The organism is Streptomyces sp. NPDC093591 (assembly GCF_044764885.1).
Lineage (GTDB): Bacteria > Actinomycetota > Actinomycetes > Streptomycetales > Streptomycetaceae > Streptomyces.
This window is the reverse complement of the sequence record NZ_JBIWIY010000023.1, coordinates 1-57,159: the sequence shown is the minus strand read 5'-3', so window position 1 is coordinate 57,159 and position 57,159 is coordinate 1. Positions and strand designations below refer to the sequence as shown.

Sequence of the window (57,159 nt, the reverse complement as noted above, 5' to 3'; positions counted from 1 at the left end):
GGCCTGAACTTCGTGACGCTGACGGTCACGGCGGTCTCCGGCGTCGCCCAGCACGAGGCCGGTGCCGCGTCCGGGCTGCTCAACGCCACACAGCAAGTGGGTGGTTCGCTCGGCCTGTCCATCCTGACGACGGTGTTCGGCTCGGCCAGCAAGGACGAGGCGGAGAAGCAACTGCCGAAGTTCATGGCGGAGGGATCCGCCGAGCAGAAGGCGGAGTTCGCCAAAACCCAGCAGCTGCCCGGGCCGTGGGGGCACGAGGTGCTCACGCAAGGCATCTCGACCGGCTTTGTGGCGGCCGCCGCGATGGCCGTACTCGCCCTCGCCACCGCATGGTTGGTGATCCGGGTCCGCAAGAGCGATCTGGATGCCCTCGCCGGAAACTCGGGTCCGATGGCCGGCTGAACCGGCCGGACCCGCGCAAGGCCGCGGGTGGCCGGATCGCCTCCGGGGGACCGACAGGGAGGACGACAAGCCGGCCACCCGCACCACCGCCACAGAGGGCGACATCGGACAGGCTCCGGTGACACCGGAAAGCGGAAACCCGAGCGTGGCGCCAGCGACCGCGACGAAAAGCAGGACCGACACCAACATGAGCCCCACAGCTCCACCCCCTGCGCCCGTAGTGCGTCACCTGCGCGTGCGGCCCCTGTGGTCGCACACCAACTGCCACGACAACGGCCTTGCGATTACGCAGAGTTCCCGGCAGGCACAGAAAGTTATGCTAGATTGCGACGAGGAGCGGACTCCGTCAGGGCAAAGGAATCTGCGCTACGCCGACGTCGGCATCCACGTCGGGAGTGCTTCGACACGCTCCACCCACTGGGCCGGCACCGACCCGGCCTTCCCGGAGCCGATCACTCCGCCCACGATGGCGCATGTGGTGTCCACGTCACCACCGACCTGCGCGGTAGTCCAGAAGGCCTGCTCGTAGTCGCCAAGGGCGCGCGCGGCCGACCAGAGCGCGAAGGGCACCGTGTCGTGGGCGGTGGTACGCCGCCCACAGCCCAGGACGGCCGCGACAGTGGCCGCGTCACCGTAGTCGAGCATGTCCCTCGCGCGCCGCAGGCCCGCGCCGACCGCACTCTTCGGGACGAGAGCGACGACATCGTCGAGGAGTGATTCAGGGCTCGGCGGGCCACCGGGGGCGGCGGCCAGTGCGGCAGCCGCGGCGACGGCCATGGCGCCGACGACGGCTTCGCGATGCTGATGGGTGGGATAGGCAGAGATCTCGGCCTGATGGGTCGCCTGCTCGGGGTCGTCCGCGTACCAGGCACCCAAGGGCGCGATCCGCATCGCGGCACCGTTGCCCCAGGAGCCCTGTCCGTTGAAGAGGGCGGCCGAGAGCTCGCGCCAGTCCCCGCCTTCCCGGATCAGACGCAGCAACCGGTTGACCGCAGGGCCGTAGCCACGGTCGAAGTCGTGGTGCTCGGCGAAAGAGCGGGCCAGAGCGTCCTGGTCGATGCGGTGATGGGTGGCCAGGACTGCGACCACGGAGCAGGCCATCTCCGTGTCGTCCGTCCACTGCCAGGGTCCGGACGGAAGCTCGCGACGCTTCAGCAGCGGATAGTTCGCCGGCACGAAGAACTGCGAGCCCAGTGCATCTCCCACCGCGAGCCCGCGCAGGCTGGCGAGGGCGCGGTCCAGGCGCCCTTCGGGAGAGGAGTCAGCGGTCATCGCCCTGCCACTCTATCCGGTGATCCCATACGGTTCCGGCTCTCGCCAGCGTTCGAACGGCCGGTCAAGCGTGTACTTGCCGTCGTCCCCGAGAACGAGCATCCGCATCTCCGCGTTCCCCGGGTTCGACAGCGACTCGAATTCCGCGACCGTCCAGTGGAACCAGCGCATGCAGAACAGCCGCATCGCCAGGCCATGGGTCACGAGCAGCACGTTCGGCGGATGGTCGGGGGCCTCGAAGCTGCGGTACAGGCTCTCCAGGAAGTTGCCGACCCGGTCGTACACGTCTGCGCCGGACTCGCCCTGGGCGAAGCGGTAGAAGAAGTGACCGTAGGCGTCCCGGTAGGACTTCTGGAGGCGTACGTCGTCGCGGTCCTGCCAGTTCCCCCAGTCCTGCTCACGCAGCCGGGGCTCCTCACGCACGCGTATGAGCTCGGGATCCAGGTGGAAGGCACGCAGCGTTTCGTGTGTACGCCGGTAGGGCGAGACGTAGACGCTGACGCGCTCGCGCCCGAACACCTCCCGCAGCCGTTTACCCGTCTCCTCAGCCTGCCGCCAGCCCCGCTCGGTCAGGTCCAGGGCGTGGTCGGGTTCACGCTCGTACACGGTGTCATCAACATTGCCCGTTGACTCGCCGTGCCGGACAAGGACGATGCGCCGTGGTCGTGCCATGCCAAAACCCTAGATCGGGTGACGACTCATCGAGCACTCCTACGGGCCCCATACGGCGTACGTCACACATTTCCTGCACCACGAGCCACACTGAGCGCACGACTAACGGGTCCGGAATTCAAACCGTCCAGGTCGGTTCGAGTTCCACGATGTCGCCGGTAAGCGCCGCGACGTCCGCCTCCGTCTGGGCTCGCAACGCCAGACGCTCCACGCGCTCGGTGCGGTACTTGCCGTGCTCCGCGGCCGACCGCCACATCGACAGCACCAGGAACTCATGGCCCGGCGCCTCGCCGAACAGGCCGCGGATCATGCCTGGAGAGCCGGCCATCGCCGGGTTCCAGACCTTCTCCTGCATGAGCGTGAAGTGCTCGGCGCGGTCCTCGTGGACACGGCAGTGAGCCACTCGGACGAGGTCCGCGTCGGTGAAACGCGGCTCGAACCCGGTCTTCACGTCGAAGCGGTAGTCGAAGAGCTTGACCTGTATGTCCTTGTAGGTGCCCGACTGGGCTGCCGCCAGCCTGTCGTGGGAGCGGGCCATGAAGGAGTCGTAGAAGGAACGGCTCTCCCAGAACGAGAAGACGTGCACCACCCCCTGGCGCCCCCGACTCCACCCGCCACCCTGCCCCCGAAACCCCGGCTCCCCCAGAAGCCCCGCCCATTTTCGCTGCCCCCGCTCGAAGCCGCGGCGGTCCACCACGGTGCAGCGAATCCACTTGACCAGCACCGCGCCATGGTAAGGCCACGGAGCGTGGCGTTGGTCACGCTCGGCGGGAGAGCTCCCCGGCGCACGCTCCCGCGCCCGTGGCAGGATGGACAACCGGCCTTGCCTGCTGGGCAGTTCGGGCAGAGGGCATACGCGGAACGGGGAAGGGGAAGCCTGGTGAACGCCATCAACAAGGGGATCCGGAAAGTCGAGATCTCAGTCAAATGGGACCCGAGTCCGGCTGGGCAGCCGCCCACCGACCTGGACCTCGTCGCCGCGACCTACCTGGCGAGTGATCCGTACGGCGATCCCGCCTATGTGGTGCACTTCGACAGCCGCTCTCCCGACGGCACCATCTATCTCAACCGGGACAGCAAGGACGGCAAGGGCTTCGGCTGGGACGAGGTCCTGACCGTGGAGCTCGACCGGCTCGACAGCCGGTACGCGCGCGTGCTGGTCGGAGTCGTGATCCAGCAGCGCCCCTCGACGCGCACCTTCGTCAGCGTCATCAAGCCGGCCCTGCGTATCCGCGAGGGCTACACCGTGATGGCCGAGGACGACTTCGGCGGCATCCTCGGGTCGACGGCGGCCACGGTCGCGGAGTTCGTACGCGAAGGGTCGAGCACCTGGGACTTCCATCCCGGCATCCACGGTTTCGAGGACGACCCGGTGACGTTCACGGCGACCATGGGCAGGTCCCGCCAACCCTGACGATCGCTCGCAGGCTGCGGGGACAGTACGACGAAGAGGGGCGCCGACACATGGTCGGCGCCCCTCTCGCGTGATTTTCGTCAGGGCCCCTCAAGGACTACCCGACGTTCGCGAACGAGTCCCGCGGCGTCAGCTGCAGCCGCTGGTCGAGCCGCAGCCCTCGCAGATGTAGCAGGAGCCGGCCCGCTGCATCTTCGTACCGCAGGAGAAGCACAGCGGAGCGTCCGCCTGGATGCCCAGCTGCATCTCCACCAGCTCAGCGCTGGTGTGGGCCTGCTGCGGAGCGGGCTTGGCAGCCTCGACGTCGGCCTTCGGGGTGGCGACGGCCTTCAGCTCCTGGGCGCGCGGCGCCGACTGGGCCAGGCCCTCGACGTCGACCTCGTCCTCGGACGGCTCGTACGAACCGGTCTCCAGGTGACGCTGGCGCTCCTCGGCGGAGTGGATGCCGAGCGCCGAGCGGGTCTCGAAGGGCAGGAAGTCGAGCGCCAGGCGGCGGAAGATGTAGTCGACGATCGACTGCGCCATCCGCACGTCCGGGTCGTCCGTCATACCGGCCGGCTCGAAGCGCATGTTCGTGAACTTCGAGACGTACGTCTCCAGCGGCACGCCGTACTGGAGGCCGACGGAGACCGCGATGGAGAAGGCGTCCATCATGCCCGCGAGGGTCGAGCCCTGCTTGGACATCTTCAGGAAGACCTCGCCGAGACCGTCGTCCGGGTAGGAGTTGGCGGTCATGTAGCCCTCGGCGCCGCCGACGGTGAAGGACGTGGTGATGCCGGGGCGGCCCTTCGGGAGACGCTTGCGGACCGGGCGGTACTCGACGACCTTCTCGACCGTCTCACGGATGGTGGCCTCGGCCTTCTCCGTGATCTCGGTCTTCTCCTTCTCCTTGGTCTTGGCGGAGAGCGGCTGGCCGACCTTGCAGTTGTCACGGTAGATGGCGAGCGCCTTGACGCCCAGCTTCCAGGCCTCGAAGTAGATCTCCTCGACCTCCTCGACGGTCGCCGACTCCGGCATGTTGACCGTCTTGGAGAGAGCGCCGGAGATCCAGGGCTGGATCGCCGCCATCATGCGGACGTGGCCCATCGCGGAGATGGAGCGCTCGCCCATGGCGCAGTCGAACACCTCGTAGTGCTCGTGCTTGAGACCGGGTGCGTCGACGACATTGCCGTGCTCGGCGATGTGGGCGACGATCGCCTCGATCTGCTCCTCCTGGTAGCCCAGGCGGCGCAGGGCCTGCGGGACGGTGCCGTTGACGATCTGCATCGAACCGCCGCCGACCAGCTTCTTGAACTTGACCAGCGCGAGGTCGGGCTCAAGGCCGGTGGTGTCACAGGACATCGCGAGACCGATGGTGCCGGTCGGGGCGATGACGGACGCCTGAGAGTTACGGAAACCGTTCTTCTCACCGAGACGCAGCACGTCCTGCCAGGCCTCCGTGGCGGCGGCCCAGACCGGCGTGTCCAGGTCGTCCATGCGGACGGCCACGGCGTTGGCATCGGCGTGCTGCTTCATGACCCGCAGGTGCGGCTGGGCGTTGCGGGCGTAGCCGTCGTACGCGCCGACGACCGCGGCGAGTTCGGCGGAACGCTTGTACGACGTGCCGGTCATCAGGGAGGTGATGGCACCGGCGAGGGCGCGGCCACCGTCGGAGTCGTACGCGTGGCCGGTCGCCATCAGCAGGGCGCCGAGGTTGGCGTAGCCGATGCCGAGCTGGCGGAACGCGCGCGTGTTCTCACCGATCTTCTGCGTCGGGAAGTCCGCGAAGCAGATGGAGATGTCCATCGCGGTGATGACAAGCTCGACGACCTTCGCGAAGCGCTCGACGTCGAAGGACTGGTTGCCCTTGCCGTCGTCCTTGAGGAACTTCATCAGGTTCAGCGAGGCGAGGTTGCAGGACGTGTTGTCCAGGTGCATGTACTCGCTGCAGGGGTTCGAGCCGTTGATACGGCCGGACTCCGGGCAGGTGTGCCAGTGGTTGATGGTGTCGTCGTACTGGATGCCCGGGTCGGCGCAGGCCCAGGCGGCCTCGGCCATCTTGCGGAACAGGGCCTTGGCGTCGACCTCTTCGATGACCTCGCCGGTCATCCGCGCGCGGAGGCCGAACTTGCCGCCCGCCTCGACCGCCTTCATGAACTCGTCGTTCACGCGCACGGAGTTGTTGGCGTTCTGGTACTGGACGGACGTGATGTCATCGCCGCCCAGGTCCATGTCGAAGCCCGCGTCACGCAGGGCGCGGATCTTCTCCTCTTCCTTCACCTTGGTCTCGATGAAGTCCTCGATGTCGGGGTGGTCGACGTCGAGGATGACCATCTTGGCGGCGCGGCGGGTGGCGCCGCCCGACTTGATCGTTCCTGCGGAGGCGTCGGCGCCGCGCATGAAGGAGACGGGACCGGAGGCGTTGCCGCCGGAGGACAGCAACTCCTTGGAGGAGCGGATGCGGGAGAGGTTCAGGCCGGCGCCGGAGCCGCCCTTGAAGATCATGCCCTCTTCCTTGTACCAGTCGAGGATCGACTCCATGGAGTCGTCGACGGCCAGGATGAAGCAGGCGGAGACCTGCTGCGGCTGGGGCGTACCGACGTTGAACCACACAGGGCTGTTGAAGCTGAAGATCTGGTGCAGGAGGGCGTAGGCCAACTCGTGCTCGAAGATCTCGGCGTCGGCGGGCGAGGCGAAGTACTTGTAGTCCTCGCCAGCCTTCCGATACGTCTTCACGATGCGGTCGATGAGCTGCTTCAGGCTCACCTCGCGCTGCGGGGTGCCGACAGCACCGCGGAAGTACTTGCTGGTGACGATGTTGACCGCGTTCACCGACCAGAAGTCGGGGAACTCGACGCCGCGCTGCTCGAAGTTGACCGAGCCGTCGCGCCAGTTGGTCATGACGACGTCACGGCGCTCCCAGGCCACCTCGTCGTACGGGTGCACGCCGGGGGTGGTGTGGATGCGCTCGATACGCAGTCCCTTGGCCGCCTTGGTGCCCTTGGCGCGGGAACTCCGTGCCGGACCGCTCGCCGTCTCTGTCATGCCGCCTCCCTGTACGGGCTAAAACGCCCTGAAGTGCCCCGATGTTCCCCGTGGCACGGTGTTCTGTCTGGTGTCGCGGGCGCCCTCTTCTTGCCGCCCGCAACAGGTCTTTGGTCGCCGCCGCTCGACCGGACCCGGAGTCCGAACCGGATCCGGCCCGCCCTCAGTCGGCGGCGTTGGCGGGCACGGGGACCTGTGCAGCCCCTCCGGACCCGCGGTCGTCTTCCTGGCTCCCCGCGACCGCGCCTGCGCCGTCTTCGCGGTCGCCGTCGTCCGCGGCGGGGTGTCCCATCGCCTCCCTGAGCTCCGCGATCGCGGCCTCGAAGTCATCGAGCGAGTCGAACGCCCGGTAGACGGAGGCGAATCGCAGATAGGCGACGAGGTCGAGCTCCTGCAACGGGCCGAGTATGGCCAGCCCCACGTCGTGGGTGGTCAGCTCGGCGCTTCCGGTGGCCCGCACCGCCTCCTCGACCCGCTGGCCGAGCTGCGCGAGCGCGTCCTCGGTGACAGGTCGTCCCTGACATGCCTTGCGCACGCCGTTGATGACCTTGGTACGGCTGAATGGCTCGGTGACTCCGGACCGCTTGATCACCATCAGTGAGCAGGTCTCCACGGTCGTGAAACGACGGGAGCAATCAGGACACTGGCGGCGCCTGCGGATCGACGTGCCGTCGTCGGTCGTACGGCTGTCGACGACGCGGCTGTCGGGGTGCCTGCAGAAGGGGCAGTGCATACTTCCAACCCTCCTCACAGCAGACTCAATAGCCTCGCTGGGCCTCATGGGCCCCTCGAAGCAGCCCCAAGCATAGGCGATCTCCGAGCGTCCGAAGACCCGGGGGACCACAACTTCTGGGCCGCTGCCGCAATCCAACCACTACATGTGGGGATTGGCTCATACACCCACGCTGTACGCGCGTGTCGCGACTGGATGGCCACGCGCCGTACAGCCACGCCGACGCACCGCACACCTGAGCGCACAGCTGTATCGCCGCGACACATACGGAGATACGGTGAGCGCCACACGGAGGGGACGTGGGACTCCCGCACAGATGGGGGTCGGTCACCGTCTGAACTGATGCCGGATGGCAGACTGGGGCAACAACCCACGAGGTCGTCACCCCGGCGGTGAAGAGTACAACAATGGGCCCTTTTGCCCGCCGGGCACCGCGTCAGCCATACACCCAGACTCATGATCACGTCTGAAGATTCGCGATTTTTCACTCGAACGTGTGTTTGGCGCAACCTTTCGAAAGCAACTACCGTTGTGCAGCAGGGAGACCATCGAGAGGGGCCGACGTGACCACCACCGCAGACAGCGCCACCATCACTGCCCAGGACCGCTCCCAGGGCCGACTCGAGCCGGTGCATGCGATGAACGAAGCCATGAATCCCGAGGGACACAAGCGGTCCCTCCCGGGCCGACCTCCGGGCATCCGGGCGGACAGCTCGGGGCTCACCGACCGACAGCGCCGTGTGATCGAGGTCATCAGGGATTCGGTGCAGCGGCGTGGCTACCCGCCGTCGATGCGGGAGATCGGCCAGGCGGTCGGCCTGTCCAGCACATCCTCGGTCGCGCACCAGCTGATGGCGCTGGAGCGCAAGGGCTTCCTCCGCCGAGACCCGCACCGACCACGCGCATACGAGGTGCGCGGCTCCGACCAGGCCGCCGTGCAGCCCACGGACACCACTGGAAAGCCCGCAGCGTCGTACGTCCCGCTGGTCGGCCGCATCGCCGCCGGTGGCCCGATCCTCGCGGAGGAGTCGGTTGAGGACGTCTTCCCTCTTCCCCGGCAGCTGGTCGGCGACGGCGAACTATTCGTCCTGAAGGTCGTCGGCGACTCGATGATCGAGGCCGCGATCTGCGACGGCGACTGGGTGACGGTCCGGCGCCAGCCGGTCGCCGAGAACGGAGACATCGTGGCCGCGATGCTCGACGGCGAGGCCACGGTCAAGCGTTTCAAGCGCGAGGACGGCCACGTCTGGCTGCTCCCGCACAACTCCGCGTACGAGCCGATCCCCGGTGACGATGCGACCATCCTGGGCAAGGTGGTGGCAGTGCTGCGGCGCGTGTGACGGCTGCGGCGGGCGAAGCGGAAGAGCGTCGCCCCCTGACCGGGCCCCGGGACCCCTGCGCCGGTTCCGGGGCCCTGTGCTGTGCGGGCCCCGTGGCCCGCTGCGCAGGCCCGCGGGACCGAATTTCCGGATCGGGCGTTGGTCCGGTCGCGGCGCTGCGACAGGACCAACACTCGTTCACTGCAGCTGTTCCGCCTCAGCCTCCGCCTCTTGCTTCTGCGCCGCCGCATCGATGGCGGCGAGGGACTTCCGAACCTGATTACGGTCCGTCGTGTACCAGAAGTCGGGCAGTGACGCCTTCAGATAGCTTCCGTACCGGGCAGTGGCCAGCCGCTGGTCCAGTACGGCGACCACGCCGCGGTCCCCAGACGCCCGTACGAGGCGGCCGGCGCCCTGGGCCATGAGCAGCGCGGCGTGTGTGGCGGCGACCGCCATGAAGCCGTTGCCGCCGGCGTCCTCCACCGCCTTCTGGCGGGCGCTCATCAGCGGGTCGTCCGGGCGCGGGAAGGGGATCTTGTCCATGACGACCAGCTGACAGCTGGGGCCTGGTACGTCGACGCCCTGCCATAGGGACAGCGTGCCGAAGAGACAGGTCTTCGGGTCGGCCGCGAAGTTCTTGATCAGCTCGCCGAGCGTTTCCTCGCCCTGAAGGAGAATCGGGAACTCGGGGATGCGGGAGCGAAGTTCCTCGGCTGCCAGTTGAGCGGCCCGCATCGAGGAGAACAGGCCGAGCGTACGGCCGCCCGCCGCCTGGATCAGTTCGGTCAGCTCGTCGAGCATGTCCACGCGATCGCCATCACGCGCGGGGCGTGACAGGTGCTTGGCGACATACAGGATGCCCTGCTTGCGGTATTCGAAGGGCGAGCCCACATCCACCCCCTTCCACTGCGGGAGGTCATCGCCCTCCGTGCCCTCCGGAGCGAGGCCAAGGGATGCTCCGACGCCGTTGAAGTCGCCGCCGAGCTTCAAGGTCGCGGAGGTCAGGACTACTGAGCGGTCAGTGAAGAGCTTCTCCCTCAGGAGGCCCGACACGGACATCGGGGCCACGCGCAGGGATGCTCCGAAGCGGTCATGACGCTCGTACCAGACGACGTCCCACTCGGAGCCATTGGTGATCCGCTCCGCCACGTCGTGCACGGTCTCGACCGAGGCCAGCGCCTGTTTGCGGACCGCGTCCTCGTCCTGCACGGACTTGTCGCGGGTGGCACCGATCCCCGAGATGACGGTGCGGCAGGCGTCACGCAGCGCCATGAGCGCGTAGGCGAGGTCCTCGGGAATCTCCTCCAGGCGTCCCGGCAGGGCCAGCTCCATCAGCCGTTCAAAACCCTCGGCGGCGGTCTGGAGCTGGTCGGCGGCCTTCTCGTTGACGAGTTTCGCGGCACGGCGCACAGCGCGGTTCACCTGGCCGGGAGTGAGTTCGCCGGTGGCGACACCGGTGACCCTGGAGACCAGTTCGTGCGCCTCGTCGACGATCAGGACCTCGTGCTGCGGGAGGACGGGAGCGCCTTCGATGGCGTCGATCGCGAGCAGCGCGTGGTTGGTGACGACGACCTCTGAGAGCTTGGCGCGCTCACGGGCCATCTCGGCGAAGCATTCGGCGCCGTACGCGCACTTCGATGCGCCCAGGCACTCCCGGGACGACACCGACACCTGCGCCCAGGCGCGGTCGGACACGCCGGGAGTGAGGTTGTCACGATCGCCCGTCTCCGTCTCGTCCGCCCAGTCACGCAGCCGCAGCAGGTCCTGCCCCAACTTGCTGGTGGGTGCGGCCGCCTCGAACTGATCGAAGAGACCCTCCTCCTCGTCCTGCGGGACACCCTCGTGCAGGCGGTGCAGGCACAGGTAGTTCGACCTGCCCTTGAGCATCGCGAACTCGGGCCGACGGCGCAGCAGGGGGTGCAGTGCCTCGACGGTGCGCGGCAGATCCCGCTCCACGAGCTGGCGCTGCAGGGCCAGGGTGGCCGTCGCGACGACGACGCGCTCCCCGTGCGCGAGCGCGGGCACGAGGTAGCCCAGCGACTTTCCGGTGCCGGTGCCGGCCTGGACCAGCAGATGGGAGCCGCCGTCGATCGCCTCCGCGACGGATTCGGCCATGGTCACCTGGCCAGGGCGCTCCGTACCGCCGACAGCAGTGACAGCAGCATGCAGGAGTTCGGGGAGTGAGGGCTTCGTCATAGCGCGACCACCCTACGGCCCGGCACTGACAAACGGGCGATCGCGGTGGGGACGAGGGGCGGGATCAAGACCGGGGCTCCTCAGGCGGAAATCGGATCGGTTCGGATATGCGCGCGAGTTCGGTTCGGGTGTGTGCGGATGCGGTTCGGGTGTGTGCTCGATCGGATCGATTGCGGTTGGGGGCGGTTCGCGTGCAGTCGAGGTCTGCGCGGACTTGGCTGGGGCGATTCGTGAGTGATCGAGTTCGGCTGGTCCTGATATCGGGCCAGGAACCCCCGTGGGGCTGATCGGCTTGTTCGACTGCGGTGGTGTTCGGGCTGCGAGCGAGATCGGGACCGGCTGCGAGGAGGATCCAGGTCGGGGGCGGGTGGGGCCCGGGTCGGCTGCCGGTGACAGCGGGATCGGGGCGGCTGTCATGGAGCGGCGGAGGTCGACCTTGGGCGCCACCCGCCGCAGGAATGAATGGGGTCATGGGAGAGATCGACTCGGCCTGAATTGAGTTCGTCGGGAGTGGGAACCGGATCGGCTCGAGCGGTGTACCAAATGTGATGGCGTCGCGACACGGCGTCACAGCAGATGGCGCAGGCTCCGGTCTCTGACCATGAGGACGGCCCGCTTGGCGGGCAGGTCGATCTCGGCGGAGAAGCGGAAACCGGCGCTCAGGAAAGCAGCGACGGAAGGGGTGTTGCGAATGTCGGGTTCAGCCACGATGCGAGCGCAGGTGGGCCGCTTGTCGAGCGCTAGGTCGGCGACGGCTCGGAGCAGAGTCCCTCCCAGCCCTCGGCCGCGATCACCGACAGCACCCATGAGGAGATGGACTCCGGTGTCATGGGGCCGTGCCGCGTAGTAACGGGCCAGCGGGTCGAGGTCGGCCCGGTAGATCTCCCAATAGCTCATTGGCGTGCCGTCCAGCATGCCCAGACAGGGGACGCTGCGTCCGTCCCCGGAAAGCTGGGACCACAGATGCTCTTCAATCGCGTTCTGGGGTCCTGCGAGCCCCCAGAACGCTGCGACGGCGGGGTCGTTCATCCACCGGCTGATGATCGGAAGGTCCCGTTCGATCCGCACCGTGACGAGCTGAAGGGTTCCTGCAGGTGTACTGATCGGTCCCCAGTCGGCAACACGGTCGAGTAGATCCTCGCTGAGCGGGAGTAGAGAGGGAGGTACGCCCGTGCTTGCGGCGCCCGGGCTCCGCTCCCCTTCGGCTGCGCTGCCTTCCGCGAAGAGCCGGACGAGCTCACCAGGGAGGTCCAGGTCCAGCGTGTCCTCGCTGTCAGCGTCCGAACCGGCCGCCGAGTCGATACGGCGCTCACGAGCACCCGGGCTCGCGGCGGTGCCGATATCGGTGACGGGGGCGGTACCGGCGTGGGCGCTCGCGTCGGTGGGAGGCACGACGACGCTCCTCTCAAGAGGCGGGGTGGGGCATTCCTCAGGGATGAAGGGAGTTGACGAAGCCGGAGACGATGCTCAGGAGCGCCGGAGGCGACCGGTGGTGGTCGACCTCAGTGAGAAGCGCGGCGCGGCGTGACGGGGGGGACGGACCGTGATGGTCAGGAATGCAGGGGGTTGGCGATGGTGACGTACACGGACTGGGTATCGACCGGGCCGACGAGTTCGTCGAGACCGTGCACCCGGGTCAGCAGATTGGCCTTGCAGCGCAGGACAGGTGAGTCGAGGAGGTGGGCAGGTAGTGACGTAGGCAGTCGGGCTGCGCCGGAGGCCACCTCGCCGAGGAAGCGGCGAAAGGCGGCGAGTAGCAGTTGTTCGTCCGCGAGTCGCTGCGAGCCGAACGCTCCGATGAGGCCGAGCACGTTGTTGATCGCGAGGTAATAGGCGAAGCGTTCATCGGCGACCTCGTCCGAGACGAAGGTGTCGCTGTACTCGCCGATGCCGGGCAGCCGGGCGTCGAGTGCCGCGTGCCGGGACTCACGGAAGTAATAGCCCTGGTTGTCGCGGTAGCGGCCGCCCGAGGGCCAGCCGTCACCGTCCAGCAGGATCAGCGTGTTCTGCTGGTGTGCTTCCAGAGCGATTCCCGCTTCGGCATCGAGCCACAGCAGGGGGCGGACAACCTGTTCGAGGTAGCGCAGGAACCACTCGGCGGCAACAGCGCCGAGAGGGCGGCCTGTTCGGTCGGCGAGACGTGTGACGAGCTCGACCAGGCGGGACCGAGGAGGCGTCGTGTCCCACAGGTGACCGGCGACGGCGGTGCCGGGTTGGACGAGAGGACGGGGCGAAACGAGTCCGGCTACGCAGGACACGTCATCGGAGGGCCTGAACGGGTTGTGCCGGATCATCACGTCGAAGCCGGCCACAGGGACGCCGTCCGTCCCGTCGACGGCGAGCCAGGCCGGATCGCGAACGATGTCGAATCCCGAGTGCGCGGTCTGCCACTGCGTCGAGAGGCCGCTGCGCAGGAGTCGGTGGACCTCGACGCCCCGGTGCAGCTCCTTCCGCAGGTTCTCCCGACGGGAGTTGGTGATGCGCAGGCCCAGCGAGAGTTTGAGCATGGCGGCGGCATCAGATCTGTGGAGGGTCCGTACAGAGGAGGTGGGGTGCCAAGGGGTGCCGTGGGGACCGAGATCCCGGAGAAGTCCGGCATCGAGCAGGGACTCGGTCTCGGGACGGTGCTGGATCTCTCGCAGCTGCCAAGGGTGCATCGGCAGGGCCGTGTATCCGTCGGGCAACGGCAACTCGGGCCCGGCGAGGCGGATCATGAGCTGCGCCGCGGGGACGATACGGCCGCGCTCGGTCCATGCCGAGTCAGTGGCGAGCAGGGAGGGGGCAACAGCCATCCAGTGCAACGGGAAGGAGCCGCGCAACTCCGGCGAATACAGCCGCGCTTCGGACTCGGAGAGACCCTCGCGGCTCTTCGGTGTCGGGTGGAGCGGGTGTCCGAGCGTGAGGGCCTGCTCGGCCGCGAGGAAGACATCAGGGCCGTCGTCCGGGTGAGCACGGCGTTCGCTGATGAAGGTGACGGTTCGTCGTACGGAGTCGGCGACGCGGGCAACGAGGTCAGCGGCCGCGGAGATTCCGGGGACGGTCCGGGTGACGGGCCTCGGACCCGCGAAGGACGGGGAAACAGCGGCGGGTGCGCAGACGGAGGGTCCAGGGACGCAAGAGGAAGGGGTGTCAGAGAGGAAGGGGACGGCAGCGGAGTCCGGGACTGTGGAGGATGCGGGGGCAGAACGGGCGGACGACGGGTTGCAGCAGGAAGCTCCGGGGACAGAGGAGGCAGAGGCCACGGAGTCTGAGGCAGCGGACACGGAATCTGGGGACGCCCCGGGGCTAGGAGCAGTCTCGGTTCGGGGAGGCCTCGTCGCGTCAGTGGAGGTGGTTGAGGTGGCCGAGGGTACCGAGGTGGCCGAGGGTACCGACACATCGGACGCGGGCGAAGGACGGGCGCTCGCGGCAATCGGGCGAGCCTCTACGGACCCGGGGCTAGTCGAGGGGCCGCTGCTCCCAGCCGGCGGGTCGGCAACCGAAGCCGTGGCGACAGGGTTACTTCCCCCCAGCGCCTCCCTGGTGAGCAGGGCAGCCAAGGTGACCGCGTCAATCGGTGGGGACTGAGCCGGGGCGTGGGCCAGGTGTGGGAAGCCGAAACGGTGCCATCCCGTCCGGGACCAGTAGTGGACCGGGATCAGCAGGGTCGTGCCTGTGGTGGGCAAGGGGATGCGGAGGGTCCCGTTGTCGGGTGCCGGGATGTTGGTCTCGCGAACCCAGCAGCGGAGCAGGTTCTCCACGGCGGCGGCCTGGGCTGCGATATACGGGTCGGGGTGCTCCAGGAGGTCGGAGACGGCACCGGGCAGCCGCTCTAGGTCCGGGGCGCCTCCCTGCATCGGCGCACGCATCGGACCCTGTGCACCGGCGGCCCGCTGCGCCGACTCCGGTTCCTGCGACGTGTCTCCTCCCTGAGGTACGCCCCTTCCCTGAAGGGCATCCCCTAGTGCACCTCCTCCCCGCTGCGTGCCTTCCCTCTCCGGGGAAGTTCCTGCCTGGGCGGCTACAAGCCCCCGCCCGCGGGGAGCCAACGCGGTCGGAGACGCAAGCGGTTCCTGCGGGAATGGGTGTGGGTCGGAGTGGCGTCGCGCGCGTGTGTCGGGGCGGCCGTCCGGTGCGGGGGTCGTGGTCAAGGCTGGTCCTCTTGAACTGGTTCTGGCGCATGCGGCGACGGCCGCCGTACTGCGGTGAGGCTGGGCGTGGGGCTGAGGGACCCGCACATGGAACGTGCGGATCGAGGAGGGCAGTTGGAAGCAGCGTCAGGTGGGTCGGTCCGGTGAAAGGGGCCTCGAATCGGAGGCCATCTCGGTTGGAGGCAATCTCGATTGGAGGCGAGGTTCCGATGGCAAGCGATGTGTCGTTCGAAGGTGAGCCGTTGCTCGAGGGCGGGCCGGTCGACGAACGCCGATGCGTCGGCGCCGGTCGGACTGCATTACGGCGCGCCCCATCGGCCGCCGCGCTAACCCGCCCGGTCGGCACGGTCACCGCGCCGCCGGGGCCCCCGGGACCGCTGGCGCATCCGGTCCGCACCGACCGCGTTGTCATGGGTGTGGCTGCGCGAGACCGCGGCCACAGCGTCGGCCAGTCGGTCCAGCACTGCGGCCGCCTGCTCATCGCTGATGGTCAGGGGCGGAAGCAGGCGTACGACGCTGGCATGGCGGCCGCCGAGTTCGACGATCAGACCACGTCGCAGGCATTCCCGCTGGATGGCGGCCGCGAGTTCGGGAGCGGCGGGGCGAGGGTGGCGATCCGAGTTCTGCACCGGCGCCACAGCAGCTCCGCTGCCAGTGGGGTTGGCGTCGGCCGCGGAGCCACCTGCGCTCCAGGCAGGGTCGTGACCCACCAGAACGCCCGCCCCGCCTCCGGGCCGGCCAATGTCGGCCGAAGCATCCGACTCGGCCTCGCCAAAAGCACTCCGGTGCCCATCCCGAGCGGTCACCAGGCTCGGCTCTCCTCCAACCCCTTCCATCGCCGCCAATGGCACCGCCGGAACCCGCCCTTCGCCGTACTCGGAATCGGCCTCGGGCTCCACCACCTCGACCCCGATCATCAAGCCCCTCCCCCGCACATCGCCGATGCACGCGAACTCCCCTGCGAGTTGCCGGAGTTGGTGCAGCATCCGCGAACCCAGGCCGGCCGCGTGCTCGGCGAGACGGTTCTCGCGGACGTAGGCCAGCGTCGCCGTACCGGCTGCCATGGCGAGCTGGTTGCCGCGGAAGGTGCCGGCGTGGGCGCCGGGTTGCCAGGCGTCGAGGTCGTCGCGGTAGACGATGACCGCCAGAGGCAGGCTGCCCCCGATGGCCTTGGAGAGGACCATCACGTCGGGAGTGACGCCGCTGTGCTCCACCGCCCAGAAGGAGCCGGTGCGCCCGACCCCTGTCTGGACCTCGTCGGCGATCAGCGGGATGGCCCGGTCGGCCGTGATCTGCCGCATGCGCCGCATCCACCCCTCCGGCGCGGGGATCACTCCGCCCTCGCCCTGGACGGGTTCCAGGATCATCCCGGCGGGGCGCGGCACGCCCGACTTGGGGTCGTCGAGGACCGACTCGGTCCAGCGGGCGGCGAGTTCGGCGCCGCGTTCGCCGCCGATACCGAAGGGGCAGCGGTAGTCCTGCGGGTAGGGCAGGCGGGCGACCCGTACGTCGTACGCGCCTCCGGATGCTTCGAGCGCTCCGGCTGTCATGCCGTGATAGGCGCCGCTGAAAGCGAGGATTCCAGTGCGTCCGGTGGCGGCCCGGACGAGTTTGAAGGCTGCCTCCACCGCGTCGGTGCCGGCCGGTCCGCAGAACTGCACGCGCGCGCGGTCGGCGAGACCGGGCGGCAGAGTGTGGAAGAGCTCGGTGATGAAGGCGTCCTTGACGGGGGTCGCCAGGTCGAGGACGTGCAGTGGTGCGCCCGAGTCGAGAACCTTGCGGATGGCCTCCAGAACCACGGGGTGGTTGTGTCCGAGCGCCAGCGTCCCGGCGCCGGAGAGGCAGTCCAGGTAGCGGCGGCCGTCCGCGCCCTCGATGGTCAGTCCACGTGCGCGTACGGGCACGATCGGCAGGGCACGCGCGTAGGTGCGCGCCGCCGACTCGCGCGCCGCCTGCCGCCGCAGGATGCCGTCGTGCACGGCACGCGCCCCCGACGACTCGGATGTCCCCCCGTGCAAAGGTTCGGTCACGGCCATGGCTCCCTGTCCTCCCGCTGTCCAGGGGCGAGCAGGTCTCTCGCATCCTCGCCCCACCCGACATACGAAGCCCCGCGAGCGTCGACTCGAAGCTCCGGGGAACTGGGCACTGGGGACGGCCCACGCGCAGCTGGCCCCCCACGGCTACCAACCTCGGACCGTTCACCGGGTTACGGGTGGTTTCAAGATCCTTGCGGTGACGGGAGCATTGCCGGTGGACCTCCGTCGTGGTGGAAGCAGGCTGTGCCCAGGGCAGGCAGAACCGACAGGCCGACGCCCGTGACTCCCACGGCCGCCCCGCTCAGTCCGGCGCCCGGCGGGCGCGCCTGCCATTCGCCTACCGCCGCCCACACCGGCTGGTCTTCCGGCTGCCGACGCAGACCGTGGTACCGCCGGTCCCCTCGCTCGCGGGAAGGGGGGCGGGCCGGTCGGGGCGAGCGTGCGGAACCGCCCCGGTGCCGGGATCCTTCAAATGCCCGCGGCAGCCTGGTCTCCAGGTTGTCCGACGGGGCCCCGAGACACCGGGTGAGCAGCGGCGCGAGTATGGCGGCGACTGTGGTGACGAACAGGCCGACGTCGGTCGCCAGGAGCACCTTCTCGTCCCGGTCCACGTCCGACACGAGCACAACGACGGCCAGCGCCATGCTCACCGCCAGCGACAGCGACAGCGACAGCGACAGCGACACAAGCATCAGGGTGCGCAGCGCTCTGACCGTCGTATGACCTGTTGGTGTGGCATGCACGCCCCGTCCAGCCTCGGGCCCGCACCCATCCATGTGGCCTTCCCGCGCGCGGCAGTCAACGGTCGTCGTGCCGGGCGATCGCGCGCAGGAAGGCGATGGTCTCCATCTCTCGGTTGGTGGATTCCTCGGCAGAGGTCCCGTACCGGCGGTTGGCGGACAGCTTCACGATGGTGGTGCGGCTCGTCGGGTCGACGTAGACGAACTGGTTGTACACGCCGATCGCGGTGAACTCTCCGCGGTCTCCGTCGGGGATCCACCACTGGTAGCCGTAGCCCAGGCCGGGGTGCTGCCCGCCGATCACGGGCCGGCCGGGCTTCAGGTGCGGCGCGGTCACGGTGACGGAGTCGCGCACCCACTCGGCCGGTACGATCTGCCGGCCCTGCCACCTGCCGCCGTCGCGGTACAGCTCGGCGATCCTGGCGTAGTCGCGGGCGGTCAGATTGAGCCCACCGAAGGCGAACTCCGTCCCGGCGGGGTCGAGCAGCCAATATCCCGCCGACGTCATGCCCAGCGGCTCACACAGTTTCTCCCGCATGTACTCGGCGACCGGGCGGCCGGTGGCCCGCGCCACCAGGGCACCCAGCACCTGGGTCTCGCCGGAGTTGTAACGGCAGACCGTGCCGGGCTCGCCCTCGCGGACCATGCGGGCGACGAAGTCGTCGAGAGTGCCGCCGATGCCCATCGTGGCGGCACTGAGCTGGAAGACGTCGGAGGTCACGTCGCTGTAGTCCTCGTTCCAGCGGGCGCCGGAGGACATCTGGAGGACGTCCTTGATGGATACGCCGTCGTACGCCGAGCCGGGCTGCACCGGCACGTAGGAGCTGATGGGTTCGTCGACGCCGGCGATGTGCCCCTCGGCCACCGCGATGCCGACGAGCGCGGAGACGAAGCTCTTGGCCACCGACATGGACAGCCAGCGCACGTCCGGTCCGCCGGTCAGGAAGTACCTCTCGTGCCGGACGACTCCGTCGACCAGCACGAGCAGGGCCGCGGTGTCCGTGTCGGCCAGGAACTCCTTGCTCGGCCGTGGCGCGCCGTCGAAGACGTACGTCTCCGGCAGGTCGATCGCGTCCCCCTCCGGCCAGACATACGGCTGTGCGGCCGGGGCCATCTCGCGGGCGCTGAGGAGATCCTTCATCCGGCAGAAGTGGTCGTGCTGCGGCGCACCGGTGAAGAGGCCGAGGTCAGCCATGGTCAGTTGCTGCTGGTCAGTCATGGTCGTCCTTCGGTGAGAACGGGCGATCTTGCCTCTGAGTACTGGAAAAGTAGCAGTACCAGTCGGTTAGGACAACCAAGTGGTACGCTTAATTTTCCGTTCCCGCAGAGCAAGAGAAGGTCCCGATGAGTTCTCCCCGCGTCGACGGCCGCAGCTTGCGCTTCCAGCACCGGCGCCCCGAACTGCTGGCCGCGGCGACCGAATACGTCCTCGAACACGGCGTCACCGACCTGTCCTTGCGGCCCGTGGCCCAGGCGCTCGGGGTCACCCATGCGACGCTGCTGCGGCACTTCTCCTCGAAGGACGAGCTGATCATGGCCGTCCTGGAGAACATCCGGACGGACCTGGCCGCGCAGTGGGCCTCGGACACGGAGCTCAGCGAAGCGCGCTCGACGGCCGAACTCGTCAAAGCCGGGTGGAAACGGCTGTGCGAGCCGAAGCAGCAGCGCCAGTTCCTGCTGCTCTTCGAACTCGTCGGCCACCACGGCTGGAAGCCCGCACGGGACCGGGATCTCGTGGAGTCGATCGTCGAGGACTGGATCTCCGTCCTGGCCGGCCGCCTCAGCCGGGACGGTTGGTCGCCGGAGGACAGCACCGCCCTGGCCACGCTCCTGCTCGCCCAGGTCAGGGGCCTCCAGCTCGACCTCCTCGTCTCCGGGGACCGGGAACGGGCCGACCGCGCGATCGACTTCGCCGTCCGCCTGCTTGACCGGCCCACGTCGTGACCTGCCGCTTGCTTCCCTTCGGTCAGCTGATGCAGTTGCGGGCCGGCGGAGACGCGGCGGCGTTCAGGCGCTGGCGGCCCGGCCGGGTTTGAGCAGTCCTGGTGACGCGCGCGCAGATCGGCGTAGCGCGGGCCGCGGCCAGACAGACGGAGACGGCGGAGCCGAGCCCCACGGCCGCACTCATCGCCCTGTGCGAAGGCGCCTCAGCCACCTCTGGCACCACGCACACCTCAGCCACCTCTGGCGCCATGCAGGCCTCAGCGACCTCTGGCGCTGCGCACGCCTCAGCCACCCCTGGCGCCACGCATGCCTCGGCCACCTCTGACGTCATGCCCCCCTCAGCGACCTCTGACGTCACGCGTACCTCGACGCGCCGGCGGCCCGCCGCGCCGAGGCATACGGCACGTTGTCGAAATTCCGCTTCAGTACCGGGTCTCGACCCACCAGGCGATCAATCCGACGACGCCGACCTCTGCGGCGCACGAAACCCCGCGCAGGGCATTGATAGCCGCGATGCGCCGACAGCGAGGCAGCTACCGTGCGACGCGTTCGACCCGGCTACGAAATCCTCGCGGCGCCTGGGATCCGGACTCGTTGAAGTTCACGCCGAGTCACTCCTTGCACGACCTTGCTCGGCAACACGATCGGTTGGGATCCCAACGGACCCGACGTGACGCTGAGTTGACGCGAACTACGGAGAGTACGCGCCGCCAGAACCCACTTGACGGCGCCCCAGTCCATCGGCGTGACTGCCCCTGGCGCACGCACGCGCACACGCGAGGACGGGGTCGGACGCACCGAGACCCTACGGCCCAGGAACCGGAGGCTGGTTTGAGACTGCTGCTCGTCGAGGACGACAGCCACCACATCGCCACTCTGTCCGCGGTCCTTGCACGGCACGGTTTCAGGGTCACGAACGCCCGCAGTGGCGGGGCGGCCCTGGATGCGCTGGCCTCGAGGGACGCCGGCTTCGACCTCGTCCTCCTCGACCTGGAGTTGCCCGACATGGACGGCTACGAGGTCTGCGGCGAGATCCGCAAGCGCACCGACACCCCGATCATCATGGTCACCGCGCGCGGAGACGTACGTTCCATGATCCACGGCCTCAACCTCGGCGCCGCCGACTACGTGGTGAAGCCGTACGACACAGGCGAGCTACTCGCACGCATCCACGCCGTCAGCCGGCGCACGGTCGCCAAGGACGCCGCCGAGCGGGTCAGGACCGTGCTGTATCTCGGCCCGGTGATCATCGATCTGCCGACGCGTCAGGTCAGCGTGGACCACTCGTTCGTCCATCTGACCCCCAAGGAATTCGATCTCCTCGCCCTCCTCGCGCGTCGCCCCGGTGTGGTCATCACCCGAGAGCAGATCATGGGCGAAGTGTGGCGCACCGGCGGGGAGAGCGGGAACACCCTGGGAACGCACATCGCCTCCCTGCGTGCCAAGCTGCGCATGCCTGCGCTGATCGAGACGGTGCACGGCGTCGGCTACCGAGTCGTCGCTCCTGCCGGGTAGTTCATTGGTCCTCGCCCCGGATGCCGGCGGATACGCGGTCGCGACCTGTACCGCGTGGTCGACGGGTCTCGCCGAGCACTGGGACGCCCACCCTGAAATCTGGGCCATCGGACGTTGACCAGACGGCCCGGCTTGGCGTCCGGGTCGGCCGGACGGCTTCCCAGCGGTCGAGCCTTCCCAGGCGCTGCCCGGCGTTCGAACACCACCGGGCTCCCGCCGCCGGCTCACCACCAGCTCAGCCGACCGGCTCAACCACCGGCTCGATCACCAGCCCGACTCGACCACCGGCTCGGTCAGTCCACCGGATGACCGGGTGAGATGGTACGGGCGTCGTCGAGGCGCAGCAGCGGCCCGTCGTACCCCTCGCGCTCGCCCCACTCGACCGGGTCGAGGACGAACCCAATGTGGTCACCCCCGCCGACGCGCGTGACGATCCGGCCGACGAACCAGGCCGGCGCGTCCTGCAGGACGACGGCCCCGCCGTGCCCCTCCCGCCAGCGGACGTGCCGGAACTTGTCCTCCCGGTCGCCCGTGCGCCCCCCGAACAGCTCCGCCAGGGCACGCTGATCGCGAGCCACCAGGTGCACGGCCAGGACCTGCGCGGACCGGGCCACCCGGAAGGTGTGGTTGACCTCCGAGAGCCACACCACGAACCGCACCGGCCGGATGGAGCACTGCGAGGCGAATCCGACGAGACAGCCGGCCCGTTCGCCGCCCACCGCAGCCGTGACCACGCACATGTCGGGGTTCAGCCGTCCGGTGAACTCGTCCATGCCCGCCATACCCGCCATGCCCACCATGTCCAGGCCGCTCCCGTCACCCGTGACTCCGCCTCTCGGCATCAGCTCACCACGGAGCGCGGACCCACGCCATCCAGCAGCCCGCCCGGGCCCCGGCGGGAAGGCGGACTCGGAGGCAGCCACCTCACCGGATGAATTACCAGATCAGACAGCCCGTAGCGAAACCGTTGCCGACCCGTCGGCACTCCCCCACAGCGACCGCATAGTGTGTGATGCCGTCCCAACGCGCCGTGACATCACGCCCGATCAGCCAGCGTTCGCCGACGTTCGCAAGCGTCAGCAAGCGATCAGCAAGCGATCAGCGGGAGTTCACGGCCGCCGCACCAAGTACCGTCATTTCAGGGGGAGTCAGCTCATGCGATCGATACGGCCGTCGTTCACCGCTCGCCGAGGAGGGAGCGCGCGCCGCCGTACCTCCCCGCTGCCCGTGGTCGCGCTCGCCGCGGCGCTGGCCTTCACCGTCACGGCCTGTGAGTCGGGCGACGCCGAGGCGGGCGGAGAGCCCACCGCGTCCGCGGCGGCCGGAGGTGAAGGCAAGATCACGATCCCGGACGACATCAAGGACAAGCTCAAAGAGCATGGGATCGACATCGACAAGTGGAAGGACGGCGCCTGGAAGAACTGGGACAGGGACGACTGGCTCCGCGAGGCGAAGGACTACATCAACCCGATCATCGAGGGCCTGTGGGACCCGGACCGTATGCGGGAGGCCGAGGACCCGGACCGGAGTGTCGACGACAGCGACCTCTCCGGTGACCAGGGGGTGACCGACCCGACGCCGGAGCCGGTGAACGCACGGGCCGTGCCGCCTGCGTACCACGCCAACGCCCCCGAGGCGGGCAAGGTGTTCTTCGACTCCCCCGAAGGCACGATGGTCTGCTCGGCGACCGTCGTAGAGGACCCGGCCAACCCCGGCAAGTCCAACATGGTCTGGACGGCGGGCCACTGTGTGCACGCGGGCAAGAGCGGCGGCTGGTACCGCAACATCGCGTTCGTGCCGTCGTACAACAACGCGGGCAAGGCGACGGCGGACCTGGAGAGCGCGACCAAGGAGGAGGTGGCTCCTTACGGCGTGTGGTGGGCCGACTGGGCACAGACCTCGGACCAGTGGATCGCGCAGGGTGGCCCGACGGGCGGGGACGGCGCGCCGTACGACTTCGCCGTGCTCCATGTGAAGCCGGAGGAGGGCGGCAACGGCAAGTCCCTGGAGGAAACGGTCGGTTCGGCCCTGCCGGTGGACTTCAACGCCCCCGCTGTCCCTCAGGTGAACAGCCTCAAGGCGATCGGCTACCCGGCCGCCGCGCCGTTCGACGGCCAGAAGCTGTTCCAGTGCCAGGACAAGCCGGGCCGGCTGTCGATCAACGAGTCGGCCCCGACGATGTACCGCATCGGCTGCACCATGACCGGCGGTTCGTCCGGCGGTGGCTGGGTCGCGACGGGCTCGGACGGCAAGCCCGCGCTGGTGTCCAACACCTCGATCGGCCCGGTGGATTCGGGCTGGCTGGCGGGTCCGAGGCTGGGCGCCGACGCCAAGAGCGTGTTCGACGGAGTGAGCGAGAAGTTCGCCGGTCAGTGACGGCGCCCTAGGTACCGACTGCGGTGGGGCGGTGGGGAGAAACCTTCACCGCCCCACCGCCGTTCGACCTCAACTCCCCGTGCATAGTGGGGTGTCGAGTCCGAGGGGCTCGCGCCCACGAGCGCACGCCCCCTCCGCGACACGCGCCCGCCATCAAGGCGCCACAGCAGTAGCACGCTTCAACGGGGGTCATCGCACCATGCGTTCCACACCTACGCCCGCAACTCCACGCCGCGGTCGGCGCTCCGTCCTCGCCGCCACCGGGCTCGTCGCCGCGCTGGCGCTGAGCGCGACCGCCTGTTCCGGCTCGACCGCGGACTCGGCCAGCGACCAGGCCGAAGCCGCCGCCTCGCAGGCCGCCGACGCCGCCAGTGACGCCGCCGGTGACGGCAAGATCCAGATCCCGGCCGAGCTCGCGGACAAGCTCCAGGAACACGGGATCGACCTGGACAAATGGAAGGAGGGGGCCTGGAAGAACTGGGACAAGGACAAGTGGCTCAGCGAGGCCAAGGACTTCGTCAACCCGGTGATCGAGGGCCTGTGGAAGCCTGACCGGATGCAGTCCGCGAAGGAGGCCAACAAGACGGTCACCACGCAGGACGCCTCGGCCGGCCAAGGCGTGAGCGACCCCGAGCCGGCGCCCGTGCAGGCCGCGGCCGAGAAGACGCCGTACCACCAGAACGCGGCCCCCGTCGGCAAGGTCTTCTTCGACACCCCGGACGGCCCGGCCGTCTGCTCCGGCACGGTCGTCAAGGACGTCAACCACCCCGGCAAGTCCAACCTCGTCTGGACGGCCGGCCACTGTGTGCACGCCGGCAAGAGCGGCGGCTGGTACCGCAACCTCGTCTTCGTCCCGGCCTACAACGACCTCGGCAAGTCCGAGGCGCAGCTGCGCAACGCGACGGCCACGGAGATCGCTCCCTACGGCAACTGGTGGGCCGACTGGGCCTCGACGTCGAACGAGTGGATCCAGGGCGGCTCGGAAACGGGCGGCGCTGGTGCCGCGTACGACTACGCCGTGCTGCATGTGAAGCCGGAGGCCGGAGCGAAGTCCCTGGAGGAGACCACCGGCGCCCTGGACGTCGACTTCTCCGCTCCGTCCGCGAGCGCGGTCGCCACGATGGGCGCCTGGGGCTACCCGGCGGCACCGCCGTACAACGGCCTGCGGATGTTCAAGTGCCTCGACCGTCCGGGCCGCTTGTCGCTGAGCCCCGCCCTGCCGACGATGTACCGGATCGGCTGCACCATGACCGGCGGTTCGTCGGGCGGCGGCTGGTTCCGCGTGGCGAACGGCAAGACCACGCTCGTGTCGAACACGTCGATCGGCCCGCAGGACAACACCTGGCTCGCGGGCCCGCAGCTGGGCGCGAGCGCCGAGTCGGTCTACCAGCACATGAGCAAGACGTACGGCGGCCGATGACGCCCGCCCACTGACACACACGGAAGGCCCGCCCCTTGCGAGAGGGGGCGGGCCTTCGGCGTTTCTACGGCAACCCGGGCCGCCGTATCCGTCTCGAACGACGGCTCAGGCAGCCGGCCTACGACAGCTCAGGCGGTCGCCGCCGGAACGTACGGCGCGAGATCCGCCGCCAGCTCCTCGTGCACCAGCGCCTTGAGCAGGGTGCCCTCCGGGGTGTGCTCCTCGGAGATCACCTCGCCCTCGGTGTGGGCGCGGGCCACGAGCTTGCCGTGGGTGTACGGCACGAGCGCCTCGATCTCGACGGACGGACGGGGCAGCTCGTCGTCGATCAGCGCGAGCAGCTCGTCGATGCCCTTGCCGGTGCGAGCCGACACAGCGATGGAACGCTTCTCGATCCGCATGAGCCGCTGCAGCGTCAGCGGGTCGGCCGCGTCCGCCTTGTTGATCACGACGATCTCCGGTACGTCGGTCGCGCCGACATCCCTGATCACCTCGCGCACGGCGGCCAGCTGCTCCTCCGGGTTCGGGTGCGAGCCGTCCACCACGTGCAGGATCAGGTCGGACTCGCCGACCTCCTCCATGGTGGAGCGGAACGCCTCGACCAGGTGGTGCGGCAGGTGCCGTACGAAGCCGACCGTGTCGGCCAGCGTGTACAGCCGTCCGCCCGGGGTCTCGGCCCGGCGTACGGTCGGGTCGAGGGTCGCGAACAGGGCGTTCTCGACCAGCACGCCCGCGCCGGTGAGGCGGTTGAGCAGGGAGGACTTGCCGGCGTTGGTGTAGCCCGCGATGGCGACCGACGGCACCTTGTGGCGCTTTCGCTCCTGGCGCTTGATCTCACGGCCGGTCTTCATCTCCGCGATCTCCCGGCGCATCTTCGCCATCTTCTCGCGGATCCGTCGCCGGTCCGTCTCGATCTTGGTCTCACCGGGACCACGGGTGGCGAGGCCGCCGCCCTTGCCGCCGCCCATCTGCCGGGACAGCGACTGGCCCCAGCCTCGCAGCCTCGGCAGCATGTACTGCATCTGCGCGAGCGCGACCTGCGCCTTGCCCTCTCGGGACTTGGCGTGCTGGGCGAAGATGTCGAGGATCAGGGCCGTACGGTCGATGACCTTGACCTTGACGACGTCTTCGAGGTGGATGAGCTGGCCCGGGCTGAGCTCACCGTCGCAGATGACGGTGTCGGCGCCCGTCTCGAGCACGATGTCCCGCAGCTCCTCGGCCTTGCCGGAGCCGATGTAGGTGGCCGCGTCGGGCTTGTCGCGGCGCTGGATCACGCCGTCGAGCACGAGCGCGCCCGCGGTCTCCGCGAGGGCGGCGAGCTCCGCGAGGGAGTTCTCCGAGTCCTGCACGGTCCCCGAGGTCCAGACACCGACGAGCACGACCCGCTCCAGGCGGAGCTGGCGGTACTCGACCTCGGTGACGTCCTCGAGCTCGGTGGAGAGGCCCGCCACACGGCGCAGAGCCGCGCGCTCGGAGCGGTCGAACTGGTCGCCGTCCCGCTCTCCGTCGATCTCGTGGCTCCAGGCGACGTCCTCTTCCATCAGGGCATCGGCCCGAAGACCTTCGGGATAGGTGTGCGCGAAGCGCTGCGTGTCCTGGGAAAAGGAAGAAGAGGAGGTCATTGGGTCCTTACGTCGATGGGGAATCCGTTTGTGGCGCCTGCACTGCTCATAACGCACGAGTGCCCCGGGAGATTCCCGCAGCCCGTGCCGCGCCGACCCGAAAATGGTCGCACGGCACGGGCCGTCTCGTCACCGCCTTATTTCGCGATCGCCTTGTTGACGGTCACCTTGCTGACGGTCACCTTGTGGAGGCTCGGCTTCTTGAGGCTCGGCTTCTTCGCCGTGGCCTTCTTCGCCGTGGCCTTCTTCGCCGTGGCCTTCTTCGCCGTGGCCTTCTTCGCCGTGGCCTTCTTCGCCGTGGTCTTCACGGTGCTCTTTTTCGCGGGCGCCTTGTCGGGGTCCGCGGCCTTCCACTCCGGCTGACCGGGCATCGGCGGGGTCTTCTTCCCGTACAGCCAGGCATGCAGGAACCCGTCGAGGTGGCGTCCGGAGATCTCCTCCGCGAGCGCGACGAAGTCCGCCGTCGTGGCGGAACCGTCCTGGTGACGGCTCACCCAGGCGCGTTCCAGACGCTCGAAGGCCGAGGCGCCGATCTCCTGACGCAGGGCGTACAGGACCAGTGCCGCGCCGTCGTAGACGTTCGGCCGGAAGATGCCGTTCTTCTTGCCGGGGGTGCCGGCCTTGGGGGCGGCCGGGGGTCCGCCGGCCGCACGCCAGCGGTCGGAGGCGGCGTACGCGGCCTTCATCCGTGCCTCCAGCGGCCGGCCGGTCTTCTCCGCCGCGTACAGGGCCTCGTACCAGGTGGCGTGCCCCTCGCTGAGCCACAGGTCGGACCAGGTGCGCGGGCTGACGCTGTCGCCGAACCACTGGTGCGCCAGCTCATGCACCATGATCGACTCGATGTACCACTTCGGGTAGGCCGACTCGGTGAAGAGCTCCTTCTCGAAGAGGGAGAGCGTCTGGGTCTCGAGTTCGAAGCCGGTGGCGGCCTCGGCCATCAGCAGGCCGTAGGTCTCGAAGGGGTACCGCCCGATCTTCCGCTCCATCCAGGCGATCTGGCCGGGGGTCTTCTTCAGCCACGGTTCGAGCCGCTCGCGGTCCTTGGTGGGTACGACGTCCCGTACGGGCAGCCCGTGCGGGCCGGTGCGGTGCAGCACCGTGGAACGGCCGATGGACACCTGGGCGAGCTCGGTGGCCATGGGGTGGCGCGTGCGATACGTCCAGGTCGTCGTCTTCCCCGCGCGGTCCACGTCGGTCCGCAGACCGTTGGCGACGGCGGTGTAGCCGTTGGGCGCGGTGACCCGGATGGTGAACATCGCCTTGTCGGAGGGGTGGTCGTTGCACGGGAACACGACGTGGGCAGCGTCGGCCTGGTTGGCCATGGCGAGGCCGTCGGCCGTCCGCACCCAGCCGCCGTCCCGGCTCTTGCCGTACTTGGGATCGCTGGTGTGCCGCACGGTGACCTGCATCCAGCTGCCCTCGGGCAACGACTCCTCGGGCGTGACCACGAGGTCCTCACCGGCACTGCTGAACGACGCGGGCTCCCCGTCGACCTCGACGGACTCGACCTTGCCGTGGGCGAAGTCCAGATTGAAGCGTTCCAGATCCGTGGTCGCCCAGGCGTTGATCGTGGTGACGGCCTTGAGGGGCTTGGCGTTGGTGCCGGAATAGGTGAAGGAGAGGTCGTACGACGCGACGTCGTAGCCGGGGTTGCCCAGGTGCGGGAAGAGGCGGTCGCCGACACCCAGGGGTTCGGGAGGGGCGCTCGCGGCGAGCAGGCAGGAGGAGAGGGCGACGGCGAACAGCGCGGGGGCCTTGAGACGCCGACGGGTTCGGGGACGGGGGCGAGGAGCGCCAGGGACTGGTCGCTGGGCCTCGGTGCGGGGGGTGAGCAGCATGCACCACGGCTATCAGCGCGCGCGTACGGGACGTCGACGACGCGCGACCGGCACACTCGAACGGGGGTGTCTGGTGGCTGCTGGGAGGGTGCAGTCGTTCAGGGGAGGGCGTGGATGTGAGGGTTGCCGACTCCCCCGGGGGTGCACACGTGCGCGTGCGCGCATCCGGCATCCATCGCCGGGCTCGACCCGCCCGCGCGGCTCGTTTCCCGTACTGCGCGCCCCGCGCATACGCCTCTCACGCACCCAAGCCCGCACTCCCGCACTCCCGTGTCGTCACCGCGGGCCGTGCCGAGGACGAAGCCGAAGATGAAGCCGACGTCGTGGGCGACCTCGTGGGCGACGCCGCCTCACGCCCCCTGCGTCTGTGGCTGAGCCCTGCTCACGTCATACACGCCCGCCACATTGCGCATCGCCCGCATCAGCCCCGGAAGCAGCGCCGCGTCCGGGAGTTGGACGGTGTAGGTGTGGCGCACGCGCTGCTGGCTCGGTGGCTCGACCGTCGCCGAGACGATTTCGGCGCCCTCCAGGGCCATCGCTTCCGTGAGGTCGGCCAGCAGGTGCGGGCGGACGAACGATTCGGCGACCAGGGTGACCCGGCACTCGGTGGTGTCTCCCCAGTGCACGCCGACCTCCGCGCGCCCCGCGCCCTTCATACGGCGCACGGCGGCGCACTCGACGCGGTGAACGGTCACCGCTCCCCCGCGCACGGAGAATCCGGTGACCTCGTCGGGCGGTACGGGGGTGCAGCAGCCGGCGAGGCGTACGGTCGCGCCCGGCCGGTCGACGAGGACGTCGGCGGTGGCGGAGCGGCCGGCCGGCCCCTCGGCGGCAGGGCGGACGGCCTGCCCGTCCGTGCCCGCCTCCTGGCCCGCCGGTCCGTCCGCCGTGGGCCGGAAGAGCACCCGGGTCTCCTCCGCTCCGGGGGCATCGCCCTGCGCGGGATGGGCGGCCAGCCACCGCTGGATGGCGATCCGGGCGGCGGGCGTGTGGGCGTGCTCCAGCCACTCCCTGGAGGGCTCCGAGGCAGGGTCCTGGCCCATGAGGAGCTGGACGGTGTCCCCGTCCCGCAGAACCGTGCTGAGCGTCGCCAGGCGCCCGTTGACGCGGGCGCCGATGCACGCGTGCGCGTCCTCGCCGTACTGCGCGTACGCGGCGTCCACACAGGTGGCGCCCTCGGGCAGGCCCAGGGTGCCGCCGTCGGGCCGGAAGACGGTGATCTCGCGGTCCTGGGCGAGGTCCTCGCGGAGCGTCGACCAGAAGGTGTCCGGGTCGGGCGCGGCCTCCTGCCAGTCGAGGAGCCGGGACAGCCAGCCGGGGCGCGTGGGGTCGGCGCGCTCACCGTCACTCGAAGGGGCCTGCTCCTCCGAAGGAGGAGCGTAGGGATTGCCGAGCGCCACGACACCGGCCTCGGCGACCTTGTGCATCTGGTGGGTCCGGATGAGGACTTCGGTGACCTGGCCGTCCTCGCGGGCGACGGCGGTGTGCAGCGACTGGTACAGGTTGAACTTGGGGACGGCGATGAAGTCCTTGAACTCCGAGACGACCGGCGTCATACAGGTGTGCAGTTCGCCCAGGACGCCGTAACAGTCCGCGTCCTCGTTCACCAGCACCAGCAGCCGCCCGAAGTCGGCGCCGCGCAGCCTGCCGCGCTTGCGGGACACCCGGTGCACCGAGACGAAGTGCCGCGGCCGGATGAGGACTTCGGCCTGGATGTCGGCTTCGCGCAGAACCTTGCGCACCGCGTCGGCCGTCTCGGCGAGCGGATCGTCGGCGCGGGAGGCGTTTTCGACGATCAGCTCCCGGGTGTGCTCGTACTCGTCCGGGTGGAGGATCGCGAAGACCAGGTCTTCCAGTTCGGTCTTGAGCGCCTGGACGCCGAGCCGTTCGGCGAGCGGGATGAGGACGTCGCGGGTCACCTTGGCGATGCGGGCCTGCTTCTCGGGGCGCATCACACCGAGGGTGCGCATGTTGTGCAGCCGGTCGGCGAGTTTGATCGACATCACCCGGACGTCGTTGCCGGTGGCGACGAGCATCTTGCGGAAGGTCTCCGGCTCGGCGGCGGCGCCGTAGTCGACCTTCTCCAGCTTGGTCACGCCGTCGACCAGGAAGCGGACCTCCGCCCCGAACTGCTCACCGACCTGATCGAGGGTCACATCGGTGTCCTCGACCGTGTCGTGGAGCAGAGACGCCGTCAAGGTCGTGGTCTCGGCGCCGAGTTCGGCGAGGATCAGGGTCACCGCGAGCGGGTGCGTGATGTACGGCTCGCCGCTCTTGCGCATCTGGCCGCGGTGCGAGGACTCGGCCAGCACATAGGCGCGGCGCAGCGGTTCGAGGTCGGCGTCGGGATGGTGGGCCCGGTGGGCGTCGACGACATGGCTGATGGCGTCGGGCAGCCGGCCGCGTGAGGCGGGGCCGAGCAGCGCGGCCCGGCCGAGGCGGCGCAGATCGATCCGGGCGCGGGCCTTCCTGCGGGACACCGCGGGCGTCACAGGGCCTGCTACCGGGCCTGGCGTCGCGGGGTTCGTTGCCTCCGCACTCATGGGCACCTCCGGCTGCGTGGACCGGCGGACGGGGTGCCCCATGGCGGACACGGCTCAGGGGATGGCGACATCTCCCCCGTCCGGGCCGGTGCTTGATGCTACCGAGCCCATCACGTGCGGCTGACCGCCTCTCGCCGAGCGTGAAACGGATCACCCATTCGAGCGAGGGTTCACAGGTTTACGATTTTCCGCCACCTGGCAGACGACAGGCCATGATTTCGAACGCGAACGTTCCTCCGGAAGGGGCGGCTGACAGGCGCCGGAGCGGTCAAGGCTGGGATAGCCAGCCGCCCCTGCCCCTCAACTGACCGCGTTTTCCAGCCAGTCCGCGTCGATCTCACCCTCGGCGACGATCACCGCGGGGCCGGTCATCTCGATCTCGCCGTCCGGCCGCTCGGTGATCACCAGGGTGCCGCCCGGCACATCGACGGTGTACGTCGTGGGGGTGCCGGTGACCGTCGGGTCGGCGCCGTCCCGCCGCGCGGCGGCCACGGCGACGGCACACGCGCCCGTGCCGCACGAACGGGTCTCGCCGGAACCACGCTCGTGCACGCGCAGGGCGACATGCCCGGGCCCGCGGTCGACCACGAACTCGACGTTGACCCCGTCCGGGTAGGCGGCGGCTGGGCTGAACGGCGGCGGAGAGTACAGGTCACCGGCGTGCGCGAGGTCGTCCACGAAGGCGACGGCGTGCGGGTTGCCCATGTTCACATTGCGCGCGGGCCAGCTGCGCTCGCCGACGCTGACCGTGACGTCCCCTTCGGGGAGCCGCGCCTTGCCCATGCCGACCGTGACGTCACCGTCCTTGGCGATGTGCACCGTCTTCACGCCCCCGCGCGTGGCGACGGCGAGGTCGCCCTCGGCGACATGTCCGGCGCGCTGGAGGTAGCGCGCGAACACGCGTACGCCGTTGCCGCACATCTCCGCGATCGAGCCGTCGCCGTTGCGGTAGTCCATGAACCACTCGGCCTCGGCCGCCATGTCCTGGGCCTCGGGGTGCGCCGCGGACCGCACCACATGCAGCAGTCCGTCACCGCCGATGCCCGCGCGGCGGTCGCACAGCGCGGCGACGGCGGCCGGGGGCAGGTCGATGGCGTTCTCGGGGTCCGGGACGATCACGAAGTCGTTCTCGGTGCCGTGCCCCTTGAGGAAGGCGATCCGCGTGCTCATTCCTCGATCGTAAGGGGTCGGTACGACAAGCCATGCGCGTGCGGGGTCGCGGGGCCCTGGGGCAGCCCACGCGCGTGGTCGTACCCCGATCCACGCACGCGTGGAGGTCAGCGCAGCCGGGCCACGCGCCACACGGCGAGCACGACCACCGCGGCCACGAGCAGGACGTAGGCTCCGACGACCCGCCAGTCGGGCCTGCGTCCGGCGCCCCGCGGCGGGAGGCCCGGCCAGGTGTAGCCGACCCGGCGGGCGGCCATCATGCCCCAGCCGGCCGCGCAGGAGCAGATCAGCAGGCCCAGCATGGCGATCACGGCCCCGCTGTCGCCGAAGTCGAAGGCCAGCGGGAACGCGAACATCAGGGAGCCGACCGCGGCGAGGGAGACGATGGGCGCGAGCTGCCAGATCCGCAGTCGGCGCTGCGGGCGCAGCTCGACCTCGACCTCCGGGCCGCTTGCGTACATCTCCTCGGGCTCGGGGCCGTCGTCGGTGACGCCACCTTCCGCTTCGTCGGGACCGTCGGGGCTCAGACGGTCGCCGTCCCGCTCCGGTTCGCCCCGGTCGGTGGTGACGTTCTCGGTGCTTCGTGCGGTGTCGCGAGGGCCGGCCTCCATCGCCACGCGCCCTCCCAACTCGGACTCCACTTGGTCGATCGAAGCTCGATGATGGCATGGCGCCGGAGGCCCGGACGGCGGCCGGAGCGTCCCGATGCCATCACGTGATCAGGCTGTAACCGGTCGTTCGAGCAACGCCAGCGCGAGAGGCGGAAGTTCTGTGAGATCCGCCGCAGCCCCACTCAGCCAGTGCACCCGCGGGTCGCGCCTGAACCATGAATCCTGGCGGCGCGCGAAGCGCTTGGTGGCACGTACGGTCTCGGCGCGCGCCTCTTCGAGGGTGCACTCCCCGGCGAGCGCCGCGAGTACCTGCTGGTAGCCGAGCGCACGCGAGGCCGTACGCCCCTCACGCAACCCTTGCGCCTCCAGCGCGCGGACCTCCTCCACGAGCCCGGCCTCCCACATCCGGTCGACCCGGCGCGCGATGCGCTCGTCGAGCTCGGGGCGTGCCACGTCGACGCCGATCTGGACCGTGTCGTAGACCGAGTCGTGGCCGGGGAGGTTGGCAGTGAAGGGCTGGCCGGTGATTTCGATCACCTCGAGGGCCCGGACGATACGGCGCCCGTTGCTGGGCAGGATCGCCTGCGCGGCTTCGGGGTCGGCGGCGGCCAGGCGGGCGTGCAGCGCGCCGGAGCCGCGCAGCGCGAGCTCCTCCTCCAGCCGGGCCCTGACCTCGGGGTCGGTGCCGGGGAACTCCAGATTGTCGACGGCTCCACGGACGTACAGCCCCGAGCCGCCGACCAGGATCGGCCAGCGTCCCTCGGCCAGCAGGGCGTCGATGCGCTCGCGCGCGAGCCGCTGGTACTCGGCGACGGACGCCGTGACCGTCACGTCCCAGATGTCCAGCAGGTGGTGCGGGACATCGGCGCGCTCCTCGGGCGTCAGCTTGGCGGTGCCGATGTCCATCCCTCGGTAGAGCTGCATGGAGTCGGCGTTGACGACCTCACCGCCGAGCCGCTGGGCCAGGAACACGCCCAGATCGGACTTTCCGGCCGCGGTCGGTCCGACGACGGCGATGACTCGGGGGGTGGAGGATGCGCTGCTCACCGACCCAGTCTCGCAAACCTCAGTGGGTGGCCTCGAACGAGTTACGTGACGGCACGCGCGCGGGGTCGTTGCCAGTTGCGAGGTTCTCGCCGCCGGTTTCGCGGGGGCGGCGACCGGGCGACGCAAACGGGCGCACCGGACGACGCGGGATTTCGCCCGCACGAGTAACGTATGGAGTGGATATGGGCGTTTTCGCACGGCTTCTCCGGAGGTCGAAGGCTACGGAGGAGGCGTCAACCGCCGAGGCGCAGGCCGGCACACCAACGGCCGAACCCGCGGCGGAGGAGGCGGCAGAGGCGAAGGGGTCGGCCGAGGTCCAGGCCGAGGACGGGACCGATGACGGGGCCCGGCCGACGGCGGCGGAGCCTGTCGAGGCCGATACCGACGAGGGCGTCGAGATCCCCAAGCAGCAGTCCGCCGACGAGGCGGCCGATCGTGAGGCCGACGAGAGCGCCCGCACGTAACTGCCCCGCGCGGGAAGGTGAAGCATGGGTCTGATGGATAATTTGAAAGCCAAACTCGCCCCGGCCAAGGACAAGGTCTCCGACTTCGCGCAGCGGCACGAGGACAAGGTCCAGCACGGCCTCGACAAGGCCGCGAAGGTCGTTGACGAGAGAACCAAGGGCAAGTACAGCGACAAGATCCACACGGGCACGGGCAAGGCCAAGGGCGCCGTGGACCGACTCGCGCACAAGGGCGACGACACGGCGACGGGCAGCAGCACGCCGCCGCCGGACGCACCCCCGCCGACCACCTGAACGGCATATATCGACGGACGGCCGTGGAGCTCGAGGGCTCCCGGCCGTCCGCCGTTTTCGGACGGGCCCGACCCGCCCTACGACCAGGTCGCGACCAGGTACCCCACCCCGTACGGCGCGTCCTCGTACAGCAGGGCGCCCGAGAGGTCCGCCTCCTCGGCGGCTCCCGCGAGGACCTGCCACGGGGCCCGGCCCGAGGCCCTGAGGTCACGCGCGAGCTCGGTGTCCAGCGTCTTCAGGGCGGCCACGTCCGCCTTGCCCAGCGCACGTGCGACGGACGCGTCGAAAGGTGCCGCCCGCTCGTCGAGGTAGCCGGGAGCCTTGAGCGTGCGGCAGGCGCTGGCGTCGCCCATCACCAGCAGCGCCACCCGCTCGGCCCGGGCGGCGATGTCCCTTCCGGTTTCAATGCACCGCTCGGCCTCCAGAGGTTCCCCCACACCGAGTCCCTCGATCGGGGCGTCCTCCCAACCGGTCCGCTGCAGCAGCCACGCGGCGACGGCCAGCGAGGCCGGAAGCCGGCGTTCCGACGGCGCCGGGGCGGCCGCTTCGTCCTCGGCCCGGCCGAGCCGTACGTCGATGTCCACGCCGAAGCCGCGGAAGGAACCCCAGGCCCCTTGCGGATACGCTCCGCGCCCGCTCTCCTCGGCCGGCCCTACGACGACGAGCCGGTCCGGCCGCGCGGCCGCCAGCAGGCCGAGCGCATCCGTGCACGCGGCCCGCGCGGCATCCAGTTCGGGTGCGGCACCCGCGGCGAGCTCGGGCACGAGGAGCGGCGGGCAGGGGCAGACGGCGGCGGCGACAAGCATGATCGGCAGCCTACTGCGGCGCCCCGGGGCGGCCCGGGACGGCGCCCGCGGGTCACAGGGCGTCCGAGCTCCACACTCGCTCCGCGAGCGAGTACCGCAGGCAATACGTGCCCAGTCCGCCCTTGACCTCCACGTAGTACGTGTCGTCGTCCACGCGGTAGACCTCGCGACGCCGTTGTTGCAGCCCCTCGGTGAACTTGTGCGTGCACGCCGTCTCGTACAGCGTGCGGCGGGCCTCCTCGCGGGTGCCTTCGAAACGTGCGATCGGCCGGAACCTGTCCGGCAACTCCTCGACGACCACCCGATGAGCCATGCCCGCACCCCTCACGGTTCGGTCAGTCGACGGCGCAGCCCCCGGTGACCACCGGCAGCGGATCCGGCACGCCCACCTTGGGCAGGCCCAGCAGCACACCGGCCGGCTTGGGCTGCTCAGCGGCGTTCCGCTTCTCCCAGGCGTCGCCCGCGCGCGTGCGGCGCACGTCGAGGACGGCGCCCTCGGCGAGGAGGTGGTGCGGGGCGGCGTACGTGATCTCGACCGTCACCACGTCGCCGGGGCGGACCTCCTGCTCCGGCTTGGTGAAGTGGACCAGGCGGTTGTCGGGGGCGCGGCCGGACAGGCGGTGGGTGGTGCCGTCCTTGCGGCCCTCGCCCTCGGCGACCATCAGCTCCAGCTTGCGGCCGACCTGCTTCTTGTTCTCCTCCCAGGAGATCTCCTCCTGGACGGCGACGAGACGCTCGTAGCGCTCCTGGACGACCTGCTTGGGGATCTGGTTGTCCATGGTGGCCGCCGGGGTGCCGGGCCGCTTGGAGTACTGGAACGTGAAGGCCTGGGCGAAGCGGGCCTCGCGGACGACGTGCAGGGTCTGCTCGAAGTCCTCCTCGGTCTCGCCGGGGAAGCCCACGATGATGTCGGTCGTGATCGCGGCGTGCGGAATGGCGGCGCGGACCTTCTCGATGATCCCGAGGTAGCGCTCCTGGCGGTAGGAGCGGCGCATCGCCTTGAGGACCGTGTCCGAGCCGGACTGGAGCGGCATGTGCAGCTGCGGCATCACGTTCGGCGTCTCGGCCATGGCGGCGATGACGTCGTCGGTGAAGTCGCGCGGGTGCGGGGAGGTGAAGCGGACACGCTCCAGGCCCTCGATGTTCCCGCAGGCCCGCAGCAGCTTGCTGAACGCCTCGCGGTCGCCGATGTCGGAGCCGTACGCGTTGACGTTCTGGCCGAGCAGCGTGATCTCGCTGACGCCCTCGCCGACCAGCGCCTCGATCTCGGCGAGGATGTCGCCGGTGCGGCGGTCCTTCTCCTTGCCGCGCAGCGCCGGGACGATGCAGAAGGTGCAGGTGTTGTTGCAGCCGACGGAGATCGACACCCAGGCCGCGTAGGCGCTCTCGCGCCGCGTCGGCAGCGTCGACGGGAACGCCTCCAGCGACTCGGCGATCTCGACCTGCGCCTCTTCCTGTACGCGCGCGCGTTCCAGCAGGACGGGCAGCTTGCCGATGTTGTGCGTGCCGAAGACGACGTCCACCCAGGGCGCCCGCTTCACGATGGTGTCGCGGTCCTTCTGCGCGAGGCAGCCGCCGACCGCGATCTGCATCCCGGGCCGCTTGGTCTTCATGGGGGCGAGGTGGCCGAGGTTGCCGTACAGCTTGTTGTCGGCGTTCTCGCGGACCGCGCAGGTGTTGAAGACGACGACGTCCGCGTCGCCGTTCGAGCCCTCGGGCGCGCGTACGTAACCGGCATCTTCGAGCAGTCCGGACAATCGCTCGGAATCGTGGACGTTCATCTGGCACCCGTAGGTGCGCACCTCGTATGTCTTCACGCCCACTGCCTGGCTCCGGTCGCTGCTGCTCATGGGACAAGGGTATGCGGTCGCCGGAGCCGCCCGCCCCGGCGTTCGGCGGCGGTACCGGTGGGAGCGGGCTATCGCGCGGGGCCGGCTTCACTGTTCTGTATGCGGTGAGTTACCTCGGTGAGGCCATCGGCGATGGTCGCGAGCTGCTGGGGTGTGAGGACGTCGATGAGCAGCTCGCGGACCTGTGCGACATGGCCCGGGGCCGCCCGCTCCAGCATGCGCCTGCCCGCGTCGGCGAGGACGGCGTAGACCGCGCGCGGGTCGCCGGGGCAGGAGCGTCGGGTCACCAGCCCGGCCTTTTCCAGCTGGGTGATCTGGTACGTCAGGCCGCTCTTGGAGTTGAGGAGCGCGTCGGCGAGCGCGCTCATGCGCATCTCCCGGTCCGGGGCCGCGTCGAGGCGCACGAGGATCTCGTACTGAAGGTGCGTGATCCCCACGTCGTCCTTGAGCTGTTGATCCAGACGGCGATTGATGAGCGCCCCGGCGGCCACGAAGGCGTACCAGGCGCGCCGCTCTTCCTCGTTCAACCACTGCGGTGGGGCCATGTTGTCCAGGTTAGCGCGGTTGTTCAAATTCGAACCTGGAGTGCGCGAGGAGGCGGGCGTCACCCAGTGCCGGTGCGGTGTGACCGGCACAACACGGGCGAAGTTGTTCCAAATTTGAAGCTCCGCGCTATCGTCGAGGTATCCGGTTCAAATTTGAACCTACCGGTTGGTCCAGCCCTCGAAGGAGCACTCATGGACGTCGCCTCTTCCGCAGGCCCCACAGATCACACAGATCCCGCGGGTCACGCAGGTCGCACTCGCCTCGCCGACGCTTCAGTACGCACCCGCGTGACCATCCCGCTTCGCTTCGCCGACGGTTACGAGGTCACCGCCGAGGCAGTCACGTTCCACGGCCTGGCCGACGGCAAGGAGCACGTGGCCCTCGTCCTCGGCGATCCCACGATGGCGCCGGCACCGCTGGTGCGGCTGCACTCCGAGTGCCTGACCGGGGACGTGTTCGGCTCGGCGCGCTGCGACTGCGGTCCGCAGCTGCGCGAGGCCGTGGAGCGCATCGCCACCACCGGCGGCATCCTGCTCTACCTCCGTCAGGAGGGCCGCGGCATCGGCCTCTACAACAAGCTGGACGCCTACGCCCTGCAGGACGCGGGCCTGGACACCTACGAGGCCAACACCGCGCTCGGCCTGCCCGAGGACGGCCGAGACTACACCGCCGCCGCCCAGATGCTGAGCGCCCTCGGCATCGACGAGCTGGACCTGCTCACCAACAACCCCGACAAGGCGGGGCAGTTGCGCGAACTGGGCGTCCCCGTGCGCTTCGTCCGGCCCACCGGAGTCTTCGCCACCGGCAGCAACGTCCGCTACCTGCGTGCCAAGGCCCAGCACACCCACCACACCATCGCCCTGCCCGAACCGGTCGGCCTCGCCGCGCTGGCCGGCTGACCCAGCCCGTCGGCCCCCTCCCTCGGCACCCATCCCCCGAAGTTCTGGAGTTCTCCGTGCCTTCATCCCTCGCCCACGTCGCCACCGACGCCGCCCCGCGCTACGCCAAGCAGCTCGCCTCGCACTTCGGCCGGAAGATCCCGGTCGAGGAGACACCCGACGGCGGGCACCGCCTCACTTTCCAGCACACCGACGTCGTACTCGAAGCCCTGGACGACCACCTGCTGATTCGGGTCACCGCACCTGACACGGCCGCGCTCGCCGCCATCCAGGACGTCGTGGGCAGTCACCTCGAACGCTTCGGGCAGCGCAACGGACTGACCGTGACGTGGGACGAACCCGCTCAGGCCTGACGACACGCCCCAGGAGACACGACCAGGAGACAAGAGAAGGGCACCGCCATGAAGGCCGTCATCATCACCGACTTCGGGGCCGAGCCGCTCGTCACCGACTTGCCCGTACCGGAACCGGGCCCGGGTGAGCTGCTGGTCCGCCTGCGCGCCGCCTCGCTCAACCCCTTCGACTGGAAGGTCGCCGACGGAGCCCTCAAGGGCATGGTCGAACACGGCTTTCCCCTCGTCATGGGCTCGGACGGCGCCGGCGTGGTCGAGCGCATCGGCCCCGGCGTGAACCGCTTCCGGCCCGGCGACACCGTCTACGGGCAGTTCATGAACCTCCCGTACGGCCGGGGCTCCTACGCCGAGTACGTGCTGGCCGCCGAGGACGGCACGATCGCCCGCATGCCCGACGACCTGCCGTTCGCCGTCGCGGCCGCGCTGCCCACCGCCGGTGTCACCGCCTACCAGGCCATCGAGGCCGCCCGCCTCGACACCGGCCATGTGATCCTCATCAACGGGGCATCCGGCGGTGTGGGCCAGTCCGCGATCCAGTTCGCCGCCCTCCAGGGGGCCCATGTGCTGGCCACCGGCACCGGCGACATAGCGGACCGCCTCCGCGAACTCGGCGCCGACCGGATCATCGACTTCGCTGCCGCACCCACCGCCGAGCAGGTCCTCGCCGCCCACCCCGACGGCATCGACGTCGTACTCGACCTGGTCACCCGGCCCGGCGGCGACATCGACGCCCTGGCCGGCCTGCTCAAACCCGGCGGCAGGCTCATCAGCACCAACCGGGCCACCGACCCCGACGCATTGGCCGCCCGCGAGATCCACGGCATCAACCTCGTCAACGACCCCAGCCGGGCGGAGCTGGAGTCACTCGCCGCCCTTGCCGACGCCGGAAAGCTCCGGATCACGATCGATGCCGAGGTCCCCCTGGCCGACGCCCCCACCGTTGTGGCCCGCGCCCGGGCCGGCGGCTCCCGCGGCAAGACGGTCATCCTGCCCTGACCCACACCGGCGGAAAACCGGCCCGTCGGCTCACCCCTCTCCCCCGGTCGGTCACACCCCGTCGGTCACCCACCCCTGGCGGCGCAGCACGCCCGAGACGTCCGGCACCTCGTAGTGCTCGCCCTTGAGCACCTTGCCGTCGGCCCGTCGGGCGACCTGGCCGTCGGGGCCGAGCTTGGTCATGTTGGAGCGGTGGATCTCGGCCAGTACGGCGTCGAGGTCGATGCCGTGCACCAGGGCCGTGCCGTACGCGACGTAGACGACGTCCGCCAGCTCGTGCGCGAGTCTGTCGAGCGGGCCGGTGACGGAGACCTCGGCGACCTCCGCGGCCTCCTCGGCGAGCAGCTCGCCACGGTGCGCGGCGAGTTCCGGGGAGACTTCGGTCGGTGTACTGCGGGCGTCGAGCCCGAAGGCGAGGTGGAAGGCACGGACCAGGTCAGCGGGCGACGAACTCATACGGCGACTGTAGCGACGGGTCCGACAGTCCTCGTTGCGGAATGCGCCTGGCTCCGGCAGCCGCCGCCCCCTGCCGCTCCCTCACTCCCCTGTGACCCCTGCCCTGGTCAGGACCACATGACGGCTGGCAGGATCGCGGCCATGTCCAAGGCACTCTCCCGCATCAGCAGGCGCCGCGCCCTGGAGGGCGCGGCCGCCGGGTTCGTCGCCCTCGGGTTGCTGCTGTGGTGGCTGCTGCCCCTGGGCGAGGAGCCACCGAGCGGGACGATCACCTTCAGTACGGGCACGCGCGCGGGGGTCTATCAGGAGTACGGTGCACGCCTCCGCAATGAGCTGGCCAAGGACATGCCACAGCTGAAGGTGCGGCTGCTGACGAGCGACGGGTCACAGGAGAACGTCGAGCGCGTAGCGACGGGCCAGGCCGACTTCACGATCGCCGCCGCCGACGCGGTGGACACGTTCAAGATCGACAACAAGAGCGTCACCGACCGGCTGCGCGGTGTCGCACGCCTGTACGACGACTACGTACAGCTCGTCGTCCCGCCGGACTCGGACATCCGCTCCGTGGCGGACCTGAAAGGCAAGCGGGTGGCCATAGGGCTGCCCAACTCCGGTGTGCGGCTGATCGCCACCCGCGTGCTCGAGGCCGCCGGCATCGACCCGGAGAAGGACATCACGCCCCGCTCGGACGGCATCGACACCGGACCCAAGCGGCTGGGACGAGAGCTCGACGCGTTCTTCTGGTCGAGCGGCGTGCCGACGGACGGTCTGTCGGACATCGCCAAGACCTCCGCGTTCCGGTTCGTGCCGATCGACGCCGACCTCGTCGCCAAGGTGCACGCGCAGGGCGACGCGGCCCATTTCTACCGCGCGACGAACATGCCGGAGTCGGCCTACCCCACCGTCCAGAACGGGGACACGGTGCCGACGATCGCCGTCTCCAACCTGCTGATCACCCGCAAGGACATGGACCCCCGCCTCACCGAATGGCTCACCCGTACGGTGATCAAGAGCCGCGACGGCATCGGCGCCCACGTCCACTCCGCGCAACTGGTCGACCTGCGCACGGCGATCTACACCGATCCCCTGCCCCTGCACGAGGGCGCCCGGAACTACTACCGCTCGGTCAAACCGTAGGAACCCTGCCGCCGTACGAACCCTGTCGGCATGCGAACCCTGCCGACCAGCGCTAGGACGTCGGTCCCGACCTCGGCAGCGTCACCGTCACCCGCAACCCGTGCGGCTCATGACGGTCGTACGAGATGGCGCCCCCGCTCGCCGCGAGCAGCACGCGCGAGATCGACAGCCCCAGGCCGGAGCCCTTGATGTTCTGGTGCCGGCCACTGCGCCAGAAGCGGTCGCCGATGCGGGCGAGTTCCTCGTCGGTGAGGCCGGGGCCGTTGTCGGTCACGACGATCGTCGACGTGCTGCCATTGGAAGTCACGGTCACCTCGACCCGTTCGCCCTCCGGCGTGAACTTGACCGCGTTGTCGATCACCGCGTCCAGCGCGCTGGACAGCGCGATCGGGTCGGCCCACGCGGTGGTGGCCGGGCAGTCCCCCACCAGCCGTACGCCCTTCGCCCCGGCCGTCGGCGACCAGGCCGCGACGCGCTCGGCGGCCAGCGCGCCCACGTCGGTGAGCCGGAGATCGGCCTCGGTGTGCTCGGCCAGGGCCAGGTCGAGCAGGTCGTCCAGGACCTGGGCGAGACGCTTGCCCTCGGCCTGCACCGAAGCGATCTCCGCATTGCCCTCGGGAAGCTCGAAGGCGAGCAGCTCGATGCGCAGCAGCAGCGCCGCTAGCGGGTTGCGCAGCTGGTGCGAGGCGTCGGCGACGAAGGCCCGCTGCTGCTCCAGCACGTCCTCGACGTTGTCCGCCATCTCGTTGAACGACCGGGCCAGCCGCCGAAGTTCCGGAGGACCGCTGGCCACCGCGACCCGTGACTTCAGGCGACCGCTGGCGATGGCGTGCGTGGTGGCGTCCAGCACCCGAACCGGCTTGAGCACCCAGCCGGTGAGCCGGAGCGCGGCGCCGACGGCCACCAGCATCGCGGCCGTCAGACCCGCGCCGATGATCAGCCAGCCGTGCAGGATCCGCGAACGCATCTGCCCGGTGGGCGAGTCGGTGACGACGACCGCGACGACGTCACCGTCCCGGATGACCGGGGAGGCGATGACGAGGCGGCCTCGCTGCCAGGGCCACACCTGCTCGGGGTCGTGGCTGCGCCGGCTGAGGAGAGACTCCTCGAAGGCGTCACGCACTTCGCCGGTCGCGGGCAGGGACCAGGTCGTCGGCCCTTTGGTCAGAGGCCTGCCGTCGGGCCGGAAGACGCCGGCCCGGATGCCGTAGACGTCGTCGTAGCTCGCGAGTTCCCGGCCGAGGATGCGGAGCTCGTCGCGGGACCCGGGTGCGGCGTCGGCGCTGGGCCGTGCGATGGCTGCGAAGTACGCCGTGTCGTCGATCCGGTCGACGACGACCTTCTGCTGCTGGGCCGCGGCCAGGCTGACGGCGAGCGGGACGCCCAGGGCGAGCAGCACGGCCGCCATCAGGACGATGAGCAGCGGCAGGAGACGAGTGCGCACCCTCGCCCGCTACGACGCCGGGGCGACGAGGCGGTAGCCGACGCCGCGTACGGTCTCGATCAGCGCCGGCATGCGCAGCTTGGCGCGCAGGGACGCCACATGCACCTCAAGGGTGCGCCCGGTCCCCTCCCAACTCGTGCGCCACACCTCACTGATGATCTGTTCCCGGCGGAAGACCACCCCGGGCCGCTGGGCGAGCAGGGCGAGGAGATCGAACTCCTTGCGGGTCAGTTGGACAACCGAACCGTCGACGCTGACCTGGCGGGTGGGCAGCTCGATGCGTACGGCGCCCAGGCGCAGCACACCGTCGCCGCCCGTCCCGGCGTCCTCCTGCACATTGCGCCGGCTGACGGCGTGGATCCGGGCGAGCAGCTCTCCGGTGTCGTACGGCTTCACCACATAGTCGTCGGCTCCGAGGTTGAGGCCGTGGATGCGGGAGCGGACGTCGGAGCGCGCGGTGACCATGATCACCGGGGTGCTGGTCCGCTTGCGGATCTTGCCGCAGACCTCGTATCCGTCCTGGTCGGGCAGGCCGAGGTCGAGGAGGACGACGCCGAAGCCGTTGCCCTCGGGGACGAGCGCCTGGAGGGCCTCCTCGCCGCTGCGCGCGTGCGTGACGTCGAACCCGTGCCGCGCCAGCACCGCGGACAGCGCGGCGGCGACATGGTTGTCGTCCTCGACGAGGAGCAGTCTCACCCCGGCCTCCTTCGGTTCATCGGCCGTACGATTCAGGTAGGTACACAGTGCGTGCACGCGCGCGTGCACCATGGCAGTCACGCTGATGGACGACGACGCCGTCAAGTGGGTTCCGGTTGCGCACAGCTTCCGTTATCCAGCCGGTACGCGCCCAGGTCTCAAGTGCTACGACACGTGTCCGATTGCTATCGGATCGTGATGCTCAGATTCCCCTCAGAACTAATGACGCAGGTCGGATACGGTTATTACTGTCCTCCGAAACCGAGGAGGACGGAGCCTGAGAGCGATGACCGAAGTATCGGTGGCCAAGGAAGATGTGGCCGCGACCGGCGAGCTGGTCGTCCTGAAGAACGTGAACAAGCACTTCGGCGCGTTGCACGTGCTCCAGGACATCGACCTGACGATCGCCCGCGGCGAGGTCGTCGTGGTCATCGGACCCTCCGGGTCCGGGAAGTCCACCCTGTGCCGCACCATCAACCGCCTGGAGACGATCGACTCCGGCACGATCGAGATCGACGGCAAGCCCCTGCCCGCTGAGGGCAAGGCGCTGGCCAAGCTGCGTGCCGACGTCGGCATGGTCTTCCAGTCCTTCAATCTTTTCGCGCACAAGACCGTGCTCGAGAACGTGATGCTGGGCCAGATCAAGGTCCGCAAGACCGACAAGAAGAAGGCCGAGGAGCAGGCCCGCGCCCTGCTCGACCGGGTGGGCGTGGGCAGCCAGGCGGACAAGTACCCCGCTCAGCTCTCCGGCGGCCAGCAACAGCGTGTGGCCATCGCCCGTGCGCTGGCCATGGACCCCAAGGTCATGCTCTTCGACGAGCCGACGTCGGCTCTCGACCCGGAGATGATCAACGAGGTCCTGGAGGTCATGCAGCAGCTCGCCCGCGACGGCATGACCATGATCGTCGTCACCCACGAGATGGGCTTCGCCCGTTCGGCCGCCAACCGGGTGGTGTTCATGGCGGACGGCAAGATCGTCGAAGAAGCTGTGCCCGACCAGTTCTTCAGCAACCCGCGCAGCGACCGCGCGAAGGACTTCCTGTCCAAGATCCTGCACCACTGACGGGGTGCGATCCCGCACCACTGAACGGACTGCTTCACGCACCCGACGACCTGCGTCACCCGCCGTTCCTGACGGCACGCATCTCTTCTTCACACAAAGGATGTTCACCATGAAGCTCCGCAAGGTCTCCGCCGCGGCCGCCGCTGCACTCGTCCTTTCCCTCACTGCCACCGCCTGTGGTGGCGGTGATGGTGACAACGAGGGCAGCTCGGGTTCCGGTGGTGGCGACAAGATCAAAATCGGCATCAAGTACGACCAGCCGGGGCTGGGCCTGAAGGAGCCGGGTGGCACCTTCTCGGGCTTCGACGTGGACGTGGCGACGTACGTGGCGAAGGAACTCGGTTACGACGCCGACCAGATCGAGTGGGTCGAGACCAAGAGCGCCGACCGCGAGAACGCGCTGGCCCGCGGTGACGTGAAGTTCATCGCCGCCACCTACTCGATCACCGACGAGCGCAAGCAGAAGGTCGACTTCGCCGGCCCGTACCTGCTGGCCCACCAGGACCTGCTGGTCACGGCCGACTCTGACATCACCGAGGCCACTGACCTCAACGGCAAGAACCTGTGCTCGGTGGTCGGCTCCACCTCGGCGCAGAACGTCAAGAACGACTTCGCCCCGAAGGCCAACCTGAAGCAGGTCAGCGGCTACTCGGAGTGCCTCGCCGCTCTGCAGAACGGCACCGTGGACGCCCTGACCACGGACGACTCGATCCTCGCCGGCTACGCCGCGCAGGAGCAGTACAAGGGCAAGTTCAAGCTCGCCGGCCTCAAGCTGAGCAACGAAAACTACGGCATCGGTGTGAAGAAGGGTGACACCGAGACCGTGAACAAGATCAACGCCGCGCTGGAGAAGATGGTCAAGGACAAGGCCTGGGACAAGGCGGTCCAGGACAACTTCGGTCCGGCCAACTACAAGAACGAGCCCGCGCCGAAGATCGGCAACATCGTCAAGTAGCGCGAGGGTTCACCGGCGTGCCGTCGCCGACCGCGATCGAGGCGGCGGCACGCCGCGCTGTCCACGTACATCACCCACCCGGAAGCGCGGGAGACCGTGTTCGACTTTCTTTCTGACTATGACGACCCCACCCTGTTGGGCGCCTTCTGGATGACGGTGAAGCTCACCATCCTCTCCGGCATCGGCTCCCTTATCTGGGGCACCCTTCTGGCCGCGATGCGGGTCAGCCCGGTCCCGTTGATGCGCGGATTCGGCACCGTGTACGTCAACATCGTCCGGAACATCCCCCTGACGGTCATCATTCTCTTCTGCTCGCTCGGCCTCGCCGACATCTTCGGGGTGACGCTGGGCTCGTCCGACTTCAAGGTCCAGGGCTTCCGGCTCGCGGTGCTCGGTCTCGTCGGCTACACGGCGGCCTTCGTCTGCGAGGCGATTCGCTCCGGCATCAACACCGTGCCGCTTGGACAGGCCGAGGCGGCCCGGGCCATCGGGCTGAGCTTCAGCCAGACCCTCCGTCTCATCGTGCTGCCGCAGGCGTTCCGTTCGGTCATCGGTCCGCTGGCCAACGTGCTGATCGCCCTGACCAAGAACACCACCGTGGCGGCCGCGATCGGCGTGGCGGAGGCAGCCCTCCTCATGAAGGAAATGATCGAGAACGAGGCTGCGGTGCTGCTCATCGGCGGCATCTTCGCCTTCGGGTTCGTAGTACTGACCCTTCCCACCGGCCTCATCCTCGGCTGGCTGAGCAAGCGACTGGCGGTGAAGCGATGAGCTCGGTCCTCTACGACACTCCGGGCCCCCGCGCCAAGCGGCGCAATATCATCTTCTCGGTGATCTTCGTCGCCCTGCTCGCCCTGCTCGCGTGGTGGGTCTGGAAGGTCATGGACGACGAGGGCCAGCTGGAGTGGTCCCTGTGGAAGCCGTTCACCCAGTCCGAAGCCTGGTCGACCTATCTGCTGCCAGGTCTCGCCAACACGCTCAAGGCCGCGGCGCTCTCCATGGTGATCGCCCTTCCCCTGGGCGCGTTTCTCGGTATCTCCCGCATGTCCGACCACCGGTGGGTACGCATTCCGGCCGGCGTGGTGGTCGAGTTCTTCCGGGCGATCCCGGTCCTGCTGCTGATGCTGTTCGCCAACGAGTTTTACGTCCGCTACACGGGCGTCGCCAGCGACGAGAGGCCTCTGTACGCGGTGGTCACCGGTCTGGTGCTCTACAACGCCTCGGTCCTCGCCGAGGTCGTACGCGCAGGCATCCTGGCCCTCCCGAAGGGCCAGACGGAAGCGGCCCAGGCCATCGGTCTGCGCAAGGGCCAGACCATGACCAGCATTCTGCTCCCGCAGGCCGTCACCGCGATGCTGCCGGCCATCGTCAGCCAGCTCGTGGTCATCGTGAAGGACACGGCGCTGGGCGGCGTGATGATCGGGTTCACCGAGCTGCTCAACTCGCGCCAGACGCTGGCGGCGTTCTACGGCAACGTCATCCCCAGCTTCATCGTGGTGGCCGTGGTCTACATCATCCTGAACTTCATCCTCACCAGCTTCGCGAGCTGGCTGGAGGGCAGGTTGCGGCGGAGCAAGCGCAGCACGGGTGCTGTCCTCGGTGCCGAGGACATGGAGGAGCTCAACCCCGCTGCGGTGGGCGGCTCCTTCGGGACCGGCGGTGAGGGCGGCGGCCTACCAGGCTCCAGGACCTACACCTGACGAACAGTCAAATAACCTGAACGATGCGGAGGGCAGTGGCATGATCGCCACTGCCCTCCGTCACTTGACGCAAGCACCGGCAATGGGTTGCATACGTTCTGTGATCGTGCACCCTGCTCCAACTTTCTGTTCACTTGCGTCCCTCGGGACACCACTGCGGGCAGGGGGCGCCGCGCCGTGGACCCGGTGATCATCGTCGGAGCGGGGCCCGTCGGGCTCACGCTCGCCCTGGCGCTGGCCCGTCAGGAGGTGCCGTCCGTCGTCCTCGACGAGGGCCCCGGCAAGGACGAACCCCGCCTCGCTCGCACCGCCGTCCTGCGCGAGGACACCACCTCCCTCATGGAGCGCCTCACGGGTGTGCCGGTCGCCGAGGCCGGGGCGCGCTGGGCCGGATGGCGGGCGATGCGGCGCAAGCAGGTGATGCGCGAGGTCACGTTCGACGCCGCCACCGAAGAGGGCGAGGGCGTCACAAGCCCTGGGGACGCAACGAACTCCGGGGTCTCCAGGCTCCCCGCCCCCCTGCACATCCCCCAGCACACGCTGACCAACGCCCTGCGCGCGGCCCTCGCCGGCGAACGGCTCGTCAAGATCGTCGTGGACAGCCGCCTGGACGCGATCGAGCAGGAGCCCTCGGGCGTCACCGCCCACACCCGCGGCCCCAAGGGAACCTGGTGGCGAGGCAGTTACCTGGTGGGCTGCGACGGCCAGCGCTCGACCGTACGAAAGCTGGAGGACATCCGCTTTCCCGGCCGTACGGCGGTGGAGCGACACGCCGTGGCCGCACTACGCGCGGAACTTCCGTGGGACGGTAAGGCGTTGCTCCATCGGATGCCGCCGTGGCGGACGTCCGGTCCTTCGGGCGGGGAGGTCACCGGACGGCCGCTCCCGGACGGGGTGTGGCGCCTCGACTGGCTGCTGCCGCCGGGCAAGGAACTGGTCACACCCGAGATGCTGGTCGCCCGCGTCCGGGAGACGCTCGCCGGGTGGACCGGCGGGACGACACCGCCGTACGAACTCCTCGACACCGGGGTCCACACGGTCCACCACCGCCTGGCCCGGCGCTGGCGCGTGGGCCGCGTCTTTCTCGCCGGGGACGCGGCGCACTGCCTCGGCACGCTCGGCACGCACGGGCTGGACGAGGGGCTGCGAGACGCCGACAACCTCGCCTGGAAGCTGGCGCCGGCCTGGCACCACGGGCCGCACGAGGCGCTGCTCGACAGCTACCAGGCGGAGCGGCGCGCGGCCGTCGCCGCCCGGCTGCGCGCCGCCGACCAGGCGCTGCCGCTGCTGCGCGGCGGCGGAGGGCTGCGCGCGGTCGTTCCCGGCTCCGCCCGGGGCCATGACGCGCTGCTGATGGACGGCCACCTCGGGCAGGGAGCGATCGGTGCGCCGCGGACGTACGCCGACTCCCCGCTCGCGCCCCCGCCCCTGGAGGGCGAGGTCCCCGTGGACACACCGCGCGGGGCGCCGGTCATGGACGTACGGGTCACCGCGGAGGACGGCTCCTTTGTCCAACTGCGGGACCGGCTCGGGCGCGGCACGCTGCTGGTCGTACTCATCGCGCCGGGCACGGGCGTGTGGGACCGCAAGCACTGGGCCACCGCCGGGATCATGCCCCGGCTGGCCGCCGCGGTGACGGCACTGCCGTATCCGGCCGAGTTGCTGGTCGCGGAGAGCTATCCGGGGGCGGCGGCGCATTCAGTGCTGCTGGTCCGCCCCGATGGGCACCTGGTGACGGTGTTGAGCGGGGTCCGGCCGGCTGATCTGTACGTGGCGGCCGAGGCGGCGCTGGGCGGCCCGGTCAAGTCACAGGCCGAGGCGACGGAGGAAGCCGGGGCGGCGGCCGGCTCGCGCTGATGGCTCTGATGGCTCTGATGGCGCCGAGCTGTCGCACAGAGGCCGTCCTCACCTGGGAATTCATCGGGAACTCTGCTGGGAACTCACCGGGGAGCAACGCTCACTGTCACTCTGCGGTCCGCATAGTGACAGTGAGTTGACCGGTTCGCACCGTCATGGTGTACTCCCGACCATGACCGACACCTGCGTGCGCCTGTGGCGGAGGGTCCATATGGACCTCGTCCGCTATGCGGGCTGCGTGTGTCGCCCGTCCTGCTGAACTCGCATCCCCTTTCTCCGCGCGCGTCACGCCTGCCGCCTTGTGCCTGGCCGCCTCTGCTCTCGCGCGTTCTTGGCGAACTCTCATCAGGACGGTGCCCGTGTCTGTATCCCCTGCCGCCGATGCCGCTTCTCAGCAGGTTCCCGCGGCGATCTCCGCGGTGGCCTCCGCGCCGGTTTCCACGCCGACGCAGGCGGACCTTTTCGACTTCGTACGGCGTACCGCCGCCGACGCCGACTTGATCGCCTCGCTCCCGCTCGACCCCGAGGGCCGTACCTGGGTACGACTTGAGGGTCCCGGCGGCAGCGAAGCCTGGCTGATCGGCTGGCCCCCCGGTACGGGCACCGGCTGGCACGACCACGCCGACTCTGTCGGCGCCTTCGTTACGGCGGCCGGTGAGCTCAAGGAGAACGCGCTCGCCGTCCGGCTGCCCGCCGACGGCTGGAGGACATTGGAACTGACGGACGACGTGGACCGGGAACGCCGGCTGCCGGCCGGAAAGGGCCGCTCCTTCGGCCGCCACCATGTGCACGAGGTCCTCAACGAGTCCGCCGACCGCCATGCGATCTCCGTTCACGCCTACTACCCGCCCCTGCCGCGGATCCGCCGCTTCAGCCGCAGCGGGCCGATCCTGCGCCTGGAGCAGGTGGAGCGTCCGGAGGACTGGCAGTGACCGGGACGGAGGGCCCTTCGGTGTACGACTTGAGCGAACGGCCGCTCGGCGAGGGCGAGTTGACTTCGAGCGGTGCTAACGGTGTGAGCGAGGAGCCGACGGCCGACAGGGGTGAGTCGAAGGTGGGCGGTGTGAGTGAGTCGCCGATCGGTAGGGACGGGTCGAAGCTCGGCCGGGGCGAGTCTCCGGTCCGCGGGGACCAGGCGACAGTCGGCGAGGGCCAGGTGCTAGTCGGCGAGGACCAGGCGCCAGTCCGCGAGGACCAGGCGCCAGTCCGCGAGGACCAGGCGCCAGTCCGCGAGGACCAGGCGCCAGTCCGCGAGGACCAGGCTCCGGTCCGCGGGACCGAGGACCAGGCTCCGGTCCGCGGGACCCAGGCACCAATCGGCGGGGGTGAGTCGAAGGTGGGCGTGGACGACCGGCCACTCGGCATCGACGAGTTGCTTGAGCGGGTGCGCGCGGGCTACACGCGGATCGAGCCTCGGGAGGCGTACGAGGCCGCCCAGGCCGGTGAGGCCCTGCTGGTCGACATCCGGTACGCGGCCCTGCGCGAGCGGGACGGGCTGATACCCGGCTCCCTCGTCGTCGAGCGCAACGAACTCGAGTGGCGGCTCGATCCGCAGGGCAGCCATCGCGCCCCCGAGGCAACGAGTCACGGCCTGCGGGTCGTGGTCGTCTGCAACGAGGGGTACGCATCGAGCCTGGCGGTCGAGTCACTACGGCGACTGGGACTGCACCGGGCGACCGATCTGGTCGGGGGGTTCCAGGCTTGGCGGGCGGAGGGGCTTCCGGTGTCACCGGGGGCGGGGGCCGGGGCTCAGGCCTAGCGGTTGCTCGCGGGCAGTGGAGCAGCGGGACCACGCCCTCCTCAACCCCCATGACCTCGTCACCGACCTCGGACGGCCCAGCAGGCCCGCGTGATCACTACCCGGACCCGAACGCGATGGGCGCCCCCGCGCGTCCACCGTGTCCGGGGCCGGAATCCTGCATTCCCGGCTCCCGACTCCCTGCTCCCCCACCTCAGGGCCTGTTCGCCCACCCCAGCGCCTATACGGGGCCGTGGCCCCGGGCCGCCGGGATCAGAACCCCTCGTCCCCGAGGAACTCCGTGTCCTCCCCCTCTTCCTCCAGGGCCTGTCGGACCACCCGCAGGGCCATGCCCTCGGGGTAGCCCTTGCGGGCCAGCATGCCCGCGAGGCGGCGCAGGCGTTTGTCGCGGTCGAGGCCACGGGTGGAGCGCAGTTTGCGGGCGACGAGTTCGCGTGCGGTCGTCTCCTCCTGCTCGGAATCGAGCTGGGCGACGGCCGCGTCGATCAGCGTGGAGTCGACGCCCTTGGTGCGCAGTTCCTGGGCAAGCGCACGTCGAGCCAGTCCCCGGCCGTGGTGCCGGGACTCCACCCAGGCGTCCGCGAACGCACTGTCGTTGATGAGACCGACCTCCTCGAACCGCGACAGCACCTCCTCGGCAGCCTCGTCCGGGATCTCCCGCTTGCGCAGAGCGTCCGCGAGTTGCTTGCGGGTACGCGGGGTCCCGGTGAGCAGACGCAGGCAGATCGCCCGCGCCTGCTCCACCGGGTCCCCCGGGGGCGCCCCCTTCTCGGCCCTCGACGAGGCAGAGGCACCTCCGTCCTCACCGGACTGCTCTGTGCGGCCGCGCCTACGACGCCCGCGTGAGCCGCCCGAGCCATCCGCACCCCGGGCCCCACCACGGCTCCGGCGCGAGCCGCCACCGGACGCTCCCGCGCCCGGCGCCGAGCCGTCCCCCGGCCACGCTTCGCCGTCCACCGCGCCACGTCCCGGAGCATCGCCGTACGCCAGTCCCGGAGCAGCGCCGTACGTCAAGCCCGACTCATCGCCATACCCCGGGCCAGGCTCGTCGCCATACCTCGGGTCCGGCTCATTGCCGCGCCTCCCGTAGTGCCCGTCGCTCCCGTACGACCCACTCGCGCCGTACGGCGCCATGCCGTCGTTCCCCCCGTCCGTGCCATGGGCCGCGTCCCCTCCGTAGACGTAACCGCCCGTCCCGGAGGAGGCCCTGTCGCCGCCTCTCTCCCGCTCACGCGGAGCGTTCGGGTCGGCGGCGTACTCGGCCCAGTCCGTGCGTCGTGTCACGGGTCAGCTCTTGGCTGCCGCGGCCTTGGTCTTGGCTGCCTTGGTCGCCGCCGGGGCCGGCACCGTCTTCGCGGCGTCGTCCGGGGTGGCGGAGACCGCGGCGTCCGCGCCCGGCTCGGCGGCCGGCTCCTCCGGACGCACGCCGACGCCCAGCTTCTCCTTGATCTTCTTCTCGATCTCGTTGGCCAGATCGGGGTTGTCCTTCAGGAAGTTGCGGGCGTTCTCCTTACCCTGGCCGAGCTGGTCGCCCTCGTACGTGTACCAGGCGCCGGCCTTGCGGACGAAGCCGTGCTCCACGCCCATGTCGATCAGGCCGCCCTCGCGGCTGATGCCCTGGCCGTAGAGGATGTCGAACTCGGCCTGCTTGAAGGGCGGCGCGACCTTGTTCTTGACGACCTTGCAGCGCGTGCGGTTGCCGACCGCCTCGGTGCCGTCCTTCAGGGTCTCGATGCGGCGGATGTCGATACGCACCGAGGCGTAGAACTTCAGCGCCCGTCCACCGGTCGTGGTCTCCGGGGAACCGAACATCACACCGATCTTCTCGCGGAGCTGGTTGATGAAGATCGCGGTGGTCTTGGACTGGTTGAGCGCGCTGGTGATCTTCCGCAGGGCCTGGCTCATCAGGCGCGCCTGCAGACCGACGTGGCTGTCGCCCATCTCGCCCTCGATCTCCGCGCGCGGGACGAGCGCGGCGACGGAGTCGATGACGATGAGGTCGAGGGCACCGGAGCGGACCAGCATGTCCACGATCTCCAGCGCCTGCTCGCCGTTGTCCGGCTGGGACAGGATCAGGTTGTCGATGTCGACGCCGAGCTTCTTCGCGTACTCGGGGTCGAGGGCGTGCTCCGCGTCCACGAAGGCGACCTGGCCGCCGGCCTTCTGGGCGTTCGCCACCGCGTGCAGGGTCAGGGTCGTCTTACCGGAGGACTCCGGGCCGTATACCTCCACCACACGGCCACGCGGCAGGCCGCCGACGCCAAGGGCGACGTCGAGTGCGGTCGACCCGGTGGGGATGACCTCGATGGGCTCATTCGGCCGCTCGCCCATGCGCATGACCGCGCCCTTGCCGAACTGCCGTTCAATCTGTGCGAGCGCGGCGTCGAGCGCCTTCTCGCGGTCGGTTCCTGCCATGGGTTCCACCCGGTTTGCTTGAGTCGATCGCTTCACGTCAAAGACGCTAACGCCTGCCACTGACAATGCGCCCCGACGCCCGTCCGGCCTGTGGATAACTCGGGCACTTCTCTACCGAAACCGTGGCGAACTGCCCGCCGAGCGCTCCGCCGGAGCCTCCATCAGAATGGATGTTCGATTTTTGTGTCAAGCACACCACGCGACACCCTCGAGACTACGTGTCCGGTGTCCTCGAAGGTGATGGTCGAGCCTGGCGTTCACGCACGAGACGCCGTCGCCGGAGCGCCGGGCAGCCCGGCGGGCGGGCACACTCGGTGCCGAGCCCCCGCAACAGAACAAGCAGGCGCACTGCGACCCCAACGAACCGACGAACTGAGACAGGGCGGCCCACCACCGGATCCACCCGGTAGCCCCGGATCTCGTCACCCACAGCCGGGCTCAGGCGGAGCTCTCCCCGGAGTTCCCCTTCTCTGCCGGGGGTTGTTTCCCCGGCCGTCGTGCCCACAGCTCACGCGCGCGTCTGAACAGCCTGCCGCCGGTGCCCCGCCCCCGGTGCCCGTGGACGCGCGGGTCGTCCGTGACGTCGTACCGCTTCACGTAGGCCCCGAGGAACGCCTGCAGCGTGGCGACCGCCGGGATGGCGATCAGCGCGCCCACCGCGCCGAGGAGAGCGGTGCCCGCGATGACCGAGCCGAAGGCAACGGCGGGGTGGATGTCGACGGTCTTCGAGGTCACCTTGGGCTGCAGCACATAGTTCTCGAACTGCTGGTAGACGACGACGAAGATCAGCACCCACAGCGTGTACCAGGGATCGACCGTGAAGGCGATCAGCATGGGCAGGAAGCCCGCGAGATACGTCCCAATGGTGGGGATGAACTGCGACACCAGGCCGACCCACACGGCGAGCACGGGCGCGTACGGCACGTCCAGGGTCTCCAGCAGGATGTAGTGGGCTATGCCTGAGATCAGCGCCATGAGTCCGCGCGAGTACAGGTAGCCGCCGGTCTTGATGACGGCGATCTCCCACGCGCGCAGCACCTCGGCCTGCTTGGCGGGCGGCAGTACGGAGCACAGTGCGCGGCGCAGTCGCGGGCCGTCCGCGGCGAAGTAGAACGAGAACAACGTGATCGTCAGCAACTGGAAGAGACCGCCGAGGACCTGGGCTGACACGTCCAGGACGCCGGTGGCGCTGTTCTGCACGTAGTTGCGCAGCCAGTCGGAGCGCAGCAGGCCCTCCTGGACGTCCACGCGGCGCAGCTCGGTGTTGAAGTGCGTGTTGATCCAGTTGATGACGGAGTCGAGGTAGGCCGGGAAGTCCTCGACGATCTTGATGATCTGGCCCGCGAGCATCGACCCCAGCAGCGTCACGAACCCGGCGGACACGACGATCACGGCGAGGAAGACGATGCCGGTGGCCAGTCCTCGGCGCATGCCGCGCGAGGCCATCCAGCTCACCGCCGGCTCGATGGCCAGGGCCAGGAAGAACGCGATGAGGATGTTGATCAGCAGCCCGGTGAGCTGGTGAAAGGCCCAGCTGCCCAACTGGAACGCACCGACGAGCGCCAGCGCGAGCACCATGGCCCGCGGCAGCCAGCGCGGCATGCGACTGCTCGGCCCGGCGGCCCCCTCGCCCGGAGGCTGGGTGGGCGGCGTCGTGCCGAACGGGGATCCGTGCCGGGCGAGCTGCCCGGTCTCGTCAGTGCGTGCCACGGAGCAAGTGTCGCCCACGCCACCGACAACCGGCTGCCGTCCGGTGATCTTCGTGACGGTCAGCGCTTCTCCCCCGGAACGTTCATGACGGCGCACACCACACGCCACACGTCCTTGGCCTCCCAGCCGGCGTCCAGCGCCTCGTGCACCGTCCGCCCGCCGAGCTCCGCCATCACATGGTCGCGCGCGAAGGTGTCGGCGTATCCCGGACCGAAGTGATCCGTCATCCGCTCCCAGAAGACCGTCAACCGCATACGTCCAGTATCCCGCCCCTGAGAGTGGGCCTGCGCCGGGACCGCTTGCCGAGACCGCTTTCCGCCCTACGGTCTGACGCATGGCCGAAACAGGAGCTTCCCCACGCCCCCCGACGCCCCCTGCGCACTCCCCCCTCTTCCGCGCCGAGCAGTTCGTCTGGCTCACCGCGCGCGTGCTCGAGCAGCGCCTCTTCGCGTATCACTTCCTGAACGGCGCGGCGAACGCGGTGGAGACCGCGCTGGACGCCTACCGCAACGAGGACGGCGGATACGGCCACGCGCTGGAGCCCGACCTGCGCGGCCCGGTCAGCCAGCCACTGCACACCGGCCACGCACTGCATGTCCTGGACGCCATCGAACGCTGCGGCGGGCAGCGCGTGGATCGCGTATGTCGATACCTCACCTCGGTCTCCACCGCGGACGGCGCCCTCCCTGCGGTCCACCCCAGCCAGCGCGGCTACCCCGCGGCTCCTTTCATCCCGATCGTGGACGACCCGCCCAGCTCCCTCCTGGCCACCGGACCGGTGGTCGGTCTGCTGCACCGCAACGAGGTATGGCACGCCTGGCTGTTCCGGGCCACGGACTTCTGCTGGCAGGCGGTCGAATCCCTGGAGAAGTCACATCCGTACGAGATCGAGGCCGCCGTGGCCTTCCTGGACTCCGCTCCGGACCGCACGCGCGCGGAGGCAGCCGCCGACCGCCTGGGCCGCCTGGTGCGCGAACAGCGCCTGGCGGCCCTGGACCCGGACAACCTCGACGCGTACCCGCTCTCCCCCGGCTACGCCCCCGCCGAGCACCACTTCCCGCACGACTACGCGCGGACACCGCACTCCCTCGCACGCGCGTGGTTCACGGACGAAGAGATGAGCCGCTCCCTCGACCACCTCGCCGGCGAGCAGCAGGAGGACGGAGGCTGGCCGATCAACTGGCGCAGATGGGCGCCGGGCACCGCCCTGGAGGCCCGCCCCATGGTGACGATCGAGGCACTGCGCACGCTGAGGGCACACGGCCGCCACATCGGCTAACCCACGCGCAGCACGAGCGCCCCACAGCGGCAGCGCAACCCTCACCTCCAGCACCGTCACGTGCCCGTCGCCGAAGGTCCCCTCCACCGTGAGGGCGGCAAGCAGACCACCGGCAACAGGATGACCGAGCCGCGCCCTTCCGCCCACAGCCAGAACAGCCACACGGGCAGGCAAGCAGCGTGGCCTTCCGGGCTGGCCCCGCAGCAGACCGACTCCGAGCAACTCGGCACCACCAGTACCGCACCTCGCCCGAACCTGCCGCACCCCCATACTCGCGACGGCGAACGACTGGACGCACACCCGGCACGTACGGCCAACCGTGCCGGCTGAGCAAGCACCCCCACGGGCCCGCAGCCGCCCGCGGCGGGAAGGGGACGTGCCGGGGGGTGTCCGCCCGCAGAGTCCGGTGTCAACAAACGGCACCTCCAGCCCAAGGCCCACCACCGGACCGAGGAC

At 69.5% G+C, this 57,159-nt stretch carries 52 protein-coding genes (1 of these 52 only partly in view); 22 read left to right on the top strand and 30 right to left on the bottom strand.

What is annotated here, in order from left to right:
- On the top strand, positions 1-402 hold the final stretch of the coding sequence (locus ACIREI_RS39115; RefSeq protein WP_403343706.1) for an MFS transporter. It extends 1,146 nt beyond the left edge of the window; only the last 402 of its 1,548 coding nucleotides appear in the window; its start codon lies beyond the left edge, outside the window; it ends in the stop codon at positions 400-402.
- Between the two features lie 366 nt (positions 403-768).
- On the opposite strand, the gene ACIREI_RS39110 is transcribed toward ACIREI_RS39115, so the two are convergent.
- The 3 genes from ACIREI_RS39110 to ACIREI_RS39100 form a co-directional block, all read right to left on the bottom strand.
- Entirely contained in the window at positions 769-1,674 is a 906-nt protein-coding gene (locus ACIREI_RS39110) for an ADP-ribosylglycohydrolase family protein (protein WP_403343703.1), read from the bottom strand.
- A gap of 12 nt (positions 1,675-1,686) precedes the next feature.
- Positions 1,687-2,346 (bottom strand): histidine phosphatase family protein, encoded by a 660-nt coding sequence (locus tag ACIREI_RS39105; protein WP_403343700.1) that lies wholly within the window; start codon positions 2,344-2,346, stop codon positions 1,687-1,689.
- A gap of 118 nt (positions 2,347-2,464) precedes the next feature.
- Positions 2,465-3,070: a YdbC family protein gene (locus ACIREI_RS39100; RefSeq protein ID WP_403343697.1), complete on the bottom strand. Its 606-nt coding sequence runs from the start codon at positions 3,068-3,070 to the stop codon at positions 2,465-2,467.
- Positions 3,071-3,226: 156 nt separating this feature from the next.
- On the opposite strand from ACIREI_RS39100, the gene ACIREI_RS39095 reads away from it, so the two are divergent.
- On the top strand, positions 3,227-3,760 hold the full coding sequence (locus ACIREI_RS39095; RefSeq protein WP_403343694.1) for a TerD family protein: 534 nt from the start codon (positions 3,227-3,229) through the stop codon (positions 3,758-3,760).
- Positions 3,761-3,889: 129 nt separating this feature from the next.
- Here the strand turns inward: ACIREI_RS39095 and ACIREI_RS39090 are convergent, their stop codons facing one another.
- Positions 3,890-6,784 carry a vitamin B12-dependent ribonucleotide reductase gene (locus ACIREI_RS39090; RefSeq protein WP_403343692.1) on the bottom strand — a complete coding sequence of 965 codons (2,895 nt, stop codon included), beginning with the start codon at positions 6,782-6,784 and terminating at the stop codon, positions 3,890-3,892.
- A 163-nt stretch (positions 6,785-6,947) separates the two neighbouring features.
- Positions 6,948-7,517, bottom strand: coding sequence for a transcriptional regulator NrdR (gene nrdR / locus ACIREI_RS39085; RefSeq protein WP_403343689.1), 570 nt, complete (start codon positions 7,515-7,517; stop codon positions 6,948-6,950).
- Between the two features lie 563 nt (positions 7,518-8,080).
- Here nrdR and lexA point away from each other — a divergent pair.
- Positions 8,081-8,857, top strand: coding sequence for a transcriptional repressor LexA (lexA, locus tag ACIREI_RS39080; protein WP_128430851.1), 777 nt, complete (start codon positions 8,081-8,083; stop codon positions 8,855-8,857).
- A gap of 177 nt (positions 8,858-9,034) precedes the next feature.
- Here the strand turns inward: lexA and ACIREI_RS39075 are convergent, their stop codons facing one another.
- The 6 genes from ACIREI_RS39075 to ACIREI_RS39050 form a co-directional block, all read right to left on the bottom strand.
- Positions 9,035-11,032, bottom strand: a complete 1,998-nt coding sequence (locus ACIREI_RS39075) for an ATP-dependent DNA helicase (protein ID WP_403343685.1) — start codon at positions 11,030-11,032, stop codon at positions 9,035-9,037.
- 567 nt (positions 11,033-11,599) lie between these two features.
- Positions 11,600-12,424, bottom strand: a complete 825-nt coding sequence (locus ACIREI_RS39070) for a GNAT family N-acetyltransferase (protein ID WP_403343682.1) — start codon at positions 12,422-12,424, stop codon at positions 11,600-11,602.
- A gap of 158 nt (positions 12,425-12,582) precedes the next feature.
- Complete coding sequence (locus ACIREI_RS39065; RefSeq protein ID WP_403343977.1) at positions 12,583-14,445, bottom strand: IucA/IucC family protein; 1,863 nt, start codon at positions 14,443-14,445, stop codon at positions 12,583-12,585.
- A gap of 1,043 nt (positions 14,446-15,488) precedes the next feature.
- Positions 15,489-17,198: a diaminobutyrate--2-oxoglutarate transaminase family protein gene (locus tag ACIREI_RS39060; RefSeq protein WP_403343679.1), complete on the bottom strand. Its 1,710-nt coding sequence runs from the start codon at positions 17,196-17,198 to the stop codon at positions 15,489-15,491.
- Positions 17,199-17,380: 182 nt separating this feature from the next.
- A complete protein-coding gene (locus ACIREI_RS39055) occupies positions 17,381-17,884 on the bottom strand; it encodes a hypothetical protein (protein WP_403343677.1) in 504 nt (167 codons plus the stop codon).
- A gap of 112 nt (positions 17,885-17,996) precedes the next feature.
- Positions 17,997-19,157, bottom strand: coding sequence for a serine hydrolase domain-containing protein (locus tag ACIREI_RS39050; protein ID WP_403343674.1), 1,161 nt, complete (start codon positions 19,155-19,157; stop codon positions 17,997-17,999).
- A gap of 125 nt (positions 19,158-19,282) precedes the next feature.
- Here ACIREI_RS39050 and ACIREI_RS39045 point away from each other — a divergent pair, with 125 nt between their 5' ends.
- A complete protein-coding gene (locus tag ACIREI_RS39045; RefSeq protein WP_403343671.1) occupies positions 19,283-19,882 on the top strand; it encodes a TetR/AcrR family transcriptional regulator in 600 nt (199 codons plus the stop codon).
- 22 nt (positions 19,883-19,904) lie between these two features.
- Here ACIREI_RS39045 and ACIREI_RS39040 read toward each other — a convergent pair whose 3' ends face one another.
- Positions 19,905-20,066, bottom strand: coding sequence for a hypothetical protein (locus tag ACIREI_RS39040; protein ID WP_403343668.1), 162 nt, complete (start codon positions 20,064-20,066; stop codon positions 19,905-19,907).
- A 647-nt stretch (positions 20,067-20,713) separates the two neighbouring features.
- Between ACIREI_RS39040 and ACIREI_RS39035 the strand changes: the two genes are divergently transcribed.
- Positions 20,714-21,397, top strand: a complete 684-nt coding sequence (locus ACIREI_RS39035) for a response regulator transcription factor (RefSeq protein ID WP_403343665.1) — start codon at positions 20,714-20,716, stop codon at positions 21,395-21,397.
- Between the two features lie 293 nt (positions 21,398-21,690).
- Here ACIREI_RS39035 and ACIREI_RS39030 read toward each other — a convergent pair whose 3' ends face one another.
- A complete protein-coding gene (locus tag ACIREI_RS39030) occupies positions 21,691-22,179 on the bottom strand; it encodes a flavin reductase family protein (protein WP_403343974.1) in 489 nt (162 codons plus the stop codon).
- Between the two features lie 373 nt (positions 22,180-22,552).
- On the opposite strand from ACIREI_RS39030, the gene ACIREI_RS39025 reads away from it, so the two are divergent.
- A complete protein-coding gene (locus tag ACIREI_RS39025; RefSeq protein WP_403343662.1) occupies positions 22,553-23,773 on the top strand; it encodes a trypsin-like serine peptidase in 1,221 nt (406 codons plus the stop codon).
- 199 nt (positions 23,774-23,972) lie between these two features.
- Positions 23,973-25,193 (top strand): trypsin-like serine peptidase, encoded by a 1,221-nt coding sequence (locus ACIREI_RS39020; RefSeq protein ID WP_403343660.1) that lies wholly within the window; start codon positions 23,973-23,975, stop codon positions 25,191-25,193.
- Between the two features lie 128 nt (positions 25,194-25,321).
- Here the strand turns inward: ACIREI_RS39020 and hflX are convergent, their stop codons facing one another.
- The 6 genes from hflX to miaA all read right to left on the bottom strand — a co-directional run bounded on the left by hflX (position 25,322) and on the right by miaA (position 34,024).
- Complete coding sequence (gene hflX / locus ACIREI_RS39015) at positions 25,322-26,815, bottom strand: GTPase HflX (protein ID WP_403343657.1); 1,494 nt, start codon at positions 26,813-26,815, stop codon at positions 25,322-25,324.
- 137 nt (positions 26,816-26,952) lie between these two features.
- Complete coding sequence (locus ACIREI_RS39010; protein ID WP_403343654.1) at positions 26,953-28,653, bottom strand: M1 family metallopeptidase; 1,701 nt, start codon at positions 28,651-28,653, stop codon at positions 26,953-26,955.
- Positions 28,654-29,003: 350 nt separating this feature from the next.
- A complete protein-coding gene (locus ACIREI_RS39005; RefSeq protein WP_403343651.1) occupies positions 29,004-31,196 on the bottom strand; it encodes a RelA/SpoT family protein in 2,193 nt (730 codons plus the stop codon).
- Positions 31,197-31,496: 300 nt separating this feature from the next.
- Positions 31,497-32,366: a diaminopimelate epimerase gene (gene dapF / locus ACIREI_RS39000; RefSeq protein WP_403343648.1), complete on the bottom strand. Its 870-nt coding sequence runs from the start codon at positions 32,364-32,366 to the stop codon at positions 31,497-31,499.
- Positions 32,367-32,473: 107 nt separating this feature from the next.
- Positions 32,474-32,977, bottom strand: coding sequence for a hypothetical protein (locus tag ACIREI_RS38995; RefSeq protein WP_403343971.1), 504 nt, complete (start codon positions 32,975-32,977; stop codon positions 32,474-32,476).
- Between the two features lie 108 nt (positions 32,978-33,085).
- Positions 33,086-34,024 carry a tRNA (adenosine(37)-N6)-dimethylallyltransferase MiaA gene (miaA, locus tag ACIREI_RS38990; RefSeq protein ID WP_403343645.1) on the bottom strand — a complete coding sequence of 313 codons (939 nt, stop codon included), beginning with the start codon at positions 34,022-34,024 and terminating at the stop codon, positions 33,086-33,088.
- Positions 34,025-34,206: 182 nt separating this feature from the next.
- Between miaA and ACIREI_RS38985 the strand changes: the two genes are divergently transcribed.
- Positions 34,207-34,488 carry a hypothetical protein gene (locus tag ACIREI_RS38985; protein WP_403343642.1) on the top strand — a complete coding sequence of 94 codons (282 nt, stop codon included), beginning with the start codon at positions 34,207-34,209 and terminating at the stop codon, positions 34,486-34,488.
- A gap of 24 nt (positions 34,489-34,512) precedes the next feature.
- Positions 34,513-34,782, top strand: coding sequence for an antitoxin (locus ACIREI_RS38980; RefSeq protein WP_403343639.1), 270 nt, complete (start codon positions 34,513-34,515; stop codon positions 34,780-34,782).
- A gap of 77 nt (positions 34,783-34,859) precedes the next feature.
- Here the strand turns inward: ACIREI_RS38980 and ACIREI_RS38975 are convergent, their stop codons facing one another.
- The 4 genes from ACIREI_RS38975 to ACIREI_RS38960 form a co-directional block, all read right to left on the bottom strand.
- Positions 34,860-35,588 (bottom strand): class III extradiol dioxygenase subunit B-like domain-containing protein, encoded by a 729-nt coding sequence (locus ACIREI_RS38975; protein WP_403343636.1) that lies wholly within the window; start codon positions 35,586-35,588, stop codon positions 34,860-34,862.
- 52 nt (positions 35,589-35,640) lie between these two features.
- The gene (locus ACIREI_RS38970; RefSeq protein WP_403343634.1) at positions 35,641-35,901 is read right to left on the bottom strand and encodes a hypothetical protein; all 261 of its coding nucleotides are present in this window, start codon (positions 35,899-35,901) and stop codon (positions 35,641-35,643) included.
- Positions 35,902-35,923: 22 nt separating this feature from the next.
- The gene (miaB, locus tag ACIREI_RS38965) at positions 35,924-37,438 is read right to left on the bottom strand and encodes a tRNA (N6-isopentenyl adenosine(37)-C2)-methylthiotransferase MiaB (protein WP_403343631.1); all 1,515 of its coding nucleotides are present in this window, start codon (positions 37,436-37,438) and stop codon (positions 35,924-35,926) included.
- Between the two features lie 68 nt (positions 37,439-37,506).
- Positions 37,507-37,983, bottom strand: coding sequence for a MarR family winged helix-turn-helix transcriptional regulator (locus ACIREI_RS38960; RefSeq protein WP_403343628.1), 477 nt, complete (start codon positions 37,981-37,983; stop codon positions 37,507-37,509).
- A gap of 288 nt (positions 37,984-38,271) precedes the next feature.
- On the opposite strand from ACIREI_RS38960, the gene ribA reads away from it, so the two are divergent.
- From ribA to ACIREI_RS38945, 3 genes are read left to right on the top strand one after another with little or no spacing between them, the layout of a single operon-like run.
- A complete protein-coding gene (ribA, locus tag ACIREI_RS38955; RefSeq protein WP_403343625.1) occupies positions 38,272-38,883 on the top strand; it encodes a GTP cyclohydrolase II in 612 nt (203 codons plus the stop codon).
- A gap of 56 nt (positions 38,884-38,939) precedes the next feature.
- The gene (locus tag ACIREI_RS38950; RefSeq protein ID WP_403343622.1) at positions 38,940-39,236 is read left to right on the top strand and encodes a DUF2218 domain-containing protein; all 297 of its coding nucleotides are present in this window, start codon (positions 38,940-38,942) and stop codon (positions 39,234-39,236) included.
- Positions 39,237-39,284: 48 nt separating this feature from the next.
- Positions 39,285-40,232, top strand: coding sequence for an NADP-dependent oxidoreductase (locus tag ACIREI_RS38945; protein WP_403343619.1), 948 nt, complete (start codon positions 39,285-39,287; stop codon positions 40,230-40,232).
- A 51-nt stretch (positions 40,233-40,283) separates the two neighbouring features.
- Here ACIREI_RS38945 and ACIREI_RS38940 read toward each other — a convergent pair whose 3' ends face one another.
- A complete protein-coding gene (locus ACIREI_RS38940; protein WP_403343617.1) occupies positions 40,284-40,688 on the bottom strand; it encodes a MazG nucleotide pyrophosphohydrolase domain-containing protein in 405 nt (134 codons plus the stop codon).
- Positions 40,689-40,829: 141 nt separating this feature from the next.
- Here ACIREI_RS38940 and ACIREI_RS38935 point away from each other — a divergent pair, with 141 nt between their 5' ends.
- Entirely contained in the window at positions 40,830-41,825 is a 996-nt protein-coding gene (locus ACIREI_RS38935) for a TAXI family TRAP transporter solute-binding subunit (RefSeq protein ID WP_403343614.1), read from the top strand.
- A 52-nt stretch (positions 41,826-41,877) separates the two neighbouring features.
- Here ACIREI_RS38935 and ACIREI_RS38930 read toward each other — a convergent pair whose 3' ends face one another.
- Positions 41,878-43,269, bottom strand: coding sequence for a sensor histidine kinase (locus ACIREI_RS38930; protein ID WP_403343611.1), 1,392 nt, complete (start codon positions 43,267-43,269; stop codon positions 41,878-41,880).
- 9 nt (positions 43,270-43,278) lie between these two features.
- Positions 43,279-43,965, bottom strand: coding sequence for a response regulator transcription factor (locus ACIREI_RS38925; RefSeq protein ID WP_403343608.1), 687 nt, complete (start codon positions 43,963-43,965; stop codon positions 43,279-43,281).
- Positions 43,966-44,251: 286 nt separating this feature from the next.
- On the opposite strand from ACIREI_RS38925, the gene ACIREI_RS38920 reads away from it, so the two are divergent.
- From ACIREI_RS38920 to ACIREI_RS38885, 8 genes are all read left to right on the top strand, one after another.
- Positions 44,252-45,028: an amino acid ABC transporter ATP-binding protein gene (locus ACIREI_RS38920; RefSeq protein ID WP_403343606.1), complete on the top strand. Its 777-nt coding sequence runs from the start codon at positions 44,252-44,254 to the stop codon at positions 45,026-45,028.
- Between the two features lie 109 nt (positions 45,029-45,137).
- A complete protein-coding gene (locus ACIREI_RS38915) occupies positions 45,138-45,983 on the top strand; it encodes a glutamate ABC transporter substrate-binding protein (RefSeq protein ID WP_403343603.1) in 846 nt (281 codons plus the stop codon).
- A gap of 96 nt (positions 45,984-46,079) precedes the next feature.
- Positions 46,080-46,754, top strand: coding sequence for an amino acid ABC transporter permease (locus tag ACIREI_RS38910; protein ID WP_403343600.1), 675 nt, complete (start codon positions 46,080-46,082; stop codon positions 46,752-46,754).
- A complete protein-coding gene (locus ACIREI_RS38905; RefSeq protein ID WP_403343598.1) occupies positions 46,751-47,683 on the top strand; it encodes an amino acid ABC transporter permease in 933 nt (310 codons plus the stop codon). The genes ACIREI_RS38910 and ACIREI_RS38905 overlap by 4 nt, the downstream gene beginning before the upstream one ends.
- A 177-nt stretch (positions 47,684-47,860) precedes the next feature.
- Positions 47,861-49,540, top strand: a complete 1,680-nt coding sequence (locus ACIREI_RS38900; protein ID WP_403343597.1) for an FAD-dependent monooxygenase — start codon at positions 47,861-47,863, stop codon at positions 49,538-49,540.
- 172 nt (positions 49,541-49,712) lie between these two features.
- On the top strand, positions 49,713-49,799 hold the full coding sequence (locus ACIREI_RS38895) for a putative leader peptide (RefSeq protein WP_313960178.1): 87 nt from the start codon (positions 49,713-49,715) through the stop codon (positions 49,797-49,799).
- A 100-nt stretch (positions 49,800-49,899) separates the two neighbouring features.
- A complete protein-coding gene (locus tag ACIREI_RS38890; protein WP_403343595.1) occupies positions 49,900-50,472 on the top strand; it encodes a cysteine dioxygenase in 573 nt (190 codons plus the stop codon).
- Positions 50,473-50,855: 383 nt separating this feature from the next.
- Positions 50,856-51,299, top strand: coding sequence for a rhodanese-like domain-containing protein (locus ACIREI_RS38885; protein WP_403343968.1), 444 nt, complete (start codon positions 50,856-50,858; stop codon positions 51,297-51,299).
- 252 nt (positions 51,300-51,551) lie between these two features.
- On the opposite strand, the gene recX is transcribed toward ACIREI_RS38885, so the two are convergent.
- From recX to ACIREI_RS38865, 4 genes are all read right to left on the bottom strand, one after another.
- Complete coding sequence (gene recX, locus ACIREI_RS38880) at positions 51,552-52,583, bottom strand: recombination regulator RecX (RefSeq protein ID WP_403343593.1); 1,032 nt, start codon at positions 52,581-52,583, stop codon at positions 51,552-51,554.
- A gap of 3 nt (positions 52,584-52,586) precedes the next feature.
- Positions 52,587-53,714: a recombinase RecA gene (gene recA / locus ACIREI_RS38875; RefSeq protein WP_403343591.1), complete on the bottom strand. Its 1,128-nt coding sequence runs from the start codon at positions 53,712-53,714 to the stop codon at positions 52,587-52,589.
- 438 nt (positions 53,715-54,152) lie between these two features.
- Entirely contained in the window at positions 54,153-55,424 is a 1,272-nt protein-coding gene (locus ACIREI_RS38870) for an AI-2E family transporter (RefSeq protein WP_403343588.1), read from the bottom strand.
- A gap of 59 nt (positions 55,425-55,483) precedes the next feature.
- A complete protein-coding gene (locus tag ACIREI_RS38865) occupies positions 55,484-55,678 on the bottom strand; it encodes a DUF3046 domain-containing protein (RefSeq protein ID WP_403343585.1) in 195 nt (64 codons plus the stop codon).
- 80 nt (positions 55,679-55,758) lie between these two features.
- Between ACIREI_RS38865 and ACIREI_RS38860 the strand changes: the two genes are divergently transcribed.
- Positions 55,759-56,703 (top strand): hypothetical protein, encoded by a 945-nt coding sequence (locus tag ACIREI_RS38860; protein ID WP_403343582.1) that lies wholly within the window; start codon positions 55,759-55,761, stop codon positions 56,701-56,703.
- Positions 56,704-57,159: the final 456 nt, after the last annotated feature.

What these genes read in the sequence shown, in the direction of transcription:
- ACIREI_RS39020 (WP_403343660.1), top strand. Translation starts at nt 23,973, where the DNA reads ATGCGTTCCACACCTACGCCCGCAACTCCACGCCGCGGTCGGCGCTCC.
- ACIREI_RS39110 (WP_403343703.1), bottom strand. Translation starts at nt 1,674, where the DNA reads ATGACCGCTGACTCCTCTCCCGAAGGGCGCCTGGACCGCGCCCTCGCC.
- recA (WP_403343591.1), bottom strand. Translation starts at nt 53,714, where the DNA reads ATGGCAGGAACCGACCGCGAGAAGGCGCTCGACGCCGCGCTCGCACAG.
- ACIREI_RS38960 (WP_403343628.1), bottom strand. Translation starts at nt 37,983, where the DNA reads ATGGCCCCACCGCAGTGGTTGAACGAGGAAGAGCGGCGCGCCTGGTAC.
- ACIREI_RS38970 (WP_403343634.1), bottom strand. Translation starts at nt 35,901, where the DNA reads ATGGCTCATCGGGTGGTCGTCGAGGAGTTGCCGGACAGGTTCCGGCCG.
- ACIREI_RS39075 (WP_403343685.1), bottom strand. Translation starts at nt 11,032, where the DNA reads ATGACGAAGCCCTCACTCCCCGAACTCCTGCATGCTGCTGTCACTGCT.
- ACIREI_RS38860 (WP_403343582.1), top strand. Translation starts at nt 55,759, where the DNA reads ATGGCCGAAACAGGAGCTTCCCCACGCCCCCCGACGCCCCCTGCGCAC.
- ACIREI_RS38915 (WP_403343603.1), top strand. Translation starts at nt 45,138, where the DNA reads ATGAAGCTCCGCAAGGTCTCCGCCGCGGCCGCCGCTGCACTCGTCCTT.
- ACIREI_RS39090 (WP_403343692.1), bottom strand. Translation starts at nt 6,784, where the DNA reads ATGACAGAGACGGCGAGCGGTCCGGCACGGAGTTCCCGCGCCAAGGGC.
- ACIREI_RS38995 (WP_403343971.1), bottom strand. Translation starts at nt 32,977, where the DNA reads ATGGAGGCCGGCCCTCGCGACACCGCACGAAGCACCGAGAACGTCACC.
- ACIREI_RS38920 (WP_403343606.1), top strand. Translation starts at nt 44,252, where the DNA reads ATGACCGAAGTATCGGTGGCCAAGGAAGATGTGGCCGCGACCGGCGAG.
- ACIREI_RS38935 (WP_403343614.1), top strand. Translation starts at nt 40,830, where the DNA reads ATGTCCAAGGCACTCTCCCGCATCAGCAGGCGCCGCGCCCTGGAGGGC.
- miaB (WP_403343631.1), bottom strand. Translation starts at nt 37,438, where the DNA reads ATGAGCAGCAGCGACCGGAGCCAGGCAGTGGGCGTGAAGACATACGAG.
- ACIREI_RS39045 (WP_403343671.1), top strand. Translation starts at nt 19,283, where the DNA reads ATGAGTTCTCCCCGCGTCGACGGCCGCAGCTTGCGCTTCCAGCACCGG.
- ACIREI_RS39040 (WP_403343668.1), bottom strand. Translation starts at nt 20,066, where the DNA reads ATGAGTGCGGCCGTGGGGCTCGGCTCCGCCGTCTCCGTCTGTCTGGCC.
- nrdR (WP_403343689.1), bottom strand. Translation starts at nt 7,517, where the DNA reads ATGCACTGCCCCTTCTGCAGGCACCCCGACAGCCGCGTCGTCGACAGC.
- ACIREI_RS39050 (WP_403343674.1), bottom strand. Translation starts at nt 19,157, where the DNA reads ATGACTGACCAGCAGCAACTGACCATGGCTGACCTCGGCCTCTTCACC.
- ACIREI_RS38940 (WP_403343617.1), bottom strand. Translation starts at nt 40,688, where the DNA reads ATGAGTTCGTCGCCCGCTGACCTGGTCCGTGCCTTCCACCTCGCCTTC.
- dapF (WP_403343648.1), bottom strand. Translation starts at nt 32,366, where the DNA reads ATGAGCACGCGGATCGCCTTCCTCAAGGGGCACGGCACCGAGAACGAC.
- ACIREI_RS39005 (WP_403343651.1), bottom strand. Translation starts at nt 31,196, where the DNA reads ATGAGTGCGGAGGCAACGAACCCCGCGACGCCAGGCCCGGTAGCAGGC.
- ACIREI_RS39060 (WP_403343679.1), bottom strand. Translation starts at nt 17,198, where the DNA reads ATGGCCGTGACCGAACCTTTGCACGGGGGGACATCCGAGTCGTCGGGG.
- ACIREI_RS39105 (WP_403343700.1), bottom strand. Translation starts at nt 2,346, where the DNA reads ATGGCACGACCACGGCGCATCGTCCTTGTCCGGCACGGCGAGTCAACG.
- ACIREI_RS38865 (WP_403343585.1), bottom strand. Translation starts at nt 55,678, where the DNA reads ATGCGGTTGACGGTCTTCTGGGAGCGGATGACGGATCACTTCGGTCCG.
- ACIREI_RS38905 (WP_403343598.1), top strand. Translation starts at nt 46,751, where the DNA reads ATGAGCTCGGTCCTCTACGACACTCCGGGCCCCCGCGCCAAGCGGCGC.
- ACIREI_RS38895 (WP_313960178.1), top strand. Translation starts at nt 49,713, where the DNA reads ATGACCGACACCTGCGTGCGCCTGTGGCGGAGGGTCCATATGGACCTC.
- ACIREI_RS38980 (WP_403343639.1), top strand. Translation starts at nt 34,513, where the DNA reads ATGGGTCTGATGGATAATTTGAAAGCCAAACTCGCCCCGGCCAAGGAC.
- ACIREI_RS39030 (WP_403343974.1), bottom strand. Translation starts at nt 22,179, where the DNA reads ATGGCGGGCATGGACGAGTTCACCGGACGGCTGAACCCCGACATGTGC.
- ACIREI_RS39010 (WP_403343654.1), bottom strand. Translation starts at nt 28,653, where the DNA reads ATGCTGCTCACCCCCCGCACCGAGGCCCAGCGACCAGTCCCTGGCGCT.
- ACIREI_RS38945 (WP_403343619.1), top strand. Translation starts at nt 39,285, where the DNA reads ATGAAGGCCGTCATCATCACCGACTTCGGGGCCGAGCCGCTCGTCACC.
- hflX (WP_403343657.1), bottom strand. Translation starts at nt 26,815, where the DNA reads ATGACCTCCTCTTCTTCCTTTTCCCAGGACACGCAGCGCTTCGCGCAC.
- ACIREI_RS38985 (WP_403343642.1), top strand. Translation starts at nt 34,207, where the DNA reads ATGGGCGTTTTCGCACGGCTTCTCCGGAGGTCGAAGGCTACGGAGGAG.
- ACIREI_RS38975 (WP_403343636.1), bottom strand. Translation starts at nt 35,588, where the DNA reads ATGCTTGTCGCCGCCGCCGTCTGCCCCTGCCCGCCGCTCCTCGTGCCC.
- ACIREI_RS39025 (WP_403343662.1), top strand. Translation starts at nt 22,553, where the DNA reads ATGCGATCGATACGGCCGTCGTTCACCGCTCGCCGAGGAGGGAGCGCG.